The sequence below is a fragment of the Sphaerisporangium sp. NBC_01403 genome, from assembly GCF_045040145.1.
GTDB lineage: Bacteria > Actinomycetota > Actinomycetes > Streptosporangiales > Streptosporangiaceae > Sphaerisporangium > Sphaerisporangium viridialbum.
The window spans coordinates 3,361,168-3,418,838 of the sequence record NZ_CP109534.1 but is presented as its reverse complement, the minus strand read 5'-3'; the positions used below and the strand labels follow the sequence as shown (position 1 = coordinate 3,418,838).

At 72.2% G+C, this 57,671-nt stretch carries 48 protein-coding genes and 2 pseudogenes (2 of these 50 only partly in view); 40 read left to right on the top strand and 10 right to left on the bottom strand.

Annotated elements, in window-relative coordinates:
* The 8 genes from OG589_RS15810 to OG589_RS15775 all read left to right on the top strand — a co-directional run.
* Positions 1-278: the 3' end of a branched-chain amino acid ABC transporter permease gene (locus OG589_RS15810; protein ID WP_405149776.1), read on the top strand. It extends 586 nt beyond the left edge of the window; only the last 278 of its 864 coding nucleotides appear in the window; the start codon falls outside the window, past its left edge; its stop codon occupies positions 276-278.
* On the top strand, positions 275-1,294 hold the full coding sequence (locus OG589_RS15805) for a branched-chain amino acid ABC transporter permease (protein ID WP_405149774.1): 1,020 nt from the start codon (positions 275-277) through the stop codon (positions 1,292-1,294). The genes OG589_RS15810 and OG589_RS15805 overlap by 4 nt, the downstream gene beginning before the upstream one ends.
* A 66-nt stretch (positions 1,295-1,360) precedes the next feature.
* Positions 1,361-2,146 carry a 3-hydroxybutyrate dehydrogenase gene (locus OG589_RS15800; RefSeq protein ID WP_405149773.1) on the top strand — a complete coding sequence of 262 codons (786 nt, stop codon included), beginning with the start codon at positions 1,361-1,363 and terminating at the stop codon, positions 2,144-2,146.
* Between the two features lie 52 nt (positions 2,147-2,198).
* Positions 2,199-4,106: a helix-turn-helix domain-containing protein gene (locus tag OG589_RS15795; RefSeq protein ID WP_405149772.1), complete on the top strand. Its 1,908-nt coding sequence runs from the start codon at positions 2,199-2,201 to the stop codon at positions 4,104-4,106.
* Between the two features lie 291 nt (positions 4,107-4,397).
* Entirely contained in the window at positions 4,398-5,420 is a 1,023-nt protein-coding gene (locus OG589_RS15790; RefSeq protein WP_405149770.1) for a LacI family DNA-binding transcriptional regulator, read from the top strand.
* An 86-nt stretch (positions 5,421-5,506) separates the two neighbouring features.
* A complete protein-coding gene (locus OG589_RS15785; protein WP_405149769.1) occupies positions 5,507-6,010 on the top strand; it encodes a GNAT family N-acetyltransferase in 504 nt (167 codons plus the stop codon).
* A gap of 133 nt (positions 6,011-6,143) precedes the next feature.
* Positions 6,144-6,713 carry a Mu transposase domain-containing protein gene (locus OG589_RS15780; RefSeq protein ID WP_405149768.1) on the top strand — a complete coding sequence of 190 codons (570 nt, stop codon included), beginning with the start codon at positions 6,144-6,146 and terminating at the stop codon, positions 6,711-6,713.
* A gap of 64 nt (positions 6,714-6,777) precedes the next feature.
* Complete coding sequence (locus OG589_RS15775) at positions 6,778-10,026, top strand: BTAD domain-containing putative transcriptional regulator (protein WP_405149767.1); 3,249 nt, start codon at positions 6,778-6,780, stop codon at positions 10,024-10,026.
* Positions 10,027-10,029: 3 nt separating this feature from the next.
* Here OG589_RS15775 and OG589_RS15770 read toward each other — a convergent pair whose 3' ends face one another.
* From OG589_RS15770 to OG589_RS15760, 3 genes and pseudogenes are all read right to left on the bottom strand, one after another.
* Positions 10,030-11,322 carry an SGNH/GDSL hydrolase family protein gene (locus OG589_RS15770; RefSeq protein ID WP_405149766.1) on the bottom strand — a complete coding sequence of 431 codons (1,293 nt, stop codon included), beginning with the start codon at positions 11,320-11,322 and terminating at the stop codon, positions 10,030-10,032.
* 216 nt (positions 11,323-11,538) lie between these two features.
* On the bottom strand, positions 11,539-11,622 hold the full coding sequence (locus OG589_RS15765; protein ID WP_405152054.1) for a hypothetical protein: 84 nt from the start codon (positions 11,620-11,622) through the stop codon (positions 11,539-11,541).
* Positions 11,623-11,997: 375 nt separating this feature from the next.
* A pseudogene (locus tag OG589_RS15760) lies at positions 11,998-12,967 on the bottom strand (FAD-dependent monooxygenase); the annotation flags it as partial.
* Between the two features lie 161 nt (positions 12,968-13,128).
* Here OG589_RS15760 and OG589_RS15755 point away from each other — a divergent pair.
* The 6 genes and pseudogenes from OG589_RS15755 (at position 13,129) to OG589_RS15730 (ending at position 17,294) form a co-directional block, all read left to right on the top strand.
* Positions 13,129-13,386, top strand: a complete 258-nt coding sequence (locus OG589_RS15755; RefSeq protein ID WP_405152053.1) for an ATP-binding protein — start codon at positions 13,129-13,131, stop codon at positions 13,384-13,386.
* Between the two features lie 280 nt (positions 13,387-13,666).
* Positions 13,667-13,984, top strand: coding sequence for a hypothetical protein (locus tag OG589_RS15750; RefSeq protein ID WP_405152268.1), 318 nt, complete (start codon positions 13,667-13,669; stop codon positions 13,982-13,984).
* A pseudogene (locus OG589_RS15745) lies at positions 13,897-14,459 on the top strand (SDR family oxidoreductase). The gene OG589_RS15750 and the pseudogene OG589_RS15745 overlap by 88 nt, the downstream one beginning before the upstream one ends.
* Before the next feature lie 279 nt (positions 14,460-14,738).
* The gene (locus tag OG589_RS15740; RefSeq protein ID WP_405149764.1) at positions 14,739-15,944 is read left to right on the top strand and encodes an MFS transporter; all 1,206 of its coding nucleotides are present in this window, start codon (positions 14,739-14,741) and stop codon (positions 15,942-15,944) included.
* 796 nt (positions 15,945-16,740) lie between these two features.
* Positions 16,741-16,890, top strand: coding sequence for a hypothetical protein (locus OG589_RS15735; protein WP_405149762.1), 150 nt, complete (start codon positions 16,741-16,743; stop codon positions 16,888-16,890).
* A gap of 104 nt (positions 16,891-16,994) precedes the next feature.
* Entirely contained in the window at positions 16,995-17,294 is a 300-nt protein-coding gene (locus tag OG589_RS15730) for a hypothetical protein (RefSeq protein ID WP_405149761.1), read from the top strand.
* Between the two features lie 10 nt (positions 17,295-17,304).
* On the opposite strand, the gene OG589_RS15725 is transcribed toward OG589_RS15730, so the two are convergent.
* Both OG589_RS15725 and OG589_RS15720 read right to left on the bottom strand, forming a co-directional pair.
* Positions 17,305-20,388 (bottom strand): AfsR/SARP family transcriptional regulator, encoded by a 3,084-nt coding sequence (locus OG589_RS15725; RefSeq protein WP_405149759.1) that lies wholly within the window; start codon positions 20,386-20,388, stop codon positions 17,305-17,307.
* A 432-nt stretch (positions 20,389-20,820) separates the two neighbouring features.
* Entirely contained in the window at positions 20,821-21,006 is a 186-nt protein-coding gene (locus tag OG589_RS15720; RefSeq protein WP_405149758.1) for a hypothetical protein, read from the bottom strand.
* Between the two features lie 511 nt (positions 21,007-21,517).
* On the opposite strand from OG589_RS15720, the gene OG589_RS15715 reads away from it, so the two are divergent.
* The 3 genes from OG589_RS15715 (at position 21,518) to OG589_RS15705 (ending at position 26,839) form a co-directional block, all read left to right on the top strand.
* A complete protein-coding gene (locus OG589_RS15715; RefSeq protein WP_405149757.1) occupies positions 21,518-21,853 on the top strand; it encodes a hydroxyisourate hydrolase in 336 nt (111 codons plus the stop codon).
* 94 nt (positions 21,854-21,947) lie between these two features.
* On the top strand, positions 21,948-23,822 hold the full coding sequence (gene leuA, locus OG589_RS15710) for a 2-isopropylmalate synthase (protein WP_405149756.1): 1,875 nt from the start codon (positions 21,948-21,950) through the stop codon (positions 23,820-23,822).
* A 224-nt stretch (positions 23,823-24,046) separates the two neighbouring features.
* Complete coding sequence (locus OG589_RS15705) at positions 24,047-26,839, top strand: AAA family ATPase (RefSeq protein WP_405149755.1); 2,793 nt, start codon at positions 24,047-24,049, stop codon at positions 26,837-26,839.
* A 58-nt stretch (positions 26,840-26,897) separates the two neighbouring features.
* Here OG589_RS15705 and OG589_RS15700 read toward each other — a convergent pair whose 3' ends face one another.
* A complete protein-coding gene (locus tag OG589_RS15700) occupies positions 26,898-28,172 on the bottom strand; it encodes a hypothetical protein (protein ID WP_405149754.1) in 1,275 nt (424 codons plus the stop codon).
* A gap of 221 nt (positions 28,173-28,393) precedes the next feature.
* Between OG589_RS15700 and OG589_RS15695 the strand changes: the two genes are divergently transcribed.
* On the top strand, positions 28,394-29,080 hold the full coding sequence (locus OG589_RS15695; RefSeq protein WP_405149752.1) for a YoaK family protein: 687 nt from the start codon (positions 28,394-28,396) through the stop codon (positions 29,078-29,080).
* 52 nt (positions 29,081-29,132) lie between these two features.
* Here the strand turns inward: OG589_RS15695 and OG589_RS15690 are convergent, their stop codons facing one another.
* Positions 29,133-32,603 (bottom strand): AAA family ATPase, encoded by a 3,471-nt coding sequence (locus OG589_RS15690; protein ID WP_405149751.1) that lies wholly within the window; start codon positions 32,601-32,603, stop codon positions 29,133-29,135.
* A 140-nt stretch (positions 32,604-32,743) separates the two neighbouring features.
* Here OG589_RS15690 and OG589_RS15685 point away from each other — a divergent pair, with 140 nt between their 5' ends.
* The 3 genes from OG589_RS15685 (at position 32,744) to OG589_RS15675 (ending at position 35,456) form a co-directional block, all read left to right on the top strand.
* Positions 32,744-33,766 (top strand): GTPase family protein, encoded by a 1,023-nt coding sequence (locus OG589_RS15685; protein WP_405149750.1) that lies wholly within the window; start codon positions 32,744-32,746, stop codon positions 33,764-33,766.
* A gap of 55 nt (positions 33,767-33,821) precedes the next feature.
* Complete coding sequence (locus OG589_RS15680) at positions 33,822-34,034, top strand: hypothetical protein (RefSeq protein ID WP_405149749.1); 213 nt, start codon at positions 33,822-33,824, stop codon at positions 34,032-34,034.
* Between the two features lie 255 nt (positions 34,035-34,289).
* Positions 34,290-35,456: a hypothetical protein gene (locus OG589_RS15675; RefSeq protein ID WP_405149747.1), complete on the top strand. Its 1,167-nt coding sequence runs from the start codon at positions 34,290-34,292 to the stop codon at positions 35,454-35,456.
* Here OG589_RS15675 and OG589_RS15670 read toward each other — a convergent pair.
* Positions 35,431-35,844, bottom strand: coding sequence for a hypothetical protein (locus OG589_RS15670; protein WP_405149745.1), 414 nt, complete (start codon positions 35,842-35,844; stop codon positions 35,431-35,433). The genes OG589_RS15675 and OG589_RS15670 overlap by 26 nt on opposite strands.
* Between OG589_RS15670 and OG589_RS15665 the strand changes: the two genes are divergently transcribed.
* The 10 genes from OG589_RS15665 to OG589_RS15620 all read left to right on the top strand — a co-directional run bounded on the left by OG589_RS15665 (position 35,828) and on the right by OG589_RS15620 (position 47,639).
* Positions 35,828-37,951: a tetratricopeptide repeat protein gene (locus OG589_RS15665; RefSeq protein ID WP_405149743.1), complete on the top strand. Its 2,124-nt coding sequence runs from the start codon at positions 35,828-35,830 to the stop codon at positions 37,949-37,951. The genes OG589_RS15670 and OG589_RS15665 overlap by 17 nt on opposite strands.
* Positions 37,948-38,862 (top strand): PP2C family serine/threonine-protein phosphatase, encoded by a 915-nt coding sequence (locus OG589_RS15660; protein ID WP_405149742.1) that lies wholly within the window; start codon positions 37,948-37,950, stop codon positions 38,860-38,862. Before OG589_RS15665 ends, OG589_RS15660 begins: the two co-directional genes overlap by 4 nt.
* Entirely contained in the window at positions 38,855-40,144 is a 1,290-nt protein-coding gene (locus OG589_RS15655) for a vWA domain-containing protein (protein WP_405149740.1), read from the top strand. The genes OG589_RS15660 and OG589_RS15655 overlap by 8 nt, the downstream gene beginning before the upstream one ends.
* A gap of 2 nt (positions 40,145-40,146) precedes the next feature.
* Positions 40,147-41,019: an FHA domain-containing protein gene (locus OG589_RS15650; protein ID WP_405149738.1), complete on the top strand. Its 873-nt coding sequence runs from the start codon at positions 40,147-40,149 to the stop codon at positions 41,017-41,019.
* Position 41,020: 1 nt separating this feature from the next.
* Complete coding sequence (locus OG589_RS15645) at positions 41,021-42,487, top strand: hypothetical protein (protein WP_405149736.1); 1,467 nt, start codon at positions 41,021-41,023, stop codon at positions 42,485-42,487.
* A 13-nt stretch (positions 42,488-42,500) separates the two neighbouring features.
* On the top strand, positions 42,501-43,346 hold the full coding sequence (locus OG589_RS15640) for a glutamate ABC transporter substrate-binding protein (protein WP_405149734.1): 846 nt from the start codon (positions 42,501-42,503) through the stop codon (positions 43,344-43,346).
* Positions 43,347-43,599: 253 nt separating this feature from the next.
* Complete coding sequence (locus OG589_RS15635; protein WP_405149732.1) at positions 43,600-44,835, top strand: amidohydrolase family protein; 1,236 nt, start codon at positions 43,600-43,602, stop codon at positions 44,833-44,835.
* Between the two features lie 56 nt (positions 44,836-44,891).
* Complete coding sequence (locus OG589_RS15630; RefSeq protein ID WP_405149730.1) at positions 44,892-45,356, top strand: TIGR04076 family protein; 465 nt, start codon at positions 44,892-44,894, stop codon at positions 45,354-45,356.
* Between the two features lie 70 nt (positions 45,357-45,426).
* Complete coding sequence (locus OG589_RS15625; protein ID WP_405149728.1) at positions 45,427-46,527, top strand: LLM class flavin-dependent oxidoreductase; 1,101 nt, start codon at positions 45,427-45,429, stop codon at positions 46,525-46,527.
* Between the two features lie 2 nt (positions 46,528-46,529).
* On the top strand, positions 46,530-47,639 hold the full coding sequence (locus tag OG589_RS15620; RefSeq protein WP_405149727.1) for an alpha/beta hydrolase: 1,110 nt from the start codon (positions 46,530-46,532) through the stop codon (positions 47,637-47,639).
* Positions 47,640-47,642: 3 nt separating this feature from the next.
* Here the strand turns inward: OG589_RS15620 and OG589_RS15615 are convergent, their stop codons facing one another.
* Positions 47,643-48,074 carry an Lrp/AsnC family transcriptional regulator gene (locus tag OG589_RS15615; RefSeq protein WP_405152052.1) on the bottom strand — a complete coding sequence of 144 codons (432 nt, stop codon included), beginning with the start codon at positions 48,072-48,074 and terminating at the stop codon, positions 47,643-47,645.
* A 145-nt stretch (positions 48,075-48,219) separates the two neighbouring features.
* On the opposite strand from OG589_RS15615, the gene OG589_RS15610 reads away from it, so the two are divergent.
* On the top strand, positions 48,220-49,104 hold the full coding sequence (locus OG589_RS15610) for a tryptophan 2,3-dioxygenase (protein ID WP_405149726.1): 885 nt from the start codon (positions 48,220-48,222) through the stop codon (positions 49,102-49,104).
* Positions 49,105-49,233: 129 nt separating this feature from the next.
* Here OG589_RS15610 and OG589_RS15605 read toward each other — a convergent pair whose 3' ends face one another.
* Positions 49,234-49,863 carry a helix-turn-helix domain-containing protein gene (locus OG589_RS15605; RefSeq protein ID WP_405149724.1) on the bottom strand — a complete coding sequence of 210 codons (630 nt, stop codon included), beginning with the start codon at positions 49,861-49,863 and terminating at the stop codon, positions 49,234-49,236.
* Between the two features lie 278 nt (positions 49,864-50,141).
* On the opposite strand from OG589_RS15605, the gene OG589_RS15600 reads away from it, so the two are divergent.
* The 8 genes from OG589_RS15600 to OG589_RS15565 form a co-directional block, all read left to right on the top strand.
* Positions 50,142-50,654, top strand: coding sequence for a (2Fe-2S)-binding protein (locus OG589_RS15600; RefSeq protein WP_405152051.1), 513 nt, complete (start codon positions 50,142-50,144; stop codon positions 50,652-50,654).
* Positions 50,651-51,631: an FAD binding domain-containing protein gene (locus OG589_RS15595; RefSeq protein ID WP_405149722.1), complete on the top strand. Its 981-nt coding sequence runs from the start codon at positions 50,651-50,653 to the stop codon at positions 51,629-51,631. Before OG589_RS15600 ends, OG589_RS15595 begins: the two co-directional genes overlap by 4 nt.
* Positions 51,628-53,718: a xanthine dehydrogenase family protein molybdopterin-binding subunit gene (locus tag OG589_RS15590; protein ID WP_405149720.1), complete on the top strand. Its 2,091-nt coding sequence runs from the start codon at positions 51,628-51,630 to the stop codon at positions 53,716-53,718. The genes OG589_RS15595 and OG589_RS15590 overlap by 4 nt, the downstream gene beginning before the upstream one ends.
* 15 nt (positions 53,719-53,733) lie before the next feature.
* Positions 53,734-55,662, top strand: a complete 1,929-nt coding sequence (locus OG589_RS15585; RefSeq protein WP_405149718.1) for an FUSC family protein — start codon at positions 53,734-53,736, stop codon at positions 55,660-55,662.
* A gap of 150 nt (positions 55,663-55,812) precedes the next feature.
* Positions 55,813-56,115 (top strand): hypothetical protein, encoded by a 303-nt coding sequence (locus tag OG589_RS15580; RefSeq protein ID WP_405149717.1) that lies wholly within the window; start codon positions 55,813-55,815, stop codon positions 56,113-56,115.
* A gap of 81 nt (positions 56,116-56,196) precedes the next feature.
* Positions 56,197-56,274 carry a putative leader peptide gene (locus OG589_RS15575; RefSeq protein ID WP_405152050.1) on the top strand — a complete coding sequence of 26 codons (78 nt, stop codon included), beginning with the start codon at positions 56,197-56,199 and terminating at the stop codon, positions 56,272-56,274.
* Positions 56,275-56,387: 113 nt separating this feature from the next.
* The gene (locus OG589_RS15570) at positions 56,388-57,281 is read left to right on the top strand and encodes an ABC transporter permease (RefSeq protein ID WP_405149716.1); all 894 of its coding nucleotides are present in this window, start codon (positions 56,388-56,390) and stop codon (positions 57,279-57,281) included.
* A gap of 75 nt (positions 57,282-57,356) precedes the next feature.
* A protein-coding gene (locus OG589_RS15565) for a glycine betaine ABC transporter substrate-binding protein (protein WP_405149715.1) crosses the window boundary here: on the top strand, positions 57,357-57,671 show its 5' end (the start). 747 nt of this gene lie beyond the right edge of the window; the window shows 315 of its 1,062 coding nt (coding positions 1-315); its start codon is at positions 57,357-57,359; its stop codon lies off the right edge, out of view.

Genomic DNA, 57,671 nt, shown 5'->3' with positions numbered 1-57,671 from the left:
CGCTCGCCGGGCTCGCTGGAGTGCTCGCCGCCCCCATGCGCGCGGTCAACCCGCTCATGGGCGGCGACCTGATCATCACGGTCTTCGCGGTCGTGGTCATCGGCGGGCTGGGGTCGATCTTCGGGTCGGTGGCGGCCGGGTTCGCGATCGGGCTGATCTCCGCGCTCGGCAACCTTTACGTACCGGCCCTGTCCCAGACGCTGGTGTTCATCCTGATGGCCGCCGTGCTGCTCTGGCGGCCCGCCGGCCTGTTCGGACGCGAGGAGGCGCTGTCGTGATCCTTTCCCGGCTGGCCGCGAGGCCGATCCTGCTCGTCGCCGGGCTGTTCCTCGCCCTGGCCCTGCCCTGGATGGTCTACCCTCCCGTCGCCCTGGACATCGCCTGCTGGGCGCTGTTCGCCGCCGCGCTCGACCTGCTGCTCGGATTCACCGGGCTGCTGTCCTTCGGGCACGCCGCGTTCTGGGGCGGTTCCGCGTACGCCGCCGGCCTCATCGCGCTGCACAGCGGGCTGCCGTTCCCCGTCGCCGTGCTCGGCGGCGCGGCGTTCGCGGCCGTGCTCGCGGTCCCCATCGGCTACCTGTCCGTACGGCTGCGCGGCATCTACTTCGCGATGGTCACCCTGGCCTTCGCGCAGATGGTCTACTTCGTGGTCAACCAGTGGCGGGACCTGACGGGCGGCGAGAACGGCCTGCAGGGCGTCCCGCGCGAGCTGCTCGGCCTCGACCTGTCCGACTCGTTCGTCTTCTACTACGCCGGGCTGCCCCTGGTGCTCGCCGGGTTCGTCGCGGTGTGGCGGATCGTCCGCTCGCCGTTCGGCAGGGTGCTGGTCTCGATCAGGGACAACCCGGCCCGCGCGCAGGCCCTCGGCTATCCGGTCCAGCGCTACAAGCTCCTGGCCTTCGTCCTGTCGGCCGGGCTGTCCGGGCTGGCCGGCGGGCTGTTCGCCATCGGCCACGGCTTCGCCTCGCTGGAGAGCGTGTACTGGACGACGTCCGGGCAGGCCGTGATGATGGTCGTCCTCGGCGGCATCGGCACGCTGTGGGGCGGCGTCATCGGCGCGGCCCTGGTCGTCGAGCTGAACGACTACCTGGTGACCGCCGGCTTCGAGGGCATCGGCATCGTCACGGGCACGATCTTCGTGATCGTGGTGCTCGTGTTCCGGCGGGGCATCTGGGGGACGGCGCGCCACCTGCTGGAGGCCCGCTCCGGCGGCCGCCGGCCGGGGGAGCGAGGCCCCGGGGACGCGCCCGACGGCACGCCCGCCCCCACCCAGGGCGTCGGCTCGCCGGTGTAGCGCCCTGATCCGCGATTCGTGTCCGAGGTAGCTCGCCGCATTCCCGTACTTCTAGGAGCAACTGCTGTGGTTTCAACGAGCGTGACCGCCGGGAAGGTGGCCGAGGTGGACCTGACCGGCCGGCGTGCCCTGGTGACGGGCGGAGCGAGCGGCATCGGCCGGGCGTGCGCCCGGCGGCTGGCCGGGGCGGGGGCGGAGGTCGTGATCCTCGACGTCCGCGAGGAGGTGGCGCGCGAGGCCGCCGAGGAGATCGGCGGGCTGGCCCTGGCCGCCGACCTCACCGACATGGCGGCCGTCGACGCGCTCGACTTCGGCGGCGTGGACATCCTGGTCAACAACGCCGGCTTCCAGCACGTCGCGCCGATCACAGAGTTCCCCCCCGAGGTCTTCTCCGCGATCCTCAAGATCATGGTCGAGGCGCCGTTCCGCCTGGCACGCAAGGCCCTGCCGGGGATGTACGAGCGCGGCTGGGGCCGGGTGATCAACATCTCCTCGGTGCACGGGCTGCGCGCCTCGCCGTACAAGGTCGCCTACGTCACGGCCAAGCACGCCCTGGAGGGACTGTCCAAGGTGATCGCCCTGGAGGGGGCCGCGCACGGGGTCACCTCCAACTGCGTGAACCCCGCCTACGTCCGCACGCCGCTGGTCGAGGAGCAGATCGCCGACCAGGCCCGCGTCCACGACCTGGACCCCGGCCAGGTCGTGGAGCAGATCATGCTGGCCCCTGCCGCGATCCGGCGCCTGATCGAGCCGGACGAGGTCGCCGAGAGCGTCGCCTTCCTCTGCTCGCCGCAGGCGTCCATGATCACCGGCGCGTCGCTCACCATCGACGGCGGCTGGACCGCACGCTAGAGCGGCCGCGATGGTCGGGGGATAAATCGTGATCAAGGGGACAATGAACCCCATGAGCTGCACCGTCTTTCTCGAACTCCTCGCCCGGGAGGCCCCGCCCGTCGAGTTCGAGGCCCCGCTGGTCGAGGCCCGCGCCGCCGGGGCCGCCCCGGAGATCCTCGCCGAGCTCGACCGCGCCAAGCTCGCCGCGCTGCGCGTGCGCGCCCTGCTGGAGCACCGCGCCCGCCGCGAGGCCGAGCTGTCGGCGCTGTTCGAGACCGCGGGCGACCTGGCGGGGCTCAGGGACGTGGGCGCCGTGCTCGAAGCCATCGTCCGAAGGGCACGCAGGCTGCTGCACGCGGACATCTCCTACATGACGCTGCACGACGCCGACCGCGGCGACACCTACATGCGGGTCACCGACGGCTCGGTGTCGGCCGCGTTCCGCGCTCTGCGGCTGCCGATGGGCGCCGGGCTGGGCGGCCTGGTCGCCCAGACCGGCACGCCGTACGCCAGCCCGGACTACTTCGCCGACGAGCGCTTCCGGCACCGCACCCATATCGACGTCGCCGTCAAGGAGGAGGCGCTGGTCGCCATCCTCGGGGTGCCGATGCGGCTGGGCGCGCAGATCATCGGCGTGCTGTTCGCCGCCAACCGCAGTGCCCGCCCCTTCGCCCAGGAGGAGGTGGCGCTGCTGGCCTCGCTCGCCGCGCACGCCGCCGTCGCCCTGGACAACGCCCGCCTGCTGGAGGAGACCCGCACCGCGCTCGGCGAGCTCAGCGCGGCCAACCAGCTCATCCAGGCGCGCAGCGCGGCCGTCGAGCGGGCGGCGCAGGCCCACGACCGCATGACGAGCCTGGTCGTCCGGGGCGGCGGGGTCGAGGACGTCGCGGCCGTCGTCACCGACATCCTCGGCGGCGCGCTCATGGTGCTCGACGCGGACGGGCGCAGGCTCGCCGCCGTCGGCTCCGTCGGCGACCTGGACGAGGCGGAGGTGGCCGGCGCCGCCGCCGCCTCCAGCGGCCTCGGCCGCACCGTCCAGCGCGGCGACCTGTGGGTGGCCTCGGTCGCCTCGGGCGCCGAGAACCTCGGCACGCTGGTGCTGCGCACCCCCGACGAGGTGTCGGGCACCGACCAGCGGATCCTCGAACGCGCGGCCCTGGTCACCGCCCTGCTCCTGCTCTTCCGCCGCACCGCCGCCGCCGCCGAGGGCAGGGTGCGCGGAGAGCTCCTCGACGACCTCCTCACCGGCAGGGACGTGCACTCCGACGCCATGTACGGCAGGGCGCGGCTGCTCGGGGTCGACCTCGACGCCCCGCACATCCTGGTCGTCGCCAGGCACCCGGCGGGGGACCCTGGCCCCCGCCAGCGCACGGCGTTCTGGGCCTCGTCCGACGCCGCCTCGCGCCACGGGCTGGTGGCGGCGCGGGGCGAGGAGACCATCCTCCTGCTGCCCGGAGTCCACCCCGGGGCCGCGGCGCAGCGCGTGGCGAAGGAGCTCGGCGGATCCCTCGGGACGCCGGTCACGGCGGGCGCCGCGGGCCCGGTCCAGGGCCCGGCCGCCGTGGCGGACGCCTACCGCGAGGCCAGGCGCTGCGCGGAGGCCATGCTCGCGCTGGGGCGCGCGGGGGAGGGCGCGAGCTGCGACGAGCTGGGCTTCGTCGGCCTGCTCATCGGCCAGGACCGGGACGTCGCGGGGTTCATGGAGTCGGCGCTCGGGCCGGTCCTCGCCTACGACCGGCGGCGCGGCACCGCGCTCGTCCAGACCCTGGACACCTATTTCGGCGTGGGATCCAGCCTGTCGCGCACGGCCGAGCGCCTGCACATCCACGTCAACACCGTGACCCAGCGCCTCGACCGGGTCGGGAGGCTGCTCGGCGACGGGTGGCAGGCGCCGGAGCGCGCCCTTGAGATCCAGCTCGCCCTGCGCCTCAACCGCCTGGGCCCGCTGCCCCGGCGTCCCGGACGATCGGGCGAATGAGCCGCATGTCATGTATCGCTCTCGCAATAAGTCGACGAGATTGCGCAATATTGCCGGAGTGTTAACCGGTCGCCGGTAGCTCCTGCGGGACTGGCCCGGCATCGATCGGGATCCCCTACGGCAGCGGGATTTCCGTTCCCGCGGAGCTTTGTTCGGTCCCTAGCTGTGGTGATGGGCCGGGGGCCGGGAGAACCCCGTACCACGCCGCTCCGCCCGCCCTTACAAGGCACTCCCATAACCGATGGCTATGGTGTCAGCGGCTTGCGTCGTTTTTTACAGTATGCTTGCGGCGTGACACGTCGACTTGCGGAAGTTGCTAAGAAGGTCGGGGTCAGTGAGGCCACGGTCAGCCGTGTGCTGAACAGCAAGCCCGGGGTGTCCGACTCCACGCGTGCCGCGGTGCTCACCGCGCTGGACGTGCTCGGATACGAGCGGCCGACCCAGCTGAGAGGTGAGCGCGCCCGCCTGGTCGGTCTCGTGCTGCCCGATCTCGGCAACCCCATCTTCCCCGCCCTCGCCGAGGTCGTCGGCGGCGCCCTCGCGCAGCGCGGCTTCACCCCCGTGCTCTGCACACGCACGGCGGGAGGGCTGTCGGAGGCCGACTACGTCGAGATGCTTCTTGAGCAGCAGGTCTCCGGAGTGGTGTTCGCCGGCGGCCACTACGCCGAGGCCGACGCGCCGCACGAGCACTACCACCGGCTCCTCGGGCTGCGCCTGCCGGTCGTCCTGGTCAACGCCGCGACCGCCAGCCTCGACTTCCCGCGCGTGTCGACCGACGACGCGGTCGCGGTGGAGCAGGCGTTCAGCCACCTGATGTCGCTCGGGCACGAGCGCATCGGGCTGGTGCTCGGCCCCGAGGACCACGTCCCCTCGCGGCGCAAGCTCAAGGCCTTCACCCTCGCGGCGCGGCGCGCGGGCCTGGAGATCGGCCCCGGCGCCGTCGAGCGCAGCCTGTTCTCCCTCGAAGGCGGCCAGGCCGTGGCCACCCGGCTCGTCCGCGAGGGCATCACCGGCATCATCTGCGCCAGCGACCCGCTGGCCCTCGGCGCGATCCGCGCGGTGCGCCGCCTCGGCCTGTCGGTGCCGCAGGACGTCTCGATCGTCGGCTTCGACGACTCCGCCTTCATGAACTGCACGAACCCCCCGCTGACCACCGTGCGCCAGCCCATCGAGGCGATCGGCCGCGCCGCGGTGACGCTGCTGGTCAACCAGATCGAGGGGGCACCCGCGACCGCCGAGGAGCTGCTCTTCGAGCCCGAGCTGGTCGTCCGCGGCTCCACCGCGCCGGCCAAGGTACGGGCGCTCGCCGCCTGAGCGCCCCGGTGGCGGGCCTCAGTCCTTGAGGCTCTGGACTAATACTCCAGCTGTAGTTCGTGATGATCCGTGGGCAGAGTAGGGGCATGTCTACGTACGAGACGATGTCGTTCCACCTTGAGACCGAGCGGCTGATACTGCGGCCGTGGGCCGAGTCGGACGCCGCTGAGCTCCGTGCCCTCCACTCCGAACGCGGCAACGGGACGCCCACGGTTGAGCACACCCGGACGCTCATCGCGAAGCAGCTCACCGCAACGGCGACAACGGGGATCGCCCTGCTGCCCATCCAGCGCCGTGACGAAGGCGACTTCATCGGCTATTGCGGGTTGATCATCGGCCGCTCCACCCTAGAGGAGCCTGAAATCGCGTATGAGTTGTTCCAGCGCGCGCATGGGCGTGGCTACGCCACCGAGGCGGCCAGCGCGGTGCTCGACGCCGCTATAGCGACCGGGCGGAAACGGCTCTGGTCGACCGTCGGCACATGGAACACACCGTCGTTCCGTGTCCTTGAGAAGCTCGGGTTCGAGCGGGATCACGTTTCCACGGACGATAGCGGTGAAGTGGTATGGCTCACACGCTCGTTGCCGTGACGCGGGGTCGCGCCCCGGGACTTCATGCGCACGTGATCGAGTGCGCTCAGGCAGAGTAGGCGGCTTGACGGCAGTGGTGGCTGGCTCGGGATCGGGCTTGGTGGCGGCGACGCCAGTGGGACCATCCGAGCCGGTGGGCCGTGTCGTGGATGCGTTGGGCAACGAGGGCGATGAACAGGCGGGCGATCTCGTTACAGGTGAGCGGGATCAACGTGTCCTGCTGGCCCCGTTGCCGGTCGAGCCGTTCGAGATCGGCCGGCTGCTGACGCCGAGGGTGACCCTGCACGGGCAGATCAGCGTGCGCACCAACCGCTACTCGGTGCCGATCCACCTGGCCGGGCACCAGGTGCGGGTCATGTTGTTCGCCTCCCATCTGGTCGTTTACCACAAGGGCGTGGAGGTGGCCCGGTGGGCCGCGGCCCGCCGCAAGCGCGGGGACGCCGACGGGACGCGGGCGCTGATCGAGGTGCTGCTGCACCGGCGGATGGAGCATCGGCACGTGGTGGCCGGGATGGAGGCCACGTTGAAGGTGGGTGCGCTGACCGCTGATGCCGTGGCGTTGGAGGCCCGCAAGATCGTCTCGTCGAGGACGTCGAGGACGTCGAGGACGTTGAGGACGTTGAGGACGTTGAGGACGTCGAGGACGTCGAGGACGTTGAGGACGTCGCGGCCTGGCGGGCCGGGTACACGCTGCGGGTGCTGACGGCCTGAGCGCATGCTGGAGGGGCGGGTTGGGGCTTGCGGGCTGTATGGGGGAGGATCGGGCGGTGCACGGGAACGAGGAGACGCGCCTGCGGGTGACGCTGCTCGGCACCCTTGAGGTGTGCCGCGGCGACGCCGTGGTGGCCGTTCCCGGCGCCCGGCTCCGCAGCCTGATCACGCGGCTGGCGCTGGCCGGCGGCCGACCGGTCGAACCGGGCGTCCTGGTCGATGCGCTGTGGCCGCAGGAGCTCCCGGCCGACCCGGCGAACGCGCTGCAGTCGCTGGTCTCCCGGCTGCGCTGGCTGCTCGGCGAGGCCGGCGCGGTCACTCGGTCCGAGGGCGGCTACCGCCTTGACGTCACGGAGGACGACGTTGACGCGCTGCGGTTCGAGCGACTGGCCGCGCACGGCCGTGACCGGCTCCGGGCAGGCGATCCCCGGGCGGCGGCCGGGCTGCTGGGCCAGGCGGTCGCGCTCTGCGGCGAACCGTCGGTGATCGCCGCGGTCGCCCCGGCGGTCGCGACGCGGCTGGCCCGCACCGCGGTCGAGGCGGGCGCGGATCTGGCCGAGGCGGAGCTGGCGCTGGGCCGCGCCGACGACGCCGCCACCCGGCTAACCGCCCTGCTCGCCGAGCACCCGGCGGACGAGCGGCTGGCCGCGCTGCAGATGGACACGCTGGCCGCCCAGGGCCGCCAGGCCGACGCCCTCGACCTGTACGAGCGGGTGCGCGAGACCCTCGCCGACCGGCTCGGCGCCGACCCCGGCGCCGCCCTGCGCGAACGCCACCTGCGCCTGCTGCAGTCGACGGCTCCCGCTCCCGAGGCGCAGCGCGAGGCGCCCGCGAGCAATCTGCCCGCCGCCCTGACCAGCTTCATCGGGCGCGACGACGACCTCGCCCGGATCGACACGCTGCTCGCCCGCGGGCGCCTCGTCACGGTGGTTGGGCCGGGCGGGGCCGGCAAGACCCGGCTCGCGGTCGAGGCGGGCCGCCGCCACCGCCACGAGTACCGCGACGGCACCTGGCTGGTCGACCTGGCCGCGGTCACCGAGCCGGCCAAGGCCGGCGCGGCGATGCTGGCCGCGATCGGGCTGCGCGGCGCCGCGCTCTTCGAGGCCTCCGGCCGGATACGAGCCGGGCGCAGCGAGCTGGACGTGCTCGCCGACCAGCTCAACGGCCGGGAGAGCCTGCTCGTGGTGGACAACTGCGAGCACCTGATCGACGCCGTCGCGCGCCTGATCGCCGCGCTGCTGCCGCGCTGCGCCGGGCTGCGAGTACTGGCGACCAGCCGCGAGCCGCTCGCGATCGACGGCGAGGCGCTGGTCCCGCTCGGCCCGCTGGCGCTGCCGGGCCCCGGCGACGGCCTCGAGGACATCCGCCGCAGCGCGGCGGTGCGCCTGTTCACCGAACGGGCCGCGGCGGTGCGCCCCGGCTTCGGCATCGACGAGCAGACGCGCGCAGACGTGGTCCGGCTGGTGCGCGGCCTGGACGGCATGCCGCTGGCGCTGGAGCTGGCCGCGGCCCGGCTGCGGACCCTGTCGCTGGCCGAGCTCGCCGCCGGGCTGTCCGACCGGTTCCGGCTGCTCACCACGGGCAGCCGGGCCGCGTCGCCGCGGCACCGCACGCTGCGCGCGGTCATCGCTTGGAGCTGGGATTTGCTCGGCGAGAACGAGCGTACGGTGGCAGAGCGGGTCTCGGTCCTGCCCGGTGGCGTAACGCTGGAGTCGGCCGCCGCGGTCTGCGCCGGCACCGCAGTGCTCCCGGGCGAGGTCCCCGAGCTGCTCGCTGCCCTGATCGACAAGTCGCTGCTGTACCTGGCGCCCGACGCGGGCCGCTACCGGATGCTCGAGACCCTGCGCGAGTACGGGATCGAGCGGCTCGCCGACCGGGGCGCGCTCGACGCCGTTCGGGATCTCGCCGCCCGCTACCTGGCCGATCTGGTCGCCCGCGTGGAGCCGCTGCTGCGCGGCCCCGATCAGCTCGCCGCGCTGCGCGTGATGCGCACCGAGTACGACAACGCGCTCGCCGCCCTGCGCCACCTGTGCGACACCGGCAACGCCACCGCGGCCGTCACGCTCGCCATGGATCTCTCCTGGTACTGGCAGATGCTCGGCCGGCATGCCGACGCGGCGTACTGGCAGGGGGAGGCGCTGGCGCTACCTGCCGCGGGGCACACACTGGACCGCGACTCCGCCGAGGCAGTGCTCCTGTTCAACCGCATCAACGCCCGTTCCCCGCTGACCGTCGAGGGCCTGCAGGAGAACGAATCCGCGCTGCGGACTCTGGCCGATCGCCTACTCGCCCACCCGTTGCTGCCCGGATTCGCCGGCGTCCTGGCCGCGATCACGCTCCACTTCCTGCGGGAGCACGAGGCGTCGCTCGCCTTGGTTCAGCATGTCGTCGACGGCCCCGACGTCTGGCTGTCCGGGCTTGCCCACATGTTCCGGGCCTCGTTCGCCGAGAACGAGGGCAACCTCGACCCGGTACGCGCCGATGTGGCCGCCGCGCTCGACGCCTTCGGCCGGGCCGGCGACCGCTGGGGCCTGGCCACCGCACTGCCGATGCGCGCGCTGCTGCGGCAGTACGACGGGGACCTCGACGGCGCGTTGGCGGACCTGCGCGAGGCCCGGGCACAGGCGCAGGAATTCGGTTCGCTGAGCCTGGCCGACGAGATTTTCCTCGACGTGCGCTGGATCGACCTCTACCTGCGGCGGGGCGAGGACGCCCGGGCGAGAGCGATGCTCGCCGCGGTCCGCGAGCGGGCGGAGCGATCGGCGTCGCCGGAGCTGGTCGTCATCGTCACCGCTCTCGAGGCCGGCACGTGGCTGCGGCTCGGCGACCCGGACCGCGCGCAGGCCCGCATCGAGGCGGCCGAGGCGGAGATGGCCGGCCGACCCCCGACCGGCGGCGATCACGGCCAGGCGGTCGTCAGCTCGGTGCGGGCCTCGCTGTGCCTGCGGCGGGGCGACGCCGAGGGCGCCGAGGTGGCGCTGGCCCGGGCGTACGGGGCGGCCCTGGAGAGCCGGGACTTGCCGATCATGGCGATGGTCGCGGTGATCGAGGCCGAGCTGGCCGGGCTGCAGGGGCGGCACCGGGACGTGGCCCTGCTACTCGGCGCGGCGGCCCGGCTGCGCGGCACCCACGACCTCAGCGACCGGCAGATCCAGGCGATGGTCGCCCGCGGCCGCACGGCGCTGGGCGAGGACGTCTTCGCCGCGGCGTACCAGGGCGGCTGGCAGCTGGACGGGAAGACGGCCTCGCTCCGGGTCGATCCGGCGCGCCTGCGCCGGGAGTTGGACGGCCCGGTGCAGGCGTAAGCCCTATCCCCGGAACAGCTCCAGGTCGAAGGCCTCGGCGATCGCCTTGTTGCCCGCGTCGTTCGGATGGATACCGTCGCCGGAATCGAACTCGGTGCGCAGCTTCGTTGGTGCGGCCGGGTCACGGGTGGCCGCGTCCAGATCGACCACCGCGTCGAACTCGCCGCTGCTGCGGATCCAGCGGTTCACGTCCTGGCGCATGCGCTCGCTCTCCGCCGTGAAGACGAACGTGCCGCCGAATTGCGTCATCGTGCAGCCGATGATCCGCAGGCCGTGCAGATGCGCGCGGCCGATCAGCATGCGGTAGCCGGCGATGATGTCCTCCGCCGTCGCCCGCTCGCTCTCCGGCATGCCCGGCATGAAGCCGAAGCAGATGTCGTTGCCTCCCTCGGCCAATACCACCCAGCGCACGCCGGGCCGGGCCAGCACGTCGCGGTCGAAGCGCGCCAGCGCGCTGGCGCCGAAGCCGTCGGACTCGCGCAGGACGCGGTTGCCGGCGATACCCATGTTGATCACCGCACGCGGCGGCAGGTCCTGCTGCGCGGCCAGCCGGCGCGCCAGCAACGAAGGCCACGGCGTGTCCGCATCGGGCGTGGTGGCGGCGCCATCGGTGATGGAATCGCCGATGGCGACGATGGTGGCGGCCGTGGGCTGCGCCAGCACGTCGATGCCGGCGAGCCATACATAGGACTGAAACCCGGTGGCGTCCTGCAGGTTCTGCGTGGCGGCCTGGTTGCCCGGTGCGAGCCACGCTGTGCGCAGTCCGAGCTCGTGCGTCGTGGGAGTGACCTTCTCGTCGGGGATGTACAGCGAAACGACCAGATCGGTCTGCGCGGGCACGTCGTACTCGATGGGATCGCTGTAAATCTGCGCGCCCGTCGGCAACACCACCGCATCGCGCCCGCCGAAGGTCAGTTTGCGCGCGCTGCCCGCGCGGATCGCCGAGCCGCTGTCGTGCCGCGCGATCTGTGCGGCATCGATGTGCACCGGCGCGTAACCGAAGGCGTTCGACAGCGCGACGCGCACGGCCGTGCCGCCCACGGTGGCACGCGCCACCATGCGCACGGTCTGCGCGCTGATCTTCGTCGGCGCGGCCGGCGGTTCGGCCGGCTGGGGCGTGGAATCCTGTGCCGACGCGTCGGCGACCGGCGCACCGGCCGGAGGAGTGTCGTCCGGCATCTGCGGCCCTCCACCGGGCTCGGCAGGTTGTGCCAGCTGCTGCGCCGTGCCCCAGGTAGCGATCCAGTTTCCCTGACTTGTAGGGCTTGTCCTCGTGTTTTCGCGGAGCTCGTTCATGGATCCAACCTTCCGAATTGAAATAAGTCTCGTGGTCATATCGCGGATCGATGTTTCCGTCCGGGCCCGGCGGTCGACGTAATTCCCGTATACCGCCTGGGGGCATGGGCGGCGCAGGCCCTCGGAGCCGTCCTGCGCCGCGGCCTATGCCACTGCGGCCGCCTCGTGTCCGAGGTGCCGCCGGATGGCGGCGCGGCGACGGGCAGTCGCTCTCATTCAGAACCAGCGCGCGAGCGCCTCGTCGAGTGACTTGGACGACGCGTCTGTCCACGCGACGCAGCCGTCGGGACGGACGAGCATCGACGGGCCTTCCTTGGTGTGTGCATGGTGCACGTTTTGCGGGAGTGACCGTTCCGAGGGCGAGACGAACAGGCCGCCGCCTTTCTCCATCCGCGCGTAGAGCCGCTCTTCGCTGCCGTTGGCGAGCGTGAGGAGCTGGTCCTTCGCGAGCGTGCCGACGAGCGGGTCGTCCTCGCCGAGGTCGTAACGAATGCCGACACCCGAGAGCATCTCGCCGATGTAGCGATTGCCTTCGGGCAGCTTGATCAGGTCGCTCACGATGGTGCGGAGCGCGCTCGTGAGCGGGTCAGGACGCACCAGCGCGACTTGCGCACGGGTGTTTTCCAGGACGCGCGCACCGACGGAATGGCGCTCGGCGGTGTAGGAGTCGAGGAGATGATCGCCCCCCTTCACCGCCGCGGCAAGCTTCCAACCAAGGTTCGCGGCGTCGACGAGGCCGAGGTTCAAGCCTTGGCCGCCAAAGGGTGAGTGGACGTGCGCGGCGTCGCCGGCGAGAAGGACGCGGCCCATGCGGTAGGTCTTTGCTTGCCGCGCGTTATCGGTCCAGCGCGTCGCCTTCGACATCGAAAGGATCTTGACGTCGGTGCCGCTCACGCGCTGGATCGACGCTTCGACCTCGGCCTGCGTGATCGGCGCATCCCGATCCGGCGGCGGGCCGTCGAACTCCGCCGTGAAGACGCGCCCCGGGATCGACGTGATGAGGCCGCGCGGCGTTCGCTGCCAACCCTTCGCGAGCTTCTCAGGCGCATCGAACTCGACGAGAGCCTGATAGCCGGTGATGGTCGGATCCGTGCCGGGGAACTCGAAGCCGGCGAGCTTGCGGACGCGGCTCCGGCCACCGTCGCAGCCGACCAGGTACTTCGCACTCAGCGGGCCCGCGCTCGTCTGCACGGTCACGCCGTCGTTGTCCTGCTCGAAACCTTCCACCGCAACGCCTCGACGGATCTCGATCCCGAGCTCGCTCGCGCGCGGTCAGGATCCTCTCGAGCGCCTCCTGCGGCACCATACGGCTGTGGCGCTCCGGGTCGCGCTGGAGGTCCTGGACAATCACGAACAACGCGGAAAAATGGCCTCCCGGCTTCTTCACCGGTCCGGATCCGGCACGCGCCGCCTTCGTCATCGGCATCGTCACTTGTTCCTCGTCGAGCGCACGCGCGAACCCGCGTCGCTCCAGCGCCTCGACTCCCACCGCGCCGATTGCGGCCGCCTTGATCCCGCGGTCGGGCTCCACGAGCCGCTCCAGCACGAGCGGCTTCACGCCTGCGGTCTCGAGCTCGATTGCGAGGAAAAGCCCGACCGGGCCAGCGCCGACGATGACGACGTTGTGCACCACAAGATCGCTCATGTCTCCGTCCTTCCGTCTCGGATCGGGGCCGTGCAGGCTCCGCCCTCGACATGCAGACTGCCGCGGCCCTCTGACATCGCCCGCACATCGCCCGCACATGCCGCTGGCAGCCCGCCGTCGACGGCCGTTGCCAATGCCCTTTTGACTAATGGCCGAGTGCGATTACCGCGCCCGCAAGGCCTCGGATAGGCGAATCAAGATGGCGGGTTTCCCGGCAAAAGTCGCTGCGCGAGTTCGATTTTGACGCCAATCCCGACGTCGATCCGGCCGTTATTCACACGCTGGCCACCTGTGATTGGGTGCGCAAGCACCTGCAGCTGTGTCTGATCGGCGATTCGGGGACGGGTAAGTCGCATCTGCTCATCGCGCTGGGCACCGAGGCCGCGATGGCCGGGTTCAAGGTCAAGGCCGCTGGCTGACTCCCCCTTCTCCTGCCCTTCCCCGACAACGCCTGGCCCGCCGCTGGGAGGAGCGGGTCAAGATGCAGCGCCCACAGGCGAAGCCGAGGCCGAACGATCTTGATGCGGGAGGAGCAGCGGCGATCGTCGTAGCGTCGAGGAAGAGCACCAGGCATCCGGCTGCTTCGCTCGGGTCTCTGCAGTTAGCCGCGAAGTGGCGGTATTACCGCAGGCAAATCCCCTCCAATCCCCGGGCTGAAAAGCAGTTGAGGCGACAGCCGGGGTGAACCATGATCCCATCATGCCGGACACGACGCCCTCCAGTTCCCGACCCGTCGCTCTCGTCACCAGTGCGGGCGGACGCACCGTCAACATCGGCGCCGCCGTGGCCCGAAGCCTCGCCAAGACCGGCTGGGACATCGCGTTCACTTACTGGCGCCCCTACGACGATGAGAAGCCCTGGGAGCCCGAGCCCGATGCGCCCACCTCGCTCGGTACGACTTGGGCGGCCTGGGCGCCCGGCACACCGCTGTGGAAGCAGACCTCGCAGACCCGAGCGCCCCAGCGGCCATCTTCGACTCCGTTGAGAGGGACCTCGGACCCGTCAGGGCTCTGGTGATGTGCCACTGCGAACAGCGCGACCTGAACCTCCTGACCACGACCGTGGATAGCTTCGACCGACACTTCGCCGTCAACGCCCGGGCCTCGTGGCTGCTCATCCGCGAGTTCGGGCGGCGCTTTCAAGGGACGACCAACGATGCCGACCCCGGGCGCATCATCGCCTTCACCAGCGACCACGTCGTCGGCAACTTCCCCTACGGCGCCGGCAAAGGCGCCCTGGACCGCATCACCCTCGCCGCCGCCACGAGTTCGCCCATCTTGGCGTCCGCGCCAACATCATCAATCCCGGCCCCATCGACACCGGGTGGATGACGGACGAAATCCGTACTGCCGAGAGCAAGCAGACGCCCGCGGGGCGCCTCGCCGGCCCCGAGGAGCCGGCCAAGCTCGTCGCCTTCCTCTGCTCCCCGCAGGGCCAGTGGATCAACGGCCAACACCTCTTCAGTAACGGCGGCTTCCGCACCGCTCTCTGAAAGAGAGCCGGGGCGGTGAGTGAGGCTGCACGTTCAACAAACATGATCTTGAGGTCGAGAGGCACCTTCTCAGTAATCGCCTGATCGCTATAGGTGGTTCTTCTGGTCTCTGGGTGCTGCTACTTCTCACCGACATTCCGGGCTGACTCAGTCCCCGAGCGCTGTCGAAACTGACGAGCAAACGCTGCTGCCAGTCACGAGCAAAACCAAAACCCATATCACCGCGATCAACCGGTAGACGCGGTTCGGCCCAAGAAAGTTTCGGGAGTATCCCAGTCCATGACCGATAAGTTCACGACGAAGGCCACCTATGGCCAGGTCTTCGCGGTCACACAGTTCCGTGCCCTATTCGCAGCTCGGCTGCTTGGCGTTATGTCGGACACGCTGCGGTCCGTCGCGCTGGCGGTGCTGGTGTTCAGCCAGACCAACTCTCCGTTGTTGACGGCGGTGGCGTTCACGATCGGCTTCCTCCCCCAAGCCGCAGGCGGCCTGTTTCTCGCCGCGATGGCGGACCGGTTCTCGCCGCGGACCCTCATCACCACGGGCTACGCTCTCCAGTGCGCGGTCGGGCTGCTGCTCGCGTTCGGACACCTCCCGGTCGCGGTCAGCCTGCTCCTCGTCGCGGCCGTGGCCTGCCTGACACCGGTCACCACCGGGGCCGCGGGCCGAGTCCTGGCGGAGGTCCTCACCGGCGATACCTACGTGCTTGGGCGTTCGCTGAACTACCTCGTCGCGGTTGCGGCGCAGTTGGTGGGCATGGCCGCTGGTGGGGCGCTGATCGCGTGGCTGGGCGTGGAGCGGACGATGCTGGTCACCGCAGGGGCGCACCTGCTCGCGTTGGTGACCAGCCGCCTGTTCCTGTCGCGCACCGAGGTGGTCCGCACGGGCGGGTCGATCGTGCGTAAGACCTTGCAAGGTAACGCCGCGCTCGTCGCCGCCCCCGGGGTCACCAAGCTGATCATGGTCCATTGCCTGCCCGCCGCGTACTTGGCCGCAGCAGGAAGCCTGCTCATCCCGTACTCCGCGCAGCGTGCGTTCAGCCCAGCGGAGACCGGCCTCCTATTGGCAGCCACGTCAGTCGGTATGCTCATCGGCGACGTCGTGGTTGGGCGAGCGTTCGCGCCTGCCACTCGAGAACGACTCGTCCTGCCACTGCTGCTGGTCATGGGCACGCCCCCGATCGCGCTCATCCTGGACCTGCCGTATCCGGCGATCGCCGCAGTGTACGTGATCACCGGCGTGGGATCCGCCTACCTGCTCGGCCTGCAGCGACGCTTCCTGGAGGCGGTCCCGTCCGACCTCCACGGACAGGGTTTCGCGCTGCTCAACACCACCACCATGACCATCCAGGGGATCGGACCCCTAGTCTTCGGCGTGTTCGCGGAATTCCTCCCGGTCGGCCTCGCGATCGCCCTGACCGGGGGGAGCAGCGTGATCACCACACTCCTCCTGCGCGACGCGATCCGCCCACGCACGTCCGGCTGAGGCTGTCCCGAGAGCCTGCGTACTGTGGCCAGCCCTGGCGAAATCACGACCTATCACAGAGCAATGCGAGGTGAACCTTGAAGGAAAGACCATCAGTACCGACGGTCCTTATTGTCGGCAGTGGCGCTCTCGGGGGCCTAATCACCGACATGCTATCTTGGCCCGGTTGCCAATTCGCCTCATTCTCAGCGGAATAAATAAATGAAGATAGAGTCGTCGAGCACGCAAATCTTGCCCAGGTTTTCATCATGCAATCAAGGTGGCGCACCCGAGCTCAACACGGCCTAGTCCTACCTGCGCCGCACCCAGCCGGTCTGCGTGAACACCAGAGCGGAGGTCCGGTCATGAACCACGTGGTCCGGTTGTGCTCGACGTGTAGGAGCACGAGTGCGGCGGCGATGATCGCGCCGATCCTCCAGTGGCTGACTCAACACCGTTAGTCGTGCGCCGTCCTGACCTGTTCGAACAGCCCGCACCGCTAATGGCTGTCCCGTCGTTCCTCGACCCCCGAGAGGCACCTTCTCAGTAATCGCCTGATCGCTATAGGTGGTTCTCCTGGTCTCTGGGTGCTGCTACTTCTCACCGACATTCCGCGCTGACTCAGTCCCCGAGCGCTGTCGAAACTAACGAGCAGTTTTCACGTACGGTCGATCTCCAACAACGGCCGTTACGGCCGCACGGTCATCGAACACGGCGTAGGCAACCCGTTCTGCAGCTCCATGGCCGACATCACTTACGCCAACCAGCAGGACCTTTATCAGAACGGCAAGCACTGGTTTACGGCAACCACGACAAGATGCCCACTCATGAGATGTACCGCCAGGACATCTACTCCGACGGCAGCCGCAGCGTGCGCAACATCTTCACCCACAAGGCCAAGAACCCCTACTGCCTGGTCTCGCTCTATCCCGGTTGTGGGACCTGGCGCTATCAGTACGTCAAATGAGCACGCGGGTTAGGCACGATCAAGCAGACGATCGTTAACTCCCTACGCTTGCGGGGGGTGGGGGCACTGGCGCCCGCCCCCCGCCATCTAAGGAGCATCTCCCAGTGCGCAACCGCATCCTGGCTGGCATTCTCGCAGTGGCGAGCCTGATCTTCTTCGGCTACTGGTCCGTGGTCTTCGCCGTCTGGACTGGCTGGACTCTCACCCCGCCAGGCTGGGGGCGGGCGGTGGAAAGCATCCCCGCTCTCCTCATTTCCCTGGCGGCCGGCCTCATAGCCATCGCCTCGTTCCGATGGATCCTGCGGTGGCGTGCGCGATCGTGGTGGCTCCTGCTGGCATTCGTCCTACCCGTGTGGCAGTTCGTCTCGGTCGCGCTGTCGACCAATGTGATCACGCGCCCCTGAAGTCCACCAGCTAGTCCTTGAGGCTCTGCTCGGCGAGCCGCTGGGTGAGGTGCCCGCGCATCTGCTGGGCCACCGGGGCGTCCATCTTGTCGGTCAGCGCGAGCGCCTGGGTCAGCGAGTCCTGCGCCGCCTCGCCGTCGCCGGCCGCCTGCTGCGCGTCGCCCAGCCTGATCAGCGTCCGCGCCTCCTGGAGCGGCATGTGCATCTGCCTGAACAAGGTGAGCGCCTGCTCCAGATGGACGACCGCCTGAGGCGGATCGTCCCGCGCCTTGGCCAGCTCGCCCAGGCCGAGCTGCACCCGCGCCTCCACGAGGTGCTCGCTGGAGGTGCTCGCCAGCATCAGCGAGCGTTGCAGCGCGCTCTCCGCCTCTGGGAGCTCCCCGCGCCGGAGCCGGGCGATGCCGAGCCCGTGCAGGGCGTACGCCTCTCCGGTGGGGTCGCCGATGTTGCGCACCACGTTGAGCGCCTCCTCGAACACCTCCACCGCGAGGCCGGGCTGGTCCGACTGGAGGTAGGTGTGGCCGATGCGGTGCAGGACCTGCGCCTCGACCCGCCTGCTGCCGCTGCGGCGGCTCAGCTCCAGCGCCTCCGACAGCAGCCGCTGCGCGCCCGGCAGGTCGTCGAACTCCAGGCGGAGCTGGGCCAGGTTGTGCAGCACGTACGCCGAGGCGACCTGGTCACCGTTGCTCCGGAAGATCTCAAGGGCCCGCCGGTAGTGGGCCTCGGCGTCGGCGAACCGCCCGCTGAGCCGGTCGAGGAACCCGATGTTGCGGATGACCAGGGCCGTCCCCTGGCTGTCGCCGATCTCCTCGAAGAGCTGGACGGCCGCCTCGAAGTCGCAGCGCGCGTCGCCGAACCGCTGCTCGGTGATGTAGAGCGAGCCCCGGGAGTAGAGCATCGCCGCCTGGCCGCACTTGTCCTGCGCCTGCCGGGTGGCCGTCAGCGCGATCTGGTGGGTCTCCCGCCAGTCGTCCAGGTAGACGCGCGACTCGAAGAGCGTCACCGAGCTGATCGCCAGGTCCCAGCACAGGGCGACGAAACCGGCCTGCGAGGCCTGCCGTATGCCGGAGACGAGCATCGAGCGCTCTCGCTCGTACCACTGGAGGGGCGAGGCGACGAGCTGGTCGACCAGCTTGGCCGGGAGCGGCCACCGGGGGGCGTCGCTGTGGATCTGCACGTAGTCCCCGCCGTACTCCCGGCGGTGCGCCGCCTCGGCGAGGAACAGCAGCCCGCCGAGCACGCGTGCCAGCGCCGCGTTGCGCTCGGCGGCGGACTCCTCGGCCGCCAGGCGCTCCCGGGCGAACACCCGGATCAGGTCGTGGAAGCGATACTGGCTGTGCACCCCGTACCCGACGCCCGTGGTCTCGATGAGCTGCGCGTCCGCCAGGTCGTCCAGCAGGTCCTGCGCGGTGCCGAGGGGCTGGTCGAGCAGGGCCGCGCTGACCCAGGCGGAGAAGATCTGGGCGTCCAGGATCGTCAGGCGGCGGAACAGGCGGCGGGCGTCCTCGCTCACGCTGTCGTAGGTCAGTGAGATGCTGGCGCGGATCCCCATCTCGCCGTGCTTGAGCTCGTCGAGCCTGCGCGTCTCGTCCTCAAGGCGGCTGACGAGCTGCTCGATGCTCCAGTGCGGGCGGGCCGACAGGCGCGCCCCGGCGATGCGCAGCGCGAGCGGCAGGTGGCCGCACAGCTCGGCCAGGGCCTCGGCGGCCTCGATCTCCGACTGCACCCGCTCGATCCCGGCGATGCGGGAGAGCAGGTTCACCGACTGGTCGGAGTCGAAGGTCTCCACGTCGACGTGGACGGCGCCCGCCAGCCCCGCGAGGCGGCTGCGGCTCGTGATGATGACCGCCGAGGACGGATTGCCCGGGAGCAGGGGGAGCACCTGGCTCTCGCTGCCCGCGTCGTCGAGCACGATCAGCATCCTGCGGTCGGCGAGCATCGCGCGGTACATCTCGGCCCGCTCTTCGAGGCCGTCGGGTATCGCGGTGCCCGACACGCCGAGCACGCGCAGGAACCGCTCCAGCACCTGCATGGGGCTGGCGGGACGGGACGCCGCGCCGTGCAGGTCGGCGAAGAGCTGGCCGTAGGGGAAGCGCTCTCCGACGCTGTGGGAGGCGTGCACCGCGACGGTGGTCTTGCCGACCCCGGGCTTGCCGACGATCACGATGATGGGCACGGCGTAACGCGACCGGTCCTCGGTGGCGAGCATCAGCCGTTGCCGGATGTCCTCGATCTGCTTGGTGCGGCCGGTGAAGTCGGCGATGTCGGTCGGCAGCATGCCCGGGATGCTCGGGACCTTCGGGGGAGTCTGGATCTCCACCTTCTCCGGCACCGGCGGCGGGGGCGGGTCGAGGCTCTCGTCGGAGGTGAGGATCGCGTGTTCGAGCTGCTGCAGCCGCTCGTTGGGCTCGATGCCCAGCTCCTCGATCATCGTGCGGCGGGCGTTGCGGTAGACCTGCAACGCCTCGGCCTGCCGCCCCGACCGGTACAGCGCCGTCATCAGCTGGCCGCGGAGCCGTTCACGGAGGGGGTACTCGTCGGTGAGCTCGGTCAGCTCGCCGACCAGCTCGTGGTGCCGGCCGAGATCCAGCTCCAGCTGGATGCAGTCCTCGTTGGCGGTGACGCGGTTCTCGGTGAGCCTGCTCGCCGCCGACTGCACGAGCCTGCTGTCGATGCCGTCGAGGGCGGGCCCGCGCCACAGCGCCAGTGCCTCGCGGTAGTGCTTGATCGCCTCGTTGACGTTGCGGGCCTCGCGCGCGTGCCGGGCCCGCAGGGTCAGGCTCTCGAAGCGCTGGGCGTCGATCTGGTCGGCGGCGACCCGTATCGCGTATCCCAGCGACTGGGTGGAGATGATGTCGGGGTTGCAGTGGGCGGAGAACAGGCGGCGGAGGGAGGAGATGCAGATCTGCACCTGGGCGCGGGCCGTGGTGGGCGGCTCGTCGCCGTAGATGGCCTCCATGAGGCGGCCGATGGTGACGACCCGGTTGACATCGAGCAGGAGGACGGCGAGCACGATCTGCTGCCTGATTCCCCCGAGATCCAGCCGGCGATCGGCCTCAGACGCTTCGAGAGCTCCCAGAATCCCGAATTCCACCTGCATCTCCTCGCATGAAAAGCTCGCGGCCCATTCCGGAAGTTCGCTCACCCTCCGATGCGAGAGGTACCAGCTGGTTGGTCCAGGAGATCCACCCCGTAGTGGACATCGGCATTGGTTGGTCCATGACACTGTGCGCAGATACTGTCGGGCGCGAGCTAGTCACATAATGCGATGTCACTTATGTCTGGATCGTACTACTATACGAGGTTCGGATCTATAGCGAGTCTGCGAATACTTTGTGAATCCGCATACTTATTTGTATGTGCAACGACCTCGGGCCGTTGAACGCGGATCCAACCTGTGATATGTCCCGATATATGGTAGTTTCCGGGTAGCTTGTCAGGAGACCTGGTAAACCAGGTGGCCCGTGGGGGAGTACTCCGGCGCGGCCGGATGCGGACACGGGAACCTCGGCGGCGCTCGGGCCGGTCAGCCCCAGGGAGTGTTGCCGCCGGCGGCCCTCATCGGGGGCAGCGAGGCATTCGTGGCTGCTGGGGACCCCGTGAACGGGGGGAGCCCGGTGCGGGCGGGCGCCGCCTCGCGGATGGCGCCGAATGCGCCGGCGTTGACGGCGAAGACGAATCGGGAGACGTGGCGGCTGTTGTGAGCGCTCATTTTCGCTGACCTCTTCTTGGTGTCGCGGAGGTTGTTTGTCAGCCGATCGGCTGAGCAAGGTCAACGTAGAAAGCGTCACCATTCGGTCCTTATCGGATCTCTTCTCGGCTGGCATCTGTCCAGGTCACGACGTGAATCGGCGTTTTCTTGCGTTTCGCGGAGATTGCGGGACGAGGTGCCGCCACGGTGGCGGGAGCCATGCGAAAGCGGTGTGACCTGCGGCGGGATGCCCCGGGGCGGTGGCGAGTGATAGCCGTGAATAGCCGGGCGAAAGTGAACCGATAGCGGGGTGCGGCACTCTGACGCGCAGGCCGGGACCGGGCCGGTGCCACCGGCATCTTCCTGCCCCCGGATATGCGTGCACGCCAGGTCGGGCACGGCGGGCCGGGTGCGCGAGCCCTCCGCCGGGTCGCTCGCGTGCGCGCCACGCGGACGGCGCCGGCGACCGGCGCGCACCGCGATGGCGCTTGGAGCTGTCCGTCTAGGCGGGCCGGCAGATAGGTGTTCTTACATGAGTATCACTGCGCAAGCCTTGGACGGCGTTTACGGCCGCTCGGCCGCCGGCGTACGTGCGCGCCTCGAACGGGACGCCCACGGAGGCTGGCAGGACCTCGCCGACGCGGAGACCGACAGCGAAGGGCGTATATGCGAATGGCGTGACAAGAAACTCGAGCGCGGCCTTTATCGCATCAGGTTCGACAGCGACTACTATTTCGTCGGCCTGGGACTGAGCGCGGCCTATCCCGAGATAATCGTGACCTTCCGAATGCAGGACGAGACCGACGCCTACCAGATTCAGGTGATGCTCTCCCCGTATTCCTATTCAACGCATTTCAGGATCGCGTGATCGACGGTATTCGTGCTGTGGCCCGTCCCGGCCTCCGTCGTCCCGAGCAAGGCGCGGTACCCGGGGCGGTCCAGGCGGAGAAGGGAACCAGACAGTGACCACCCAACGCACCACGAGCCCGGCGCACCTCGCGCACGCCACGAAGGCGGGCAGGACCCCGGCCGCGCGCTACCACCCGTTCACGCCCGTGGCCCTTCCCGGCCGCCTCTGGCCGGACAGGACCATCACCTCGGCTCCGCGCTGGGTCTCGACCGACCTGCGCGACGGCAACCAGTCGCTGGCCAACCCCATGAGCCCCGATCGCAAGATGGCGATGTTCGACCTCCTGGTGCGCATGGGGTACCGGGAGATCGAGGTCGGGTTCCCGGTGGCGAGCCAGGACGACTTCGCGTTCGTGCGCAGGCTGATCGAGCGCGACCTGATCCCCGACGACGTGCGCATCTCCGTCCTCGTGCAGGCGCGCGACGAGCTGATCAGGCGCACGGTGGAGAGCCTCGAAGGCGCCCCGCGCGCCACGATCCACCTGTACAACGCCACCTCGCCGCTGTTCCGGCGCGTGGTGTTCGGGATGAACCAGGACGAGTGCAAGGACCTCGCGGTGCAGGGGACCCGGCTGGTCATGAAGTACGCGGACAAGCTGCTGAGCGGTTGCGACCTCGGCTTCGAGTACTCGCCCGAGCTCTTCAGCGACACCGAGCTGGACTTCTCCCTGGAGGTCTGTGAGGCCGTGATGGACGTCTGGCGGCCCGAGGCCGGGCGCGAGATCATCCTCAACTTCCCCACGACCGTCGAGCGCTCGCTGCCCAACGTCTTCGCCGACCAGATCGAGTGGCTGGACCGCAACCTGTCCAGGAGGCCGCACGTCTGCCTGTCGATCCATCCCCACAACGACCGCGGCACGGGCGTCGCGTCGTCGGAGATGGCCCTGCTGGCGGGGGCGCAGCGGATCGAGGGCTGCCTGTTCGGCAACGGCGAGCGGGCGGGCAACGTCTGCCTGGTCACGCTCGGGCTCAACCTGCTGACCCACGGCGTCGACCCGGGCATCGACTTCTCCGACCTGGACGGCGTCCGCCGCACGGTCGAGTACTGCAACGAGATCCCGGTGCACCCCCGCCACCCGTACGGCGGCGACCTCGTCTACACCTCCTTCTCCGGCTCGCACCAGGACGCGATCAAGAAGGGCTTCGACGCCATGGAGCACGCCGCCTGCGAGGCGGGGGTCCAGGCGGGAGACCTCCCCTGGGAGATGCCGTACCTGCCGCTCGACCCCCGCGACGTCGGCCGCACGTACGAGGCGGTGGTCCGCATCAACAGCCAGTCGGGCAAGGGCGGCGTGGCGTACGTCATGAGCGCCCGGCACGGGATGAACCTGCCGCGCCCGCTCCAGGTCGACTTCGTCGGCGTGGTCCAGGAGATGGCGGACACCGAGGGCGGGGAGATCACGCCCGACCGGGTCAAGGGGCTCTTCGACCGCGAGTACGTCGAGTACCCCCTGCTCCCCATCCCGCTCGTCTTCACCGGCGAGCCCGTGACGGCCGAGCTCCACATCGACGGCGAGCGGTTCGACGTCGGCGGCGCGCGCTCGGACTCCGTCCGCAGCGTGCGGGGCGCGCTGGCGCGGTGGGGAGTGGACGTACGGGCCGTGCACCGCACCGCCCCCGGCGCGGGCCGGGAGGCCGGCGCGGAGTCGGTCGTCTACGCCGAGTGCCGGGTCGACGGCAGGACGTTCTGGGGCGCGGGCGTCGACCGCGACGTGGAGGCGGCCTCGCTGTCGGCGGTGCGTTCCGCCGTCACCCGTGCCCGCCTGGACGCCGCGCCTTCCGCGCCCCCCGCGACCCCCGGGCCGTCCGCGCCCGCCGTGCTTCCGGCGTCCGAGCCGGACGCCGTGCCCGTGCGGGCGGGGAGGTCCGGCGACCACGGCGTGCCGGCGCCGCGTCCCTCCCGTCCGACGATGGCCTCGCGGCGATAGCCGCGCGATAAGGGCTGGAAGGCGCCGAAGCCTAGCGTGGCCATTGTCACCGAAAACGGACAAGTGCGGACAATCGGAAAGGCGCCTCGATCATGCGGCGAGTTCGGCAGGAAAGCCGGGTGTTGTACGCGATTCATTGGATCCGGGCACACCGTTCCTGCTCAAGGCTGCGCTTCTGATCCACGGCGACATGTGGAATTCGTCGGGAAAAAGGGAGGCTCGTCATGAGCCTGATCGAACGACAGGAGGCACTGGCCTCCCTGGAGGGTCTACTCGCCAGCGCCATCATGGGAAAGGGCCGAGTCGCCCTCGTAAGCGGTACCGTCGCCACCGGTAAGAGCGAGCTGCTGCACTCCTTCGCCGAGCAGGCCGCCGAGCTGGGCGCGCTGCCCATCACGGCGACGGGCTCGCTGGCCGAGAGGGACCTGCCGCTCGGCGTCCTCGGTCAGCTGATCCAGGACGCCCCGCTGGTCCTGGAGGAGCGTGAACGCGCCATGGCCCTCCTGCGGGAAGGCGCCCGCACCGTCATGTCGTCCGGTCCCGAGACCGACACCCTGAAGCAGGTGGACGCGCAGATCGTGCACGCCCTCTGCACCGTGCTGCTCGAACTGTCCGAGCGCTACCCCCTGATGATCGTGGTCGACGACGTGCACCACGCCGACCGGGCCTCGCTGCTCTGCCTGGCCTACCTGTCGCGGCGGGTGCGGTTCGCCTCGATCGTGGCGGTGTTCAGCCACTCCACCCACGGGCGGTACGCCGAGACCTCCTTCCCGACCGAGCTGCTCCGCCAGCCCCACTGCCGCCGCGTCCAGCTCTCCCCGCTGTCGCAGGCCGGTGTAATGAGCCTGGTGGCCGAGCAGCTCGGGACCCAGGGCGCCGAGCGGTTCGCCGGCGAGTGGTACGCGCTGAGCGGCGGCAACCCGCTGCTCGCCGCCGGGCTGGTCGAGGACTACCAGGCGGCCACGCGGGCCGCCGGAGAGCCTCCCGCCGAGCTCGTCCCCGGGGACGGCTACGGGCAGGCCGTCGTGTCCTGCCTGCACCGCGCCGACCCCAGGATGCTCCAGGTCGCGTGGGGGCTCGCGATCCTCGGCGAGCCCGGCTCGCTCGACCAGCTCCTCGGGGTCGGCCAGGACTTCGTCTCCCGCGAGCTCCAGGCCCTGGCCAACGCCGGGCTGCTCACCATGGGCCGCTTCCGCCACGAGTCCGCCCGCGCGGCCGTACTGGCCGAGCTCGACGCCGGTGAGCGGGGCGCGCTGCACCGCCGCGCCGCGGAGCTCGCGTACGACAGCGGCGGCTCCACGACGGTGATCGCCGACCACCTCCTGCACGCCGGCCGCGTCGAGGACCGCTGGGCGGTCGACGTCCTGGAGGACGCCGCGCGCCACGCCCTGCGTGACGGCCGCGTCGAGCCCGCGGTGGAGTACCTGCGCCTGGCCTGCCGGATCAGCACCGACGACCACCAGCGGGTCAGGATCACCACCGCGCTCATGCGGGCCGAGTGGCGGATCAACCCGAGCACGCCCACCGGCCACTTCCCCGAGCTGACCGACGCGCTCCACAAGGGACAGCTGCGCGGCAGCGACGCGGTCGTGCTGGCCAAGGCCCTGCTGTGGCACGGCAGGTTCGACGACGCGCAGGACGTGCTGAAGCGTCTCGGCGAGTCAGGCGAGAAGCTGGACGCGGACACGGTCACCGAGCTCGTCGTCACCCGCCCCTGGCTGCGCTGCTCCTACACCCCGTTCCTCTCCCAGCTTCCCCAGGTGACCGGCGAGCAGTCCCGCGCGGCCATCCTGTCGGTGACGGCCTACCGGCGCCTCGAGTCGGCGATCACGCTCGCCGCCGTGCTGACCCGTGGGCCGCGCGACGAGATCGTGGCCGTGGTCGAGCGGATCCTGCGCAGCTCCCGCCTCGACGAGATGTCGATGGACACCGTGGAGAGCGCCCTGCTCGCCCTCACCTACGGCGGGCGTCCCGACAAGGCGGCGCCCTGGTGCGACCTGTTCATCGACGAGGCATCGTCGAGGCACGCCCCGAGCAGGCGGGCACGGCTGTCGGCGATCAGGGCGGAGATCGCGCTCCGCCAGGGCGACATGCTCGGCGCCGAGTTCCACGGCCGCCTCGCCCTGGACATCATCCCGCTGAGCAGCTGGGGAGTCGCCGTCGGCGGCCCGCTGTCCAGCCTCGTGATCGCCTCCACCGCCATGGGCAACCACGACGCCGTCAACGAGCTGCTCGACCAGCCGGTGCCGGACGCCATGTTCCAGACCCGGTGGGGACTGCACTACCTGCACGCCCGCGGGCGCTACAGCCTGGCGACCGACCACGCGCAGCTCGCGCTGCGGGACTTCCAGCGGTGCGGGGAGCTCATGGGCCGGTGGGACCTCGACGTGCCGTGGCTGATCCCGTGGCGCACCGAGGCGGCGGAGGCGTGCCTGCGCCTCGGCAGGCCCGACCAGGCCCGCAGGCTGGTGGAGGAGCAGATCAGGCGCTGCGGGACCAGCGCGCCGCGGGTGCACGGCATCGCCATGCGCCTGCTGGCGGCCACCAGCGAGCCGCGCCATCGCCCCATGCTGCTGCGCCAGGCCGGTGACCTCCTGCAGTCCGGGGGAGACCGGTACGAGCTGGCGCGCGTGCTCGTCGACCTCACCGAGGCCTTCCACGCGCTCGGCGAGTACCGGCGGGCGGGAATGATCGGCGGCCGGGCCCGCGCGGTCGCGCAGGAGTGCCACGCGGACCCGCTGAACAGGTCGCTCACCCGGGACGGCGACGCGGGTGCCGCCGCGGTGACCGGCTCCGCCCCCGAGGTGGCCGACGTGACGGCCATCCTGAGCGACGCCGAGCGGCGGGTAGCGGTGCTGGCCGCGGCTGGCTACACCAACCGCGAGATCGCCGACAAGCTGTACGTCACGGTCAGCACCGTCGAGCAGCACCTGACCCGCACCTACCGCAAGCTGGACATCACCAGCAGGGCCGAGCTGCCCTCCACGCTGGAGCTCGGCACCTCGATGCCCGCCTGAACCCCCGAAAGCCGCACCACCCCCGAACCGCCCGAACCGCCTCCGCAGCGAGGAGCGCTCACGTCGCCCAGCGCGGTCCCCCCGGTGCCCCCGGCGTTCCCGGCCTCCACGGCGGGCGCCGGCGCGGGCCGGGCACGAGACCGCTTCGCGCGAGGCGGAGCTCGCGCAGGGCGCGCGCCGCGCCGGTCTGCCTGGCCAGATCGAGTGCGCGGCGCGCGACCTGCGCGCAGCGCTCGCTCTCGTGCGCGTCGGCGTACGCGTGGGCGAGCCGGGCCAGGTCGTAGGCGGTCGCGGCGCTCTCCTTCGCGGAGGCCAGCTCCCGTTCGAGGATCTCGATCGCGTCGTCCAGATGGCCGAGGTCCAGGAAGCACTCCGCCGCCAGCACGTCGTGCAGGGAGGGGGAGTAGCCGAACGTGTACCTCGTGCGCTCCTCCGGCTCGGCCCCGGGCGGCTCGGCGGACTCCTCCAGGCGGCGGTGGCACATGTCCTCCTCGCCGGCCATCGCGTGGCCCTGTGCCTCGCGCAGCCGGGTCAGGGCCTCAAGGCGCGGGGACGGGGCCGCGTGTTCCCTGGCCGGGCGCTCCCGGGCGGCGACGGCGATCTCCACGACCTCGCCCGGATCGCTGCGCGGGCCGGTCAGCCCCGCCCGGCTGGCCATCGTGTACGCCACCAGGCTCTCGTCCTCCGACCGGCCCGCCGCGCGCCGGGCGCGGTCGGACCACCTGAGGGCCTCCCCGAGGTCGCCCGCCTCGTACCGCATGCGGCTGATCGTCTCGGCGTCCTCCGACGAGAGCATGATCAGGGCCCGGCGGACCGACGGCCTGGCGTCGCTGTGGAAGCCCTGGATCAGGGTGAAGACCGGCGTCAGGACGTCGGCCAGGTCGGAAGGCCGCCGGGCGGGCCGGGCGCAGGCGTCCAGGAGGGCTTCCAGGTAGGCCACCGTCTCGGCGTCGGCCCGCGCCGGGTTCTCGACGGCGCGGCCGGTCCGCTCCTCCTCCTCGGGCGTGAACCGGCCCGGCACCAATGGAACCCCCGTGAGGTGGTGCCAGAGCGCCGTGCCGGCGGGCTCTCCGCTCTCCCCGCCGAGCAGGTCGCCCTCGCCCGCGCCGTACACGCGGCAGAGCAGCTCGGCCTCGCGCTCGTCAGGCCGCCGCTCGCCGGTCTCCCAGGAGCGGACGGTCCGCGTGAGCTCCTCCCCGGCCGGCAGGCGGTCGCGGGTGTCCTCGTCCGCCGCGCCGGTGAGCCGCTGCCCGAGATCCTCGCGGCTCCACAGCTTGCCCCGGCGCCACGCCCGCAGCCGCGCGGCCCAGAGGGGGATGTCGATGCCGATCATCGCTGCTCCTTCCGGCAGGGGAGCGGGCATGGGTGCCTCGACGGCCGTCTCCCATCCTTCGCCGTCCCAAGGGATCCGTCATCCCCCAACCTGAGGATGAAGGCCCGCGGCACGGCGTGCCGGGCGTGCCGGCACACGCCGTATCCGCGGCCTCAGCCACCGGGGCTCTGACCTGCGTTAACGTCACGCCCAGTACGCGTGGACGACCAGGAAGACCCAACATGACGCCGCTCACCCGACGGGCCGGACGCGATCCGCTGCCGATGGCGCTCATCGTGCTGACCGTGCTGAGCGGCGGGGTGGACGCGGCCAGCTTCCTCGGGCTGGGGCACGTCTTCACCGCCAACATGACCGGCAACGTGGTCGTCCTGGGCTTCGCCGCCGGGGGCGCCCCCGGCTTCTCCGCGGCCGCGTCCCTGGTCTCGCTCCTGGCCTTCCTCGCCGGGGCCGTCGTGTCAGGCAGGGTCGACCACCACGTGCGGCCCCGGCGCGCCAGGGTCCTGATCACGCTGGCCGCGGAGGCGGCCGTCCTCGGAGCCGCCGCGGTGGTCGCGGCCGTACTGGACCTCTCCGCCCCCGCCGGGCGGTACCCGGTGATCGCGATGGTCGCCGCGGCCATGGGACTGCAGAACGGCACCGTGCGGATCCTCGCGATACCGGGGATCACGACCACCGTCCTGACCCGCACCCTCACCGGCCTCGCATCGGAGTCGAGCCTGGCCGGTGGCACCAACGCCGGGGCGGCGCGCAGGATCGCCTCGGTGCTGGCGATGCTGCTCGGCGCCTACCTCGGAGCCGTGCTGCTCCGGCACACCGGGCCCCCGTGGGTGCTGGTCGCCGTCACCGTGTGCGTGGCACTGATCGCCGCCGGGTACGCGGTGCACCCGGGCTCGCGGCGGGAGCCGTGACGGCGATCACGTGGCCATGCGCCCATCATGGGCCACGCCGAGCCCCCGGCCGTCAGCCCTCCGCCAGGATCGAGCGGGCCTCGGCGGCCACCCGCGCCATGCCCAGGCGGTCGGCCAGGCGGAGCGAGCGGTGCAGCAGGCGGGTCGCCTCGCCCGCGGGGTCGGAGGGGTCGAGCAGCCGCAGGGCCTTGGCGCGGTCGAGCTGGATCCTCGCCATCTGCGGCGGCGCGGCGGACACCATGCGCGCCGCCTCCTCGTAGCAGCGCAGCGCCCCGGCCGCGTCGCCCGCGGTCATCGCCAGCAGCCCGCGGAACCGCGCCGTCGGCCCGAGCAGCGCGGTCGGCCACCCGGCGAGCACGATCTCCTCGGGGTAGGCGGAAAGCCGGGCGCGCAGGAGCGGCACGTGGGCGTCCAGCCCGGCCCCCTCGACACCGGCCTCGCCGATCAGGGCGCACGCCTCCGCCAGGACCGCGAGCGTCGGCACCGTCCATCCGTGGGGCGGCAGCGCCGCGAGGCCGGACGTCTCGCGCACGATGGCCGCGAGCCGGTCGGCGGCCTCGTCGTGCTGGCCGGTCTCGCACAGGGCCAGCACGTGCGCGGCCCGCCAGATCGGGAAGTACCCGTGCTGCTCGATCTGCCGGGCCAGGCCCGACCCGAACAGCTCGCCCATCCTTCCCCGCTCGTGGAGCAGCCAGTAGTACTGCCCCATCCAGGTCTGTGCCAAGGTCTCCACGGGGACGGCCTGGCCGGCGGCCAGCTCGTCGACCATGCGCCGGGACTCGCCCATGAGGCGCTCCTCGGCGCGCTCGAACTCGCCGTCCCACAGGTCCATGACCGTGTCCAGGGTGCTCTGGAGCCAGGGGCCGAGCACGCGCGGGTTGCGGGCGACGTGCCTGCGGTGGTTGTCGACGGTGCCGAGCGCCTCGCTGAGCATGCCGAGCCTGAGCTGGTCGACGGCCAGGGCCACCATCGCCTCGCTCTGGAAGTACGCCGACCCCGCCCGGATCCCCGCGTCGTGGAGCCGCGCGGCGATGTCGAGCAGCTCACCGGGGTGGGCATGGTCGAACAGCGCCCAGCGGCACTCGTCGAGGACCTCGCAGCGCACGAGGGCCTCGCCGTCCTCAGGAAGCTCCAGCAGCGTGGCGCGGGCGAGCCGCACCGCCGCCGCGGGCCCGTCCGGCCCCGGACCGCTCTGGCCGACCGCCATCGTCCGCTTCTTGGCGAGGTGGGCCTGGAGCTGCAGGCGCAGCGCCACGGCCTCCTCGTCGGAGTCGTCGCCGAGCCCCGCGATGCCGTCCTGGAGCAGGTGGGTGAGCTGCTGGTCGACCTGGCCGGGCGCGGACCACCTGCGGGCCAGCCGGACGGCCGCGGCGGCGGCCAGCCTCGGCAGCCCCCGCGCCGTCTCGTAGGCGGACAGGTAGCGACGTCCCGCCTCGTCCATGTCGCCGCCGTCGCTGAGCGCGTCGCCCAGCGTGATCAGCAGCCCGGCGCGGGTCGCGGGGTCGCATCGGAGCCCGAGCCCGGCGTGCGCCCAGGCGACCGCGCTCTCGACGCCGAACCCGCGCTGCTCGGCCCGCGCCGCGTCCAGGCAGGCCGCCGCGGCGCGCTCCTGCGGGATGCCGGGTCCGGCGGCCCGCGCGTGCTGGGCGATGCGCACCGGCAGGGCGGGGTCGCCCCAGCCCGCGGTGGTCATGCGCTCGGACAGCGCCTCGAAGGCCCGGCGGTGCAGGTCTCTCGCCAGGGCGGGATCGCGCTTGAGGTCGTCCAGCACGCCCTCGCGTGAGCGGTCGTGCGGGAAGCACACCCGGTCGTGGCCCCGGATGGCGTTGCCCGCAGCGGCCAGCGCCTGGTTGCGGTCGGCCTCGCCGGGGGAGAGGTCCAGCATCCGCGCGACCAGGGCGGTGTCGATGTCCAGGCCGAGCGCGGTGATCGCGGCGGCCGCGAGCCAGGGGAATGCGGGGCCGGTCCCGGCGCGGGCGCCGGACGGGCGCGGCTCGCCGTGCTCGGACAGGTCGCACAGCTCCAGCGGCAGGCCGTCGGTGACGTGCGCGGCCTCCTTGGTCTCGTCGGGTGTCGGCTCCCTGCCCCACACCTGGCCGAGCCACTGCCCCACCTCGTCCATGGTCAGCGGGGAGACGGTGACGGTGTCCATGGCCTCCTTCCAGTGCGCGGCCTCGGCCCTGGTGGCGAGGACGAAGCCCACGGGCGCCGGGCCGAGCCCCCTCCTGACGTGCTGGAGCAGCTCCTCGGCGTACGGGCTGAGCAGGTGCGCGTTGTCGAAGGCGACCAGCAGGCCGTCGCCCGCGGCCCGGCGCAGCAGGCTCGTCAGCAGGAAGGTCAGCTCCCTCGGGTCACGCTCGTGGCCGGGCCGGACGGCGGAGTCGCCGAGCACGCCCGCCGACATGAGCTTCGAAAGGGTGTCCCGCTCCTGGGTGCTGATCGGATCGGCGGGGGCCGACAGGTCGCGGCGCAGATGCCCCCAGAGCGCCCCGGCGAGCTCGCGCCACGGTTGCAGGCCGTCGAGCTCCTGGCACATGACGGTCACCATGCGGACCCGGGTGCGGGCGGCCATGCGCGCCGTCTCCCTGAGCAGGCGGGTCTTGCCGATGCCGCCCACGCCGCACGCGGCGAGGGCCGCGGCGTCGCCGCCGGACAGCCGGTCGATCAGCCCCGACAGCTCCAGGAGCTCCCGACGGCGGCCGACCAGCACCGGGGGACCGCCCTGCTCCTCGGGTTCCCCGCCCGCGCCGAGCGGCGCGCGCACGTCGAAGCCGTGCTCGTGCAGGGCGAGCAGGTCGTCGGCGCGGCGTACGGCCTCGTCGCCCGGCGAGTGCGGCCTGCGCCGCCCGACGACGCGCCGGGCCGCGGCTCCGCCGTCCTCCCGCAGGGTGGTGAGGAAGCGCAGCAGCCACACCGCCGTGGTGTCCTCCTGCCCCTCGCCGATGACGCTCTCGGCGAGGAAGCCCGCGTCCTCGTACCGGCCTTGCTGGAGCGCGATCCTGGCGACGAGCCGCACCAGGTCCGCGCGCTGTTCCGAGAGCTTGGCGCGGTAGGTCTCGCAGACCCACGGCAGGCTCCAGCCGGCCGCCAGCGAGGCGAAGGGCGCGCCCCGCCACTCGGCCGCCGCCGCGCGCAGGGCCGCCATGGCCCCGGTGAGGTCGCCCTGGTCGTACAGCTCCCGCCCCTCGCGCAGCCGCCGCTCGAACCGGGCGGCGTCCAGGGTCGCCGCGAGGTGGCCCTGCTCTCTCTCCACCAGCTCGTAGGCGTGGGACCACTTGGCGGGAGGGATGTCGAGCCCGCTGCCCGCGAGGGCCTGCCGCAGCCGCGACAGCGGGGGCGCCACGTCGGGCACCGGCCAGTCGGGGCCCTGCCCGAGCGCGGCGGCCAGGTTGTTCTGCGGGATCGGGTTCCTGGCGGAGACGAGCATGGCGAGGGCCTTGGCCGTCTGCGGCAGGAGCTTCCTCGGTGCTCCGTCCACGAGGATCGAGACCTCGCCGAGCAGCCTGATATCGAATATCGCCACGTTCACCGCCGGGGATCGGTTTGCGATTCTCCATTGACGGCCTTCCCCGCAAGGTCATCGCAAGGATCAATGGCCACGATGGGGCCGGTGGCAGAAAACAGCCGTAAACCCTTGTTAACGCTATGACGTGAGGTGAGCGCGTGGCAAGGATCGACCGAATTTCGGTTGACGCGCTCGACGAGCACCAGCTCGAAGAGGTCAGGCAGAGCGTACGTCGCGAACGTGACGCTGAGGCTAATAGGCCATTAAGTGTAGCGATAATGGGTCAGACGGGTGTCGGAAAGTCGTCACTGCTCAATGCGCTGTTCGGCACCCGCCTGGCGGTGGGTGACGACAAACCGGTGACCCGCGAACCGCACGCCATCTCCGTCCCCGGCAATTCCGGTCATACGCTGACATTTTGGGATATGCCTGGAATAGGGGAATCGGCGGGCGCCGATCGCGCGTACGCGTCGATGTACCTGGACAGGCTCTCGGAGTCCGACGTCGTCATCTGGGCCGTCCACGCCGACAGCCGGTCGGCGGCCGACGAGACGCGCCACCTGAACCGGATCCTCAAGGGCGCCGATCCGCAACTGCGGCGCGAGGTCGTCGGCAAGCTGACGTTCGTCCTCACCAAGGCCGACATGCTGACCCCGCCGCCATGGATCTTCGACATGCGAGGACGCCAGGGCTCGTTCGTCCCCAGCCCGGCCCTGGCCGCCCGGCTGGAGCGCAGGGCCGGCCACGTCGAGAGGACGGTCCTCGAGCCCTGGTGCGAGCTGCTGCGCGCTGGCACGTACAACACCGGGGAGTTCGCGGTTTCTGACGAGAGACTGAGCTTCGACAGGCACGCCGTCCACTACCGGGGCCACTTCTCCGAGCAGGCGCGCGAGAGGTACTCCGCCGCCCACCCCGAGCACGCCGCGGTCTTCTCGCGGCTGCGCGACAACCATCGGGTCCTGCCGTGCTCGGCGCTGTTCCGCTTCAACCTCGCACGGCTGATGGTGAGCGTGGTCAACAAGCTCGGGCCCACCGCGATCTTCCGGTTCCAGCGCGTGCTGGACGACGCCGCCGAGCTCGCGGGTGTGCCGGTCGCCGCGATGCGGGAGTACGGCAACTTCGTGGTCTGGGACGGCGTCCGCGGCGTCAGCGCCTACGACCTGGCGCGGTTCCCCCTGTGAGCCCCCACCGGCGGCCCGCCGCGTATCACCGTCCCGCCGGCGCGGGTGACCGGCCATGATGGACGATGACGACATCCTCCAGGCGGTGGAGGCGAGGCGCAGGGAGGACGCCGAGTACCTCACGCGGCTCGACTACGCGGTCCAGTACCGCGACGAGGCCGCGATCGAGCACCTGATCAAGGAGGCCGTCACCCGGCGGCTCGGCGTGGTCGCGGACGTGGGCTTCGACGTCGTCAGGAGCATCTGGAACTGGCTCGTCACGCGCTGATCCCCGGTGGCGCTCCCGCCCCGGCCGCCGTCGCGCGGTGCCCGCACGATGTGCGGAGACGCCTTCAGCGCGCCGCCGGCTTCCCTCGCGTAACAGCGATGTGACCGGTATGTGATCGAATACCCGCCTTCAGTGACCCTCTGGGCGCACGCGCGCCTCCAAATTATGGAAAGAATGTGTATGTAGATGGACTAGTCCGTCCGACACCGGGGGAGGCGCGGAGCGTTGGGCATGCGTGGGGCAGCCGGCCCGTCGATGAGCCTTGAGCAAATCGACCACGCCCTGCGCCGCCGCATGGAGGAACGCGACCGCATCGCCGGCGACCTGCTCGACCTCGACGGCCACCCGAGCCACGCGCTGCTGAAGGGCCTGACCCCCACGGGCGAGACCGGGCGGCGCTGGGAGCAGGCGCAGGTCAGGCTCGTGACCCTGTGGTGGCTCTTCGACACCTACCGCCGGGTGCTCGACCGCGCGCAGGAGATCAGGGCCGGTCACCGGCCCGACACCGCCCTGCTGACCACACTGCTCACCGGTCCCTCGGTCGAGCTCAAGCCCGACGACGTGCCCGTCGAGAAGCGCTCGCTGCTCAGGGCCGTCGGCGAGTGGATCACCCTGGACGTCGTCCTCGCCCGCATGGACCAGGCGTACCGCGAGGTCGCCGAGACGATCGGCGCCGTGGACACCGCCTGGAACGCGCTGCTTCCGAGGCTCGACGAGACCGACGCGGGCCGCCGCGCGGCCAGGGACCTCGCCACCGCGCTCGGCGCGCCCGACCCCGCGCTCGACCGCTTGGACGCCGAGGCCGTGCGCCTGCGCGCCGCGGTCACCACCGACCCCCTGGGTTCCGCCGGCCTCCGTGGCGAGCTGGACGCGACGGCCGCCGCCGTCGCCGCCCGGCGCGGCGCGCTGGAACAGGCCGCGCGGGTCCGCGAGGAGTACGCCGAGCGGGCGCGCCTGCTGGCCGAGCGCATCGAGCGCGTCGCCGAGGCGGAGGACGAGGCGCGCCGGATCCGCGACACGGTCACCCTCAAGATCGCCGCACCGGCCCTCCCCGAGATGCCCGACCAGGCGCCCGCGCTGCGCGACCGGCTCGGCGCGCTCGGCACGGTCGAGGGCCGCTGGCTGGAGCTGGTCGAGCGCCTCACCGGTCTGGAACGCGGCGTCGAGGAGGCGCTCGCGCAGGCGGGCAGGGTCGCCGAGTCGATCGCCGGCCTCATCGGCCGCCGCGACGAGCTTCGCGGCCGGCTCTCCGCCTACCAGGCCAAGGCCGTGCGCCTCGGCCACGCGGAGGACGTCACCCTCGCCGGGCTGTACGGAGCGGCGCGCGACCTTCTGTGGTCGGCGCCGTGCGACCTGCGGCGGGCCACCGTCGCGGTCGCGGAGTACCAGCGGGCCATCACTCGGATCGGAGCGGCCGGATGACCAAGTGCACGCAGCCCGGATGCGCCGGGACGGTGGTGGACGGGTACTGCGACACCTGCGGCATGGCCCCCCAGCCCGAGCCCGCGCGCGCACCCTCGGGGGCGCCGGCCGGCGCCCCCGGGAACGGCCTGCCCCAGAGCGGGCCCGCAGGGCCGGGGGCGCCGTGGTCCCAGGGCGAGCCGCTGGGTCCGCCCGGCATCGGCCCGTCGGGCCATCCGGTGACGGCCTGGCCCTCGTCGCGGTCCGCCGCGGTCGCGCCTCCCCCAGGCGGGCCGGGCGCGCCGCCGCCCGGCGGGCCCGCGTCCGGCCGCCCCGGCACCGCGTGGCCCTCGGCGGGAGGGCCGGTCTCCGGCGCGGTGGCGCCGGGCTCGATGACCAGGCCGTCCATCGGCGTCCCCGGCACGGCCGCCACCAGTTCCTCCGGCACGGCGTCCACCGGCTTCGGCGGCGGCTCCCGGCGCACGAGCACCCGTGCCCGCAGGGGCATGCTCGGCATGGGGCTCGTCGAGGTGCCCCCTGTGCCCTACCGGGACCCTTCGGCGGTGGTCCTCGCCAACCCCGTGGTGCCCGAGGACCGCCGCTTCTGCGGCAACCCCGACTGCGGCAAGCCGGTGGGCCGCCGCAGGGACGGCCAGCCGGGGCGGCCCGAGGGGTTCTGCCCGCACTGCGGCCAGCGCTTCTCGTTCACGCCGAAGCTCCGCGAGGGCGACTTCGTGGCCGGGCAGTACGAGGTCAAGGGCTGCCTTGCCCACGGAGGCCTCGGCTGGATCTACCTGGCGGCCGACCGCAACCTCGACGGCCGCTGGGTGGTCATGAAGGGCCTGCTCGACACCGGCGACCTGGAGGCGCTCGCCGCCGCCGAGGCCGAGCGGCGCTACCTCACGGCGATGGACCACCCGAACATCGTCAAGATCTTCAACTTCGTGAACCACCCCGACCCCGGCACAGGGACGATGGTCGGCTACATCGTCATGGAGTACGTCGGCGGCGAGCCCCTGCAGGACCTGCTGCGCAAGAGGCTCAGGGAGTCCGACAACCGCGAGGCGCTCCCGCTGTCCCAGGTCATCGCCTACGGGCTGGAGATCCTGCGGGCCTTCGGCTACCTGCACGACCGGGGCATGCTGTACTGCGACCTCAAGCCCGCGAACGTCATCCAGGTGGAGGAGCAGCTCAAGCTCATCGACCTCGGCGCCGTGCGGCGCGTGGACGACCCCGACAGCGCGATCTACGGCACCGTCGGCTACCAGGCGCCGGAGATCGCCTCCCACGGCACCTCCGTCGCCTCCGACCTGTACACCGTGGGCCGCACGCTCGCCGTGCTGAGCTTCCCGTTCAGCCCCGCCAGCGGCGGCACCACCACGCCGCTGCCCGACATGGGGCCAGGACGCGAGTCCTACCAGCGGTTCCTGCAGCGGGCGACCGACCCCGACCCCGGCAGGCGCTTCCAGAACGCCGGGGAGATGTCCGACCAGCTCGTCGGCGTGCTCAGGGAGACCAGGGCCGCCGAGGAGGGCATCCCGCACGGCGCGCAGTCGGGCGTGTTCGGTCCCGAGCGCACCGCCGTGGGCACCGACCTGGCCCCCGCGACCACCGGCCGGGTCTTCGGGGAGCTCGCCCGCCTGGACGCCGCCTCCGCGCTGCCCGTCCCCCTGGTCGACCCGCTCGACCCGGCGGCAGGCTTCCTCGCGGGTCTCACCTCGGGCAACCCCGACGAGCTGATCGCCGTGCTGGAGTCCGCGCCTCCCACCCCCGAGACCTCGCTGGCGCTGATCAGGGTGCTGAGCGAGCTCGGCCGTCCGGTCGCGGAGGCCCTGTACGCGGCGGCGGGCAACGAGCTGCCGGGAGACTGGCGGCTGTGGTGGTACCGGGGGGTCGCCGAGCTGGCCTCGGGCGACGCCGGCCTGGCCGTGCGGTACTTCGACGGGCTCTACTCCTGGTTCCCCGGCGAGACCGCGCCCCGGCTGGCACTCGCGTTCGCCCTTGAGGCGGCCGGGTCCGCCGCCGAGGCCGCCCGCCACTACGCGGCCATCTGGCAGACCGACAGGTCCTTCGTCAGCGCCTGCTTCGGCCTCGCGCGCATCCGGCTCGCCGAGGGCGACCGCGTGGGGGCCACCCGCGCCCTGGACGAGGTGCCCCCGACCTCCATCCACCGCACCGCCGCCCAGGTGGCGGCCGTGGCGGTGGCCGTACGGGGGCAGGCGCCGGCCGAGCCCGAGCTGGTGGCCGCCGGGGAGCGGCTGCGGAGCCTCAAGCTGGACTCCCGCGACCGCGACGGGCTCGCCTCCGAGGTGCTGGAGAGCGCGCTCGCCAGGTTCGTCACCGGCCAGTCGTCGCCCGGCGGCGGCACGCTGCTCGGCACGCCGCTGAACGAGCACGGCGTGCGCGGCGAGCTGGAGCGGGTCTACCGCGCGCTCGCCAGGTCGGCCGGCTCCACCGAGGACCGGCACGCCCTCATCGGCCGGGCCAACGCCGTGCGCCCGAGGACGTTGTGGTGAGCGGCTCCTGTCCCCGGTGCGGGACGCGCGTCCTCGCGGGTGAGGCGTTCTGCGAGGGATGCGGCCACGACCTGTCCTCGCCCGCCGGCGCCGCCTGCACCGCGTGCGGGTCGGCGAGCGTGGGAGCGGACGGCTACTGCGAGAACTGCGGCATGCTCCAGCCGACCGGCCGCGACCACGTCGAGATCGAGCTGGAGACCTCGGCCGGCGTGAGCGACCGGGGCCTGCGGCACAGTCGCAACGAGGACGCCATGGCGCTGCTCTCCGCCGGGCCGGCGTCGGTCGTCGCGGTGGTCTGCGACGGGGTGTCGACCTCCCCCCGCCCGGACGAGGCCTCGCAGGCCGCGGCCGACCTCGCGGCGGCCACCATCGCCAAGAGGCTCGCCGACGGCGACGACGCGGAGACGGCCACCCGTGAGGCCGTACGCCTGGCGGCCGACGCGGTCGCCGCCTCGGCCAGGCCCGGCGAGGACTCGCCCGCCTGCACCTACGTCTCCGCGGTGGTCGGCGGGCGGCACGTCACGGTGGGCTGGGTGGGCGACAGCAGGGCGTACTGGCTCGGCACGCAGTCGGCGCTGCTCACCACCGACGACGCCACCCCCGGCACGCACATGCTGACCGCGTGGCTGGGCGCCGACGCGGGCGAGGTCGTGCCGCACGTCCGCACCTTCACCACCGACGGGCCGGGCGTGGTGCTGCTGTGCAGTGACGGCCTGTGGAACTACTACCCGGAGCCGGAGGCGCTGGCCGCCACGGCGTTGAACGAACCCCCTCTCGCGGCGGCGCGGCGGCTCGTACGGCTGGCGAACGAGGCGGGCGGGCACGACAACATCACCGTCGCGGTCATCCCGTTCGGACAGGGGGAGCGGGCCGAGACCACGGTGGCATTCCCGAAGGAGAGAAGTGACTGACTTCACCATTCGCGTGGACCAGAACAAGTACCTGCCCGCGGGGAGCCAGGAGGTCCACGGGATCATCACGGTCGAGGCGAGCGGCCCGGTAGAGCGGGCCCCCGTCGCCGAGGCCGCCGAGGTGATCATCGTCGACACCTCGGGCTCCATGTCGTACGGCAAGATCGCCGATGCCAGGAAGGCCGCCCAGGCCGCCGTCGACACGCTCCGCGACGGCGTGTACTTCGCGGTGATCTCCGGCAACCACCAGGCCGAGGTGATCTTCCCGGGCCACGGGCAGCTCGTCCCGGTGGACGCGCAGAGCCGGCACGCCGCCAAGGACGCCATCTCCCGCCTGCGGGCCGAGGGCGGCACCGCCATGGGCCGGTGGCTGCGCCGCGCCGCCGACCTGTTCAGCGCCCACCAGGTGAACCACCCCGGCGCGATCAGGCACGCCATCCTGCTGACCGACGGCAAGAACGAGCACGAGCCCGCCCCCGAGTTCGACGCCAACCTCGCCTACTGCTCGGGCAAGTTCGTCTGCGACTGCCGCGGGGTGGGCACCGACTGGGTGGTCGCCGAGGTCCGCAGGATCGGCTCCACCCTGCTCGGCAGCGTGATGGACGTCCGCAGGCCCGAGGAGCTGGAGGAGGACTTCCGGGCGATGACCGAGGCGGCGATGGGCAAGACCGTCGCCGACGTCGCGCTGCGCGTGTGGACCCCCCGGGCGGCGACGCTGAACTTCGTCAAGCAGGTGTCCCCGGCGCTGGAGGACCTCACCGGCCGCCGCACCGAGGTGGACGCCCTGACCGGCGACTACCCGACGGGATCCTGGGGCGGCGAGTCGCGCGAGTACCACATCAGCGTGCGGGTGCCCGCGGGAACCGTCGGCCAGGAGATGCGCGCGGGCCTGGTCAAGCTGGTGCTGCCCGGCACCGGAGAGGTGCTGGCCAGCGGGAACATCCTCGCCCAGTGGAGCGACGACCCCGTCCAGTCGACCCGCATCAACCCCAGGGTCGCCCACTACACCGGCCAGCAGGAGCTCGCCTCGCTCATCCAGGAGGGCCTGCAGGCACGCAACGACGGCGACATCGAGACCGCGACCGCCCGGCTCGGCAAGGCGCGCGGCATCGCCGAGCGGGCCGGCAACGAGGAGACCGCCAAGCTGCTCGACAAGGTCGTCGACGTCGACCCCGAGACGGGGACGGCCCGTCTCAAGCGCACCGTCGACAAGGCCGACGAGATCGCGCTCGACACCCGATCTGTCCGCACAGTCCGCATGCGCAAGGACCCGGAGAACTGAGGATGGCCACCTGCCCCGTAGGGCACGACTCCTCCGACGAGGAATACTGCGACACTTGCGGCGCGCTGATGTCGGGCACCCCTGCCCAGGGCGTGCCCGAAGCGGGCGCGGCGTCCGCCGGTCCCGCCGCCCAGGGAGGCGGCGGTCAGCCCGGCGCGTGCCCCGACTGCGGGGCGCCGCCGAGCGGCCGGTTCTGCGAGACGTGCGGCTACGACTTCGTGCTCGGCGGCGGCGGCCGTACGGCCCCGCCCGCCGCCCAGCCCGCCCAGCCCTCGCGGCCCGCGACCACCGCCGGGACCGCGCCGCCCGCCCAGCCGTGGCAGCCCGCGCAGCCGGTCCAGCCCGGCCGGCCGGCCCAGTCCTGGCAGCCGGCCCAGCCCGTCGAGTCCCCGCGATCGTGGCAGCCCGCGCAGCCCGTCCAGCCCGCGCCGCCCGTCTCCCCGGCGGCCTCCGGCGGGACGGGGCAGGTGCCGGCGGGCGGCTGGGTCGCGGTGATCGCGGGCGACCGCGCCTACTACGACTCGATGATCGCCCAGGGCGGTCCCGACGCGGCGTGGGTGGCGTTCCCGCCCTACTGCCCGGAGCGGCGGGTCCACCTGAGCGGTGCCGAGATGCGCATCGGGCGGCGGCGGCAGTCGCGGCCGATGGTGCCGGAGATCGACCTGTCCGAGCCGCCGGAGGATCCCGGCGTATCGCACCTGCACGCCGTGCTGCTCGCCCAGCCGGGCGGCACCTGGCAGCTCGTCGACCCCGGCTCCGCCAACGGCACGCTGGTCAACGGCAAGGCCGTGGAGGTCAACGTCCCGGTGCCCCTCGAAGACGGCGACCGCGTGCACGTCGGCGCGTGGACCGTCATCACGGTGCGGAAGGCCTGAGATGACAGTTTCCGCCCCGTCCCCCGCCGCCGCCGCTCCCGTCGCGGCCCCCGATCCCGCCGCGCCTCCCGCGCCCGCCTCGGGCTTCGCGCCCCTGCGCCGGGTCAGGAGGGTGCGCACGGTCCCCGGGCGGATCCGCCTGTTCGCCGCGCTCGCCGTGGCCGCGATCCTGCTGCTGTTCGCGACCGTGAGCCTCGCTATCGGGCACGCCAAGGACGGCCTCAACGTCATCGGCCACACCGCGGGCCCGCAGGTCGTCGCCACGGCCGACCTGTACTTCGCGCTGAGCGACATGGACGCCCAGGTCGCCAACCTGCTGCTCACCGGCCGCACCGCCGGGGTCGGGCCGGGCAGGCAGGCCACGCTCGACCGTTACGACGAGCGCCGCTCGCAGGCCGACCGCGCCGTGCTGCAGGCGGCCGACCTGGCCAGCGACGACGCCACCGAGCAGGTGACCGTACGGGCGCTGCTCGACGGGCTCGGCAGGTACGAGCAACTGGCCGCCCGCGCCCTGGTCCTCGACGAGCAGTCGGGCCACCAGGCCGGGCCGCCCCCACAGGCCGTGCTCGACGTGTACCGCCAGGCCACCGACCTGATGCGGCTCGACCTGCTGCCCAAGGCGTACAACCTGACCCTCGACAGCGGCACCATCGTCAGGCACGCCTACCTCGCCGAGCTGTCCGCGGTCCAGATGGGGCGGCTCTGGGTCGGCCTCGCCGGCGCGCTCGCGCTCGCGGTGCTCATCGTGCTGCAGGTCTTCCTGAGCCGGGGGTTCCGGCGGACGTTCAACCTGCCGCTGCTGGTCGCCACGGTCGTCACCGGCGCCCTCACCGGCGCCGCAGTGCTGGTGCTGCAGCACGAGGGCGGCGTGCTCACCGACGCCAAGGAGAACGGCTTCAACTCCGTGCTGTCGCTGTCGCGAGCCCGTGCGATCGGCAACACCATGCACGGCGACGAGAGCAGATACCTGCTCGACCCGCAGCGGGCCGACACCTACGAGCAGGTGTACCTCGACAAGTCGCAGTCAGTGCTGTACGTCCCCGGCGGCAACCTCGACAAGTACTACGCCGCCGTCGACGCCGGGGTGGCGGCCTACCCCGGGAAGGCCGACTTCCTCGGCTTCTACGGCTCGGAGGCCGCCCACGTCACCCTGCAGGGGCAGCGCGAGGCCATCGGCAAGGTGCTCAAGCTCTACCAGCAGTTCCAGCAGAACGACCGGCGGATACGGCGGGCCGCCGAGGGCGGGATGCGGCGCGACGCCATCCAGGTCGCCATGGGGCCCGCCTTCGGCGCTTACGACGACGCCCTGGTGGAGCTCACCGCCCTGCACCGCAAGGCGTTCGACTCCGCGGTGCGCGACGGCGACGGCGCGCTCGGCGGGTGGAACCTGGTGCCGCCGGCGGCGGCGCTGGCCGCCATCCTGCTGATCCTCATCGGTGTCCGGCCCCGGCTCGCCGAGTACCGCTGAAGGGAACGTCTTGATGGTCACGCTCACTCGGAAGCGCCGCGCGGGGCGCGGGGAAGGTCGTCTCCGGCGCGCCGCCGCCGTGGCGCTGGTCGCGGCGGCCGCGATCCCGCTCGCCGCGTCCTGCGGCGCCGGCACCTCGATCCTGGACAAGGACTCGCTGGTCATCGGCGTGAAGCCGGACCAGCCCGGGCTCGGGGTCAAGGCGCCGGACGGGAAGTTCAGCGGGTTCGACATCGACGTCGCCTCCTACGTCGCCGGCAAGCTCGGCAAGCCCGTGCGGTTCGTCGCGGCGCCCTCGTCCGAGCGCGAGAAGATGCTCATGAACGGCTCGGCCGACCTCGTCGTCGCGACCTACTCGATCACCCCGGAGCGCAAGACGAAGGTCTCCTTCGGCGGGCCGTACTACGTGGCCCACCAGGACACGCTGGTCAGGGGAGGGGAGGGTGGGGTCACCAACGTGCGCGACCTGCGCGACCGCAAACTGTGCCAGGTCACCGGGTCCAACTCCTGGCGCCGGGTGAAGGAGGAGCGGAAGATCCCCGTCACGCTGGTACCGTCCGCGTCCTACAGCGAGTGCGTCCGCGACCTGAAGGCGGGCACGGTGGACGCGGTCTCGACCGACGACCTGATCCTCGCGGGATTCGCCACCTCCGGCACCAAGATCGTCAACGCGCCGTTCAGCGACGAGAGGTACGGCGTGGGCATCCGCACCGGGGACGTCGACGGCTGCGAGGCGGTCAACAAGGCGATCACCGAGATGTACCAGGACGGCACCGCCAAGAAGCTCCTGCAGAAGTGGTTCGCCAAGTCCGGCCTGGCCCTCAGCTTCACCGTCCCCCAGTTCGAGGGCTGCGGCTGAACGTCGCGCCCGCGCTCTCCTCATCTCCGGTCTTCGGTTCCCGCGTTCGGCCGTACGCGCGGTGTCACGGTGCGGAGTCGCAAAGCCGTACGTATGTGACATGCGTGGCGATGTCGTGAAATTTCGTGAACACGAGGCGAACGCCGGGGGTGGGGGTGGCGTGGGACATCTTGCGTGGACGGCTATATTACGGGTGAACAAGCCGCGCTCTTGTTCATGAACTCCGCGTTTTCTCATGGATCGAGGCCGGCCGATGGGCGACATGATCATCGTCAACTGCACGGTGGTCGACGGCAGGGCGGCCGACGGCCTCGGCCCCGTCCGCGACGCGGCGGTGCTCGTCCAGGGTGAGCGCATCGCCGCCGCCGGGCCCCGCGAGGAGATCCTCGACCGGGCGGGGGACCTCAGGCGGATCGACCTCGGCGGCGCCTACCTCACCCCCGGCCTGATCAACATGCACACCCACCTGTCGCTGTCGCTGCCCGGCCAGGGCGGGGAGAGCGTCAGGGCCATGGGACCGCACGACCTGGCGCTGTACATGGCGGACGGCGCCCGCCGCACGCTCCGTTGCGGGGTCACGACGGTGAGATGCGTGGCCGAGAAGGACCACGCTGACTTCGCGCTTCGGCGGGCGATCGAGTCGGGCAGGGCGGCCGGGCCGCGGATCTTCACGGCAGGCCGGGCCCTGGTCTGCACCGGCGGACACGGGCACGACGCCACCGACACCCTGGAGTGCGACGGGCCCGACGAGTTCAGGCGGGGGGTGCGCGCCCAGATCAAGGCCGGCGCCGACCTCGTCAAGGTCATGATCTCCGGCGGCATCGCGGGCGAGCACGAGCGCATCGACACCCCGCAGCTGTTCGCCGACGAGATGGCGGCCGTGCTCGCCACCGCCCACGCGTGGGGGCGGAAGGTCACCGCGCACGCGGGCCCCGCCGGGGTGATCGCCCAGGCCGTGGAGCTGGGCCTCGACTGCGTGGAGCACGGCTACGAGCTCACGCCCGAGGTCGCGGCGGCGATGGCCGAGCGCGGCACCGCCCTGGTGCCCACGCTTCTGGTGACGCGGTGCAAGGAGTTCTTCGACGAGCTCGGGGTACCCGAGTGGATGCAGTGCCGCTCGCTCGGCGCGGGCCCCCGGCACCTGGAAAGTTACGCCATGGCCCTCGCCGCGGGCGTCGAGGTGCTCCTCGGCAGCGACATGCCGCCGTTCTGGCGGTTCGAGGGGACCAACGCGACGGTGCGCGAGCTGGAGTACATGTCGGAGGCCGGGCTCGGCCCGGCCCGTGCCCTTCACGCGGGGACGCTCGGCCCGGCGCGCTGGCTCGGCGCCGAGGCCGACCTCGGCACCGTCCAGGCCGGCCGGTACGCCGACCTGATCGCGATGGACGCCGACCCGCTGGCCGCCACCTCGGCCTTCCGCGGGGTCCGCTGGGTGATGAAGGGCGGTGAGGTCGTCCGCGACGACCTCACCGGCCGGCCGGACTCGTGATGCGCGAGACCGCCGGCCGGGACCACGTACGGAAAGATCCGGAGGAGGGGTTCACCGTGGCAGGACCGAAGGCCGGGGACGACAGGGCGGCCGCGGAACCCGGGACGGGCGGCGGGCAGGCCGTCCCCGGAGGCACGCGGGAGCCGGGCGGAGCCGGGACGGGCAGCGGGCGGGCCGTCCCCGGAGAGGTCCCGGAGGCGGGCGGAGCCGGGGACATGGAGTTGTACGACCTGAGGGTCGTGGTCGACCGCATCGAGGGCAGGTCGGTCTGCGGCATGCGGGTGGGCGACCGCTTCGAGCTGGAGCGGAGCGCGCACCTGCGCCTGCCGGACGGCAAGCACTTCTGCGTGTACGCGCTGGCCGCGGTGCTGCCGTTCCTCGCGGCCAAGCAGCGCGACCTCGCCGCGGGCGACTGGCTCGCCCAGGACTCGCTGTTCGCCTGTCCCGACCCGGAGGAGCGGCTGGTGATGCGGGTGGAGCGCACCCGCCGCCGCCGCATGAACTCCGCCGACCTGACCTAGACCTGGCTGGATTTGGCTGGACCTGGGGAGCCGCCGATGTGCTCCCCGTGGAAGATTCCGGAGGAACCCGATGAACGTTGCCGAGATCGGGCTCGGCCTGCAGAGCGACAAGCGGCCCGGCGACTACGCCCGGCTCGCGCGCCGGGCCGAACGTCACGGGTTCGACGTGCTGACCGTGTTCGGCGACCTGATGTACCAGCCGCCGATCTTCCCCCTGCTGGAGATGGCCGCCGCGACCGAGCGCGTACGGCTCGGCCCGGCCTGCCTCAACCCCTACTCGCTCGCGCCGTACGAGATCGCCGGTCAGCTCGCGGCCCTGGACCTCGCATCGGACGGCCGCGCCTACCTCGGCCTCGCCCGGGGGACGTGGCTCGGCGCCGTGGGCATCGCCCAGCCCCGGCCGCTCACGGCGCTCGCGGAGGCCGCCGAGGTCGTCTACCGGCTGCTCGGCGGCGACGCGGAGGGGTACGAGGGGGAGGTGTTCCGTCTGGAGCCAGGCACGCGGCTGCGCTACGACGTCCGGCGCCCGCGCCCGCCGCTGCTGCTCGGCGCGTGGGGGCCGAAGGGCGCGGCGCTGGCCGGGCGCGTCGCCGACGAGATCAAGGTGGGCGGCAGCGCGAACCCCGCCATGGTGCCGGTGATCCGCGAGCGGGTCCGCGCCGGTGCCGAGGAGGCCGGGCGCGACCCCGGCGACGTCGGCATCGTGCTCGGGGCGGTAACCGTCGTCGCCACCGACGGCCCGGCCGCGCGGGCCAGGGCGCGCACCGAGGTGGCCATGTACCTCGCGGTCGTGGCCGAGCTGGATCCGACCGTGGACATCCCCGCCGACCTGCTCGCGCGGGTGAGGGAGCTGGTCGACGCGGGTCAGGACCGGGCCGCCGGAGGGCTGATCCCCGACGACCTGCTCGACCTGTTCGCCTTCTCCGGCACCCCCGAGCAGGTGGCCGCGCAGGCGCAGACGCTGATCGACGCCGGTGTGCGGCGGGTGGAGTTCGGCACTCCGCACGGCCTGGACGACGACCGGGGGGTCGAGCTGCTCGGCGCCGCCGTGCTGCCCATGCTGGACCGCTCGGGCGGCACGACCGCACCCGCACCCGGCCGCCCGCACGACGCCCGGCCGCACGGCGGAGCCAGGGCGGCGGGCCGGTCGAGGCGTGGACTGGAGGTCTGATCATGCGGGTGCTGGTCGTGGCCGGTCCCGGCCTGGTGGCGGACCCCGGCCTGCTCAAGGATCTGGCGGCCGAGGAGGCCGCCGCGCTCGGGGTCCAGGGCCGCTTCACGCTGGCGGCCGACGTGCCCGCGCTGCGGGCCGAGCTCGACGGCACGCGGGACGACTGCGCCGTCGTCGCCCTGCCCGGCCCCGACCCGGCCGCCAGGCGGCTCATCGCCACCCCCGCGGACTTCTCACCCCGCACGGTCTGGCTCGACCTGGCCCGCGTGGGCCCGCTTCCGGCGGCGGGAGGCGCCGCGCACCTGCAGGGACGCGGTGCCTTCGGGCTGACGTGGGCCGTCCGCCACGCGGTGCACCGGCTGCGGCGGCCCGCGCGCCGCATCCCGTACGGCGGCCACGCCGACCAGTGGGGTGAGCTGCGGCTGCCGTCCCCGGCGGACGGCACGCCGCCGCCGGTCGCGGTGCTCGTCCATGGCGGCTACTGGAGGTCGATCTGGGAGGCCGACCTGATGGACGCGCTCGCGATCGACCTCGCCGACCGGGGCCACGCCTCCTGGAACCTCGAGTACCGCCGCCCAGACCTGCACGGCTGGGACGCCACCACCGCCGACGTGGCGGCCGGCATCGCGGCCCTCGCGGCGCTGGACGTCCCCCTGGACCTCGGCGGCATCGCGGTCGTCGGCCACTCGGCGGGCGGCCAGCTCGCGCTCCGCGCCGCCGCCGACACCCGGCAGGCCGGGGAAGGCCCGGCGCGGGTGTCGCTCGCCGTGTCGCTCGCCGGGGTGCTCGACCTCGTGGAGGGGGACCGGCGCCAGGTCGGCGCGGGGGCCGTCGCCCGCGCGCTGGGAGGCGCCGCGGCGGAGATCCCGAAGGTGTACGCCGCGTCCAGCCCGATGGAGCGGCTCCCGCTCGGCATGCCGCAGCTCGTCGTCCAGGGCGCCTCGGACGACCCCGACCTGCTCGACTCCAGCCGCAGGTACGCGCGGGCGGCGGGGCAGGAGGCGTCCTACCTGGAACTCCCCGGCGACCACTTCGACGTGATCGACCCCGCCACGCCGATCTGGCAGGCCACCGCGCGCGAGATGGCCGCGATCCTCGGCGCCCGGCGCTGAGGGTCAGTCCTCGATGGGGGTGAGGGGCCGCCAGGGGATGGGGCTGGAGAGCATCATCATGCTGGAGGGCTGGCCGTAGGGGGCCAGGCGGTCGATCAGCTCCTCGAAGGCGCCCATCGAGGAGGCGGCCACCCGCAGCAGGCAGCACGTGTCGCCGGTGACCCGGTGCACCTCCACGATCTCGGGCCAGGCCAGCGCCTGCTCGTCCCTGAGCACGCAGCGCACGCCGTAGCACGACATGCGGATCAGCGCGCTCACCTTGCGCCCCGCCCGGGCGGGGTCCACCCGCGCGTGGTAGCCGGAGATCACCCCGGTCTCCTCCAGCCGCCTCACGCGCTCGGCCACGGCCGGCGCCGACAGGTGCACCCGCCGGGAGAGCTCACTGTAGGACAGCCTCGCGTCCGCCTGCAGTTCGCCCAGAAGGGCCCAGTCCATCGCGTCCACGGTCACGCTCCGTCATCCGCAAACCGAAACCGTCCTGCACCTTCCGTTCCGAAAGTGAAACGGTCGAATCGCCACCGACTCATCATTTCACTAAAATTCTATCTAAGTGAACATGGAGGTGAACTAAGGAGTTGCGATGACGAGCAGGCGGCGGGCCGGCGGTGCCCGGGTGCGGGCGGTGGGCGCGCTGCAGCGTGCCTCCCGGGTGGTGACCAACCACGGGTCACCCACTCTGGACTTCGCGTCCGGCACCCCCTACGACGACTACGTGGCCGCGGAGGTCCTGCACGGGCTCCAGCGGCCGATCACCGATGTGCCCGAGGAGCGGGCGTTCCTGGTGACGACTCAGGTCATGGAGCTCTACTTCGGGCTGATCCGCTCGGAGTGGCGCCTGGCGCAGCGCATGCTGGACGCCGACGAGGTGGTCGCGGCGACGGCGGTGCTCGCCAGGAGCGTGCGGTACTTCGAGGCGCTGAACGCGGCCTGGGGCGCGCTGAGCTGGCTGACGCCCGCGCAGTTCAACTCCTTCCGCGACGCGCTCGGCGAGGCCTCGGGCTTCCAGTCGGCCATGTACCGGCACCTGGAGTTCCTGCTGGGGAACAAGTCCGAGCCGCTCACCCGGCCGCATCGGCGCAGCCCGGAGGTCTACCGGGAGCTCATCGAGGCTCTGGAGCGCCCCAGCCTGTACGACAGCGTGCTGGCGCTGCTCGCCCGGCGGGGGTTCGAGATCCCGGCGGTGGAGGACCGCAGGGCCGAGTACGCCGCGAGCCCGCTCGTGGAGGCGGCCTGGGTCGAGATCTACGCCGGGCGCGGCCCGGGCGACGAGCTGTGGACGCTGGGCGAGACGCTGACCGACCTGTCCGAGCGCTTCTCCGACTGGCGCTACCGGCACCTGATGGCGGTGCGCCGGTCGATGGGGGCCAAGCCCGGCTCCGGCGGGTCCAGCGGCCTGAGCTGGCTGGAGCGCAGCCTCAGCCGCGACGTCTTCCCCGAGCTGTGGTCGGCCCGCACGGTGATGTGAGCCCGTCCCGCGCGGCGCGCGCTCTCGCGCCCGGTACGCGCCGGAAAAGTGCGAGTTCACACCTGAAACGCCTGCGCGGCGGTGTTCATGATGTTCTGTCCCACGTTACAGAACGTCGTCCCGGATGGATCAGAACAGCCGGGGAGTGACCACCGAGACCACGGTGGTCACGCGGTCGGTGTCGTTGTACATGGCGTGCGGCACGGTGGAACGCAGGTGGACGCTGTCGCCGGGGTACAGCCGGTGCTCCACGCCGTCGACCTCGTACAACAGCTCGCCGTCGAGCACGAAGGCGAACTCCTCGCCCGCGTGCCCGTAGGCGTCCTCGCGCCGCCCGCCGGGGGCGATGTGCACGAGCAGTGGTTCGAGCACGAGGCTCGGGCCCCGGGCGGACAGCATGCGATAGGTCTGCTGGCCCGAGACGTACTCGGCGGCCGCCGTCGCGGCCCGGGTGAGCGTGAAGTGGGACGGCAGCCGGGCGACCGTCGCCCGATCGCCGTCCGCCTGCTGGTCGTCGTCGAAGAACTCCGCCACGCTTCGGTCGAGCGCCGCCGCCACGCCGTTCAGCGCGGTGAGGCCGATGGAGGAGATGCCGCGCTCGACCTGCGAGAGGAAGCCGATCGAGAGCCCGGAGCGGGTGGACAGGCCGCGCAGGGTCAGGCCGCGTTCCTTGCGGAACCTGCGCATCCGGGCGCCCACCGCGTCCTGGCGCTCGCGGTCGTCGCGATCGTCGCGGCCCTGGTGCTCCGAGATGCCCACCGGAAGCCCTCCTCGATCGAGCGGCTCCGCCGCGTTTTTTCGTCCAGCAGGACAGATTTCACCCGCCCAGCAGAACATATTTCACAACAGGCGGCGCCCCCGTGCCAACCTGCGCTTTCCACAACCATTCCGGCGCGGTGGTCCCGCGCGCCCGCGCGCGGCCGGTCGCGGGCGCAGGGATGAACGTTTCGTGGGATAGGCCAGGTGGAACCTGGGGTAGGGAAGCGCGGGTGAAGGGCGAAGCTAACACGACCCAGGGTGGGGCCGCATCGGCTCCGATCACCGCCGACCTCGGGCTTTCTGTCAACGGCCGGCGGCATCCGGTCACCGTGGACACCCGCGAGACGCTCCTCGACACTTTGCGGGAGCGCCTTGACCTGACCGGCTCGAAGAAGGGCTGCGACCACGGCCAGTGCGGGACGTGCACGGTGCTGGTGGACGGCAGGCGGGTCAAGTCCTGCCTGACGCTCACGGTCAGCGTGGACGACAGGGAGATCACCACCGTCGAGGGGCTCGCCGAGGACGGCGCCCTCCACCCGCTGCAGGAGGCGTTCGTCGAGTACGACGCCCTGCAGTGCGGCTACTGCACGCCGGGGCAGCTCTGCTCGGCGGTCGGCATGCTGACCGAGGCGGCGGAGGGATGGCCGAGCGCGGTGACCCCCGGCATCGGCGCCGACCAGGGGCCGGTGAAGCTCGACGAGGACGAGATCCGCGAGCGGATGAGCGGCAACCTGTGCCGCTGCGGCGCCTATCCCGGCATCGTCGCGGCCATCGGGCAGGTGGCTGGGTGAGGCCCTTCACCTACGAGCGGGCCACCACCGCGCGGGCGGCGGTGGAGGCGGCCGGCGCGGACGCCGTGTACCTCGGCGGGGGCACCAACCTGGTCGACCTCATGCGCCTCGGTGTCGTCTCACCCGGCACGCTCGTCGACGTCACCCGCATCGCCGCCGACGCGGTGGAGGAGACGCCCGGCGGCGGCCTGCGCGTCGGCGCGGCGGTCCGCAACGGCGACCTCGCCGCCCACCCCCTGGTACGGCGGCGCTACCCGATGCTCGCGCAGGCCGTGCTGTCGGGGGCCTCTGGGCAGATCCGCAACATGGCGACCGTGGGCGGCAACCTGCTCCAGCGCACCCGCTGCTCCTACTTCCAGGACGTCGGCAAGCCGTGCAACAAGCGGGTCCCCGGCTCGGGCTGCCCCGCCCGCACGGGGGGCCACCGCAACCTGGCGATCCTCGGGCACTCCGAGAGCTGCGTGGCCACCCATCCCTCCGACATGGCGGTCGCGCTGGCGGCGCTCGGCGCGGTGGTCCACGTGGAGGGCCATGAAGGCCCGAAGAGCGTGCCGATGCCCGGCCTGCACCGGCTTCCCGGCGACGAGCCCGACCGCGACACCGTGCTGGAACCCGGCGACCTGATCACGGCGGTGGAGCTGCCTCCGCTGCCGTTCGCGGCCCGGTCCCGCTACCGCAAGGTGCGCGACCGGGCGTCGTTCTCGTTCGCGGTGGTGTCGGTGGCGGCGGCGCTGGAGGTGTCGGACGGGGTGGTCAGGGACTGCCGCATCGCCCTCGGGGCCGTAGCCCACGTGCCGTGGCGGGCCGAGGCGGCCGAGGCCGCGCTGCGCGGCGCGCCCGCGACGGAGGCGGAGTTCGCCCGCGCGGCCGACGCCGAGCTGGCCACGGCACAGCCCCTGCCGCTCAACGGGTTCAAGGTGCCGCTCGCCCGCAATGTTCTGATCCGTGTACTCGCCGACCTCGTGGAGATGCGATGACCACCACCGGCACGAGGTACGTCGGCACGGCACTCGACCGGGTGGACGCCAGGGAGAAGGTCACCGGCCAGGCCACGTACGCCTACGAGAACCGCCCGCGCGACCTGGTCTACGCCTACCCGGTCCAGGCGGCCATCGCCCGGGGCGAGATCGTCCACGTCGGCGTGGACGCCGTGCTCAAGCAGCCCGGGGTGATCGCGGCGATCTGGCAGGGCAACGCCCCCCGGCTCGCGCCCTCCGACAACGCCGAGCTGGCCGTCCTGCAGTCGCGTCGGGTGGCGTACCGGGGGCAGTACGTCGCGGTGGTGGTCGCCGAGACCTACGAGGACGCCAGGGAGGCCGCGGGGCTGATGCAGGTGGAGTACGCGGCCGAGGAGCACGACGTCGACCTGTACCCCGGCCACCCGAGGATGTACCGCCCCGACCACGTCAACCCGAGCTTCCCGACCGACGTCCAGCGCGGCGACCCGGACGCCGCCCTCGCGGCGGCGCCGGTCACGGTCGACGCGGTGTACACCACGCCGGCCGAGCACAACAACCCCATGGAGCCGCACGCCACGGTCGCGGTGTGGGACGGCGACGGGCTGACGCTCTACGACTCCACCCAGGGCGCCTCATCGCTGCGCAACACGGTCGCGCCGCTGTTCGGCATGCCGCCCGCCCAGGTGCGCGTCATCTGCCCGTACGTCGGGGGCGGCTTCGGGTCCAAGGGCCGGTCGCATCCCCACGTGGTCCTGGCCGCGCTCGCCGCCAAGCAGGTCGGCCGCCCGGTCAAGCTCGCGGTGACCCGCCGGCAGATGTTCGCCGTCACGGGGTACCGCACGCCGACCGTCCAGCGCGTGCGGCTCGGCGCCGAGGCCGACGGGCGGCTGATCGCGATCACGCACGAGGCCTGCGAACAGAGCTCCACCCTCACGGAGTTCGCCGAGCAGAGCACCGTCGCCACGCGCGTGATGTACGCCGCGCCGCACCGGCGCACCACCCACCGGCTCGTACGGCTGGACGTCCCGACACCGTCCTGGATGCGCGCGCCCGGGGAGGCGCCGGGCATGTTCGCGCTGGAGTCGGCGATGGACGAGCTGGCGTCCGCGTGCGGCGTCGACCCGGTGGAGCTGCGGATACGCAACGAGCCTGACAGCGATCCCGAGACCGGCGTGCCGTTCAGCTCCAGGAACCTGGTCGCCTGCCTGCGCGAGGGGGCCCTGCGCTTCGGCTGGCAGGGTCGCGACCCCGAGCCGGGGATCCGGCGCAGGGGAAGGATGCTGGTCGGCACCGGGATGGCGGCGTCCACCTACCCGGCCTACCGCGCCGCCTCATCGGCGTCCGTGCGGGCCGCGCCGGGCGGCAGGTACACCGTGCGGATCGCCGCCGCCGACATCGGCACCGGCGCCAGGACCATCCTCACCCAGATCGCCGCCGACGCCCTCCACACGTCCCCCGAGCTGGTCGAGGTGGAGATCGGCGACAGCGCGCTGCCCAAGGCGTCCCTGGCCGGCGGGTCGATGGGCTCCGCCTCGTGGGGCACGGCCGTGGTCCGGGCCTGCGAGAAGCTGGTGGAGGAGCTGGAACGCGGGGGCGGCGAGGTTCCGCCCGGCGGGGTCCAGGCCGACGCCGACACCAGGGAGGAGATCCGCGGCCAGGCGAAGTTCGCGCGGCACGCGTTCGGCGCGCAGTTCGCCGAGGTGGGCGTGGACACCGACACCGGCGAGACCCGGGTGCTGCGGCTGCTCGGCGTGTTCGCCGCGGGCCGGATCCTCAACCCGAAGACCGCGCGCTCGCAGCTCGTCGGCGGCATGACCATGGGCCTGTCCATGGCCCTTCTGGAGGAGAGCATCATGGACCGCGAGTTCGGCGACTACCTCAACAACGACCTCGCCCAGTACCAGATCCCGGTCAACGCCGACATCCGCGACATCCAGGCGTACTGGGTGGACGAGGACGACCCGCACCTCAACCCCATGGGCTCCAAGGGCATCGGCGAGATCGGCATCGTCGGCACCGCCGCGGCCATCGCCAACGCCGTCCACCACGCCACCGGCGTCCGGATCCGCGACCTGCCGATCCGCCTGGACAAGCTGGTGCGCTGAGCGCGGCGGGAGCACATGACCGGGCTGTTCCGGCGCCCCGCCGACCGGCTGGCCGACGCCGCCCCCGGCTGGCTGCTTGAGACGGTGCGGCCGGTCCCGGTGCGCCCCCGCTGGGGGGCGATGGCGCGGGTCGCGGCCTCGGTCACGACCCCGCTGGTGGTCGGCTGGGCCGCAGGGCGGATCACGATGGGCCTGCTGCCGGCCATGGGGGCCATGGCGGCGGCGCTGGCCGACCGGGGCGGCTCGTACCGGGCCCGGATCATCCGCATGGCCTCGGCCGCGGCCGGCGGCGCGGCGGGCTACATGATCGGCCACGCCACCCGGGGGCTCGGCTGGTGGACGGTGCTGGTCGTGGTCCTCGTCTCGGTAGTGTCCGCGCTGATCAGCACGAGCGGGGCGGCCGGCTCGCTGAGCGCGCTCCAGCTGCTGGTGATGACGGTGCTCGGCATCAGCGTGCCCTACCCGGAGACCTCCCTCACCGGGGCCCTGGCCTACCTGCTGGGGGCGTCCTGGGCGCTGGTGCTGTCCGTCGCCGCCTGGCCCCTGCGTCCGCGCGCCGCCGAGGAGGCGGCGGTCGCGCAGGTGTACCGGGAGCTCAGCCGCCTTTTCGAGGAGCACGGGCCGGAGCGGGCCGTCGCCCTGGCCGCGTTCGACACCACCCTGAAGAACGCCTACGACACGGTGTTCGGCGCCCGCTCGTCGGCCGCGGGGCCAGACCCGGAGCGCACGCGGCTGGTCGCCCTGCTGAACCAGGCCTCGCAGATACGCCACGCGCTGGTCTCGCTGAACCAGGAGAACCGCGAGCCGCCGCCGGAGGTCGCCGGCGTCGTCCGGGCCGTCACCGAAGCCCTGTCCGGCGGCGCCCGGTCCGTGCGGATGCCGAGGTGCGAGGCTGGTTCACCCGCCCTGCGGGCGCTGTGCTCGGCGGTGGAGGAGGCCGTCGAGCTGGCGTCCGGGGCGGACGTGGCGGCCGAGGAGCTGCCGTACGAGCGCGTCGGGTACGGCGCCCGGCTCAGGTCCGCCTGGGAGCGGATGCGGTACGGGCACCTTACCCGCGTCTACACGATCAGGCTGGCGCTGTGCATGGGGGTCGCGGCGGCGATCAGCGAGTTGCACTGGATCCAGCGCTCCTACTGGACGATGCTCACCGTCGCCCTGGTGCTGAAGCCCGACTTCGGCTCGGTCTTCGCGCGGGCCCTGCAACGGGGCATCGGCACCGTCGTCGGCGCGGTGATCGGCACCTTGGTGCTCTCCGCGGTGCCGTACGGCCCGGCGATCCTGGTCCCGATCGCGATCTTCGCGGCGCTCCTGCCGTACGGGCAGCAGCGCAACTGGGGGCTGATGTCGACGTTCCAGGTGCCGCTGGTCGTGCTGCTCGTCGACCTGCTGACCGGGGCGGGGCCCGAGCTGGCGGAGATCCGGCTGGTCGACACCCTGATCGGCTGCGCCATCGTGCTGCTGCTCGGCTACCTGCCGTGGCCCGCGAACTGGCAGGCACCGGTGGGCCCGCGCTTCGCCGACGCGGTGTCGGCCACGGCCCGCTACCTGCGGCACGCCTTCGACCGCGACGACCCGAGGCGCGCGCTGCTCCACCGGGAGGCGTTCGACGCCCTGGCCGACCTGCGCACGGTCTTCCAGCGGGCCCTGACCGAGCCGCCGGTCGTCAGCAGGCGCATCACCACCTGGATGCCCGCGATGGCGGCGCTGGAGCACGTGGCCGACACGACCGCCGCCACCGTCGCCCGCACCGACCACGGCGCGCCGCCCCCGTCCGACGAGGCGGTCCAGGCGGCGGCGAGGTCGCTGGACGACATCGCCGAGAGCGTCCGCACCGGCCGCCGGGCCGGCGACCATTCCGGACTCGTGGACGACGACACCCTCGAACGCGTCGACTGCGCCGTCCGCGGCCTCCGGTCCACCCTCACCCAGGCCACCCCCCACTGACCCACCCCTCGGCCGGAGCCGCGCGCCCGTTGCGGGGAGGGGCCTTGGCGGTGCGGCTGGGCGGGGTGGATCTCCGTCGCAGGGGTATAGGTGCAGGTGATCGGGGGTGGGACACAAGGTGCCCCCGGTCTTTCAACGGGGGGAGACAGGGTGAAAGTGTCCACCGAGCGACGCCGGCACAGTGACCACGACCACGTCCACAAGGCCGGGTGCGGTCACGTGGCGATTCCGCACGGCGACCACGTCGACTACGTCCACGACCGGTGCATCCACCGCGTCGAGGGGACGGAGGCCTACGAGTGCGAACCGGCGGGCCACGTCGTGCACGAGGGGCACACGCACGAGCACGGACCCGGCTGCGGGCACGTGTCCGTGCCGCACGGCGACCACGTGGACTATGTGCACGACGGCCACCGCCACAGCGTCCACGAGGGCCACTGCGACGAGCACTGAGCGTCCGCGAAGGGCGCTGGGGACGGGCGCCGAGTGGGAGGTGGGGTTGTTTAATCCCTGTATTTACGGTAGGAAATAGGTATGTTTACGAGTCCGTTGCTGGTCCGGCGGCTTCACGTCGACCTGTGCCGCCTCAGGGGTACGATCTGCCGCTCCTGACCGCGTCCCCCGGCCGGTAAGGGCGCCAGCCGCCGGCCGCTCCTCTCCCTCCCGCACCACGCCGGGTACGGCGGAACGGTGCGGACCGAAGGCGTGCCCCCCGGAGCGACCTCGTGACCTCTCCCGTCTCCTTCCACCCCGACCCCGCCGCCGATCCGGGCGCCGAGCGCGCCACGGCGGGGCGGGGGAGTCCCGTCCCGCAGGCGGCGGCGCCTCGCGAGCGCGCGCCGGGGTATCGCAGGTTCGGCCTGCGGCTGCTGTCGATCGCGGTGCTCCTGGTGCTGTGGCAGCTCGCCGCGAGCGTGACGCGGAACCCGTCCTTCATCCCCGCGCCCCGGGCGGTGTGGGACCAGCTCGTGCTCACCTCGACCGTCCACGACGGGATCCGCGGCTACAGCGGCCACCTGCTGGTCGAGCATCTCGGCGTCAGCCTCCGCCGCATCCTCGCCGGCTCGGTGCTCGGCGTCGTGGCCGGGCTCGCGCTCGGCGTCGTCATGGGCACCGTCCCCTGGATCCGCGTCGTGGTCGAGCCGCTGGTGACGTTCGTCCGCGCGCTGCCGCCCCTGGCGTACTTCAGCCTGCTGATCATCTGGTTCGGCATCGACGAGACCCCGAAGCTGTGGCTGCTGACCATCGCGGCGCTCCCGCCGGTCGCGGTGGCCACGGCCTCGGCGGTGTACGCGGCGCCGGCGGGGCTGGTGGAGGCGGCACGGGCACTCGGCGCGACCCGCTGGGACGTCACCAGGGACGTGGTGCTGCCCAACGCCCTCCCGGAGATCTTCACCGGCATCCGGCTGGCCGTGGGCATCGCGTACTCCTCCGTCGTCGCGGCCGAGACCATCAACGGCGTGCCCGGCATCGGCGGCATGGTCCGCGACGCGCAGCGCTACCTGCAGACCGACGTCGTGGTGCTCGGGCTCTTCGCCATCGGCATCTCCGGCCTGCTCATCGACGCCGTCCTGCGTGTCGCGGAGAACAGGCTCATCCCCTGGCGCGGGCGGGCCTGAGCGAAGGCCGCCCAGGATGCGGAACCGCCCCGAACGACCGAGAGCTCTTCCGAACCAGAAAGGGAAACCCGTCCCATGGCCCGACCACGCCTCAGGCGCCTGCTCCTCCTCGCCGTGGCCGCCGTGACCGCGGCCGCCCTGACCGCGTGCGGCGACGGCGCCGCCTCGGGCGGAGCCGCCCCGGGCGGCACGGCGGAGGCGGCCAAGACGATACGCATCGCCTACCAGGCCTTCCCGAGCGGCGACCTCGTCGTCAAGAACAAGGGCTGGCTGGAGGAGGCGCTGCCGGGCTACCGCATCACGTGGACCAAGTTCGACTCCGGCGCGAGCATCAACACCGCCTTCGTCGCGAGGAGCGTCGACATCGCCGCCATCGGCTCCAGCCCGGTG

Coding starts and splice junctions, on each gene's coding strand:
- OG589_RS15765 (WP_405152054.1), bottom strand. CDS start 11,622: ATGCTCGTCCGTCCCGACGGCTGCGTCGCGTGGACAGACGCGTCGTCC.
- OG589_RS15735 (WP_405149762.1), top strand. CDS start 16,741: ATGCCCACTCATGAGATGTACCGCCAGGACATCTACTCCGACGGCAGC.
- OG589_RS15610 (WP_405149726.1), top strand. CDS start 48,220: ATGACGAGCAGGCGGCGGGCCGGCGGTGCCCGGGTGCGGGCGGTGGGC.
- OG589_RS15700 (WP_405149754.1), bottom strand. CDS start 28,172: ATGATCGGCATCGACATCCCCCTCTGGGCCGCGCGGCTGCGGGCGTGG.
- OG589_RS15770 (WP_405149766.1), bottom strand. CDS start 11,322: ATGAACGAGCTCCGCGAAAACACGAGGACAAGCCCTACAAGTCAGGGA.
- OG589_RS15650 (WP_405149738.1), top strand. CDS start 40,147: ATGGCCACCTGCCCCGTAGGGCACGACTCCTCCGACGAGGAATACTGC.
- OG589_RS15575 (WP_405152050.1), top strand. CDS start 56,197: ATGTTTACGAGTCCGTTGCTGGTCCGGCGGCTTCACGTCGACCTGTGC.
- OG589_RS15795 (WP_405149772.1), top strand. CDS start 2,199: ATGAGCTGCACCGTCTTTCTCGAACTCCTCGCCCGGGAGGCCCCGCCC.
- OG589_RS15720 (WP_405149758.1), bottom strand. CDS start 21,006: ATGAGCGCTCACAACAGCCGCCACGTCTCCCGATTCGTCTTCGCCGTC.
- OG589_RS15645 (WP_405149736.1), top strand. CDS start 41,021: ATGACAGTTTCCGCCCCGTCCCCCGCCGCCGCCGCTCCCGTCGCGGCC.
- OG589_RS15680 (WP_405149749.1), top strand. CDS start 33,822: ATGATGGACGATGACGACATCCTCCAGGCGGTGGAGGCGAGGCGCAGG.
- OG589_RS15625 (WP_405149728.1), top strand. CDS start 45,427: ATGAACGTTGCCGAGATCGGGCTCGGCCTGCAGAGCGACAAGCGGCCC.
- OG589_RS15740 (WP_405149764.1), top strand. CDS start 14,739: ATGACCGATAAGTTCACGACGAAGGCCACCTATGGCCAGGTCTTCGCG.
- OG589_RS15695 (WP_405149752.1), top strand. CDS start 28,394: ATGACGCCGCTCACCCGACGGGCCGGACGCGATCCGCTGCCGATGGCG.
- OG589_RS15750 (WP_405152268.1), top strand. CDS start 13,667: ATGCCGGACACGACGCCCTCCAGTTCCCGACCCGTCGCTCTCGTCACC.
- OG589_RS15640 (WP_405149734.1), top strand. CDS start 42,501: ATGGTCACGCTCACTCGGAAGCGCCGCGCGGGGCGCGGGGAAGGTCGT.
- OG589_RS15785 (WP_405149769.1), top strand. CDS start 5,507: ATGTCTACGTACGAGACGATGTCGTTCCACCTTGAGACCGAGCGGCTG.
- OG589_RS15665 (WP_405149743.1), top strand. CDS start 35,828: ATGACCAGGCCGTCCATCGGCGTCCCCGGCACGGCCGCCACCAGTTCC.
- OG589_RS15715 (WP_405149757.1), top strand. CDS start 21,518: ATGAGTATCACTGCGCAAGCCTTGGACGGCGTTTACGGCCGCTCGGCC.
- OG589_RS15590 (WP_405149720.1), top strand. CDS start 51,628: ATGACCACCACCGGCACGAGGTACGTCGGCACGGCACTCGACCGGGTG.
- OG589_RS15615 (WP_405152052.1), bottom strand. CDS start 48,074: ATGGACTGGGCCCTTCTGGGCGAACTGCAGGCGGACGCGAGGCTGTCC.
- OG589_RS15585 (WP_405149718.1), top strand. CDS start 53,734: ATGACCGGGCTGTTCCGGCGCCCCGCCGACCGGCTGGCCGACGCCGCC.
- OG589_RS15705 (WP_405149755.1), top strand. CDS start 24,047: ATGAGCCTGATCGAACGACAGGAGGCACTGGCCTCCCTGGAGGGTCTA.
- OG589_RS15635 (WP_405149732.1), top strand. CDS start 43,600: ATGGGCGACATGATCATCGTCAACTGCACGGTGGTCGACGGCAGGGCG.
- OG589_RS15675 (WP_405149747.1), top strand. CDS start 34,290: ATGAGCCTTGAGCAAATCGACCACGCCCTGCGCCGCCGCATGGAGGAA.
- OG589_RS15620 (WP_405149727.1), top strand. CDS start 46,530: ATGCGGGTGCTGGTCGTGGCCGGTCCCGGCCTGGTGGCGGACCCCGGC.
- OG589_RS15670 (WP_405149745.1), bottom strand. CDS start 35,844: ATGGACGGCCTGGTCATCGAGCCCGGCGCCACCGCGCCGGAGACCGGC.